General features: G+C 66.4%; 49 protein-coding genes and 3 pseudogenes (1 of these 52 only partly in view). 21 read left to right on the forward strand and 31 right to left on the reverse strand.

Features of this window, described 5'->3' with window-relative positions; translation table 11 throughout:
* Nucleotides 1–183 (reverse strand): annotated as a pseudogene (locus F615_RS0110605) (IS5/IS1182 family transposase); the annotation flags it as partial.
* Here F615_RS0110605 and F615_RS18280 point away from each other — a divergent pair.
* The 4 genes from F615_RS18280 to F615_RS0110625 are packed head-to-tail and all read left to right on the forward strand — an operon-like array spanning nt 182 to nt 2,371.
* Nucleotides 182–508, forward strand: a complete 327-nt coding sequence (locus F615_RS18280) for a putative zinc-binding protein (protein WP_019561163.1) — start codon at nt 182–184, stop codon at nt 506–508. The pseudogene F615_RS0110605 and the gene F615_RS18280 overlap by 2 nt on opposite strands.
* A gap of 48 nt (nt 509–556) precedes the next feature.
* Nucleotides 557–874 (forward strand): metal-sulfur cluster assembly factor, encoded by a 318-nt coding sequence (locus tag F615_RS0110615; protein WP_019561164.1) that lies wholly within the window; start codon nt 557–559, stop codon nt 872–874.
* Nucleotides 871–1,989, forward strand: a complete 1,119-nt coding sequence (locus F615_RS0110620; protein WP_211211802.1) for a DUF8744 domain-containing protein — start codon at nt 871–873, stop codon at nt 1,987–1,989. Before F615_RS0110615 ends, F615_RS0110620 begins: the two co-directional genes overlap by 4 nt.
* 49 nt (nt 1,990–2,038) lie before the next feature.
* Nucleotides 2,039–2,371 (forward strand): cupin domain-containing protein, encoded by a 333-nt coding sequence (locus tag F615_RS0110625; protein WP_019561166.1) that lies wholly within the window; start codon nt 2,039–2,041, stop codon nt 2,369–2,371.
* Here F615_RS0110625 and ubiT read toward each other — a convergent pair whose 3' ends face one another.
* From ubiT to F615_RS0110700, 16 genes are all read right to left on the reverse strand, one after another.
* Complete coding sequence (gene ubiT / locus F615_RS0110630) at nt 2,372–2,803, reverse strand: ubiquinone anaerobic biosynthesis accessory factor UbiT (protein WP_019561167.1); 432 nt, start codon at nt 2,801–2,803, stop codon at nt 2,372–2,374. It abuts the gene before it with no gap.
* Nucleotides 2,800–3,726, reverse strand: a complete 927-nt coding sequence (locus F615_RS0110635) for a U32 family peptidase (protein ID WP_019561168.1) — start codon at nt 3,724–3,726, stop codon at nt 2,800–2,802. The genes ubiT and F615_RS0110635 overlap by 4 nt, the downstream gene beginning before the upstream one ends.
* Nucleotides 3,723–4,739: a ubiquinone anaerobic biosynthesis protein UbiU gene (gene ubiU, locus F615_RS0110640; RefSeq protein ID WP_019561169.1), complete on the reverse strand. Its 1,017-nt coding sequence runs from the start codon at nt 4,737–4,739 to the stop codon at nt 3,723–3,725. Before ubiU ends, F615_RS0110635 begins: the two co-directional genes overlap by 4 nt.
* A 160-nt stretch (nt 4,740–4,899) precedes the next feature.
* Nucleotides 4,900–6,195, reverse strand: coding sequence for an NnrS family protein (locus F615_RS0110645; protein ID WP_019561170.1), 1,296 nt, complete (start codon nt 6,193–6,195; stop codon nt 4,900–4,902).
* Nucleotides 6,196–6,520: 325 nt separating this feature from the next.
* The gene (locus F615_RS0110650; RefSeq protein WP_019561171.1) at nt 6,521–6,964 is read right to left on the reverse strand and encodes a universal stress protein; all 444 of its coding nucleotides are present in this window, start codon (nt 6,962–6,964) and stop codon (nt 6,521–6,523) included.
* Between the two features lie 89 nt (nt 6,965–7,053).
* On the reverse strand, nt 7,054–7,749 hold the full coding sequence (locus F615_RS0110655) for a carbonic anhydrase (RefSeq protein WP_019561172.1): 696 nt from the start codon (nt 7,747–7,749) through the stop codon (nt 7,054–7,056).
* A gap of 19 nt (nt 7,750–7,768) precedes the next feature.
* Nucleotides 7,769–8,593: a peptidylprolyl isomerase gene (locus F615_RS0110660; protein ID WP_019561173.1), complete on the reverse strand. Its 825-nt coding sequence runs from the start codon at nt 8,591–8,593 to the stop codon at nt 7,769–7,771.
* Nucleotides 8,590–9,321 (reverse strand): respiratory nitrate reductase subunit gamma, encoded by a 732-nt coding sequence (narI, locus tag F615_RS0110665; protein ID WP_019561174.1) that lies wholly within the window; start codon nt 9,319–9,321, stop codon nt 8,590–8,592. The genes F615_RS0110660 and narI overlap by 4 nt, the downstream gene beginning before the upstream one ends.
* Entirely contained in the window at nt 9,318–9,998 is a 681-nt protein-coding gene (gene narJ, locus F615_RS0110670; protein ID WP_019561175.1) for a nitrate reductase molybdenum cofactor assembly chaperone, read from the reverse strand. The genes narI and narJ overlap by 4 nt, the downstream gene beginning before the upstream one ends.
* A 16-nt stretch (nt 9,999–10,014) precedes the next feature.
* On the reverse strand, nt 10,015–11,538 hold the full coding sequence (gene narH / locus F615_RS0110675) for a nitrate reductase subunit beta (protein ID WP_019561176.1): 1,524 nt from the start codon (nt 11,536–11,538) through the stop codon (nt 10,015–10,017).
* A gap of 19 nt (nt 11,539–11,557) precedes the next feature.
* Nucleotides 11,558–15,421, reverse strand: a complete 3,864-nt coding sequence (locus F615_RS0110680) for a nitrate reductase subunit alpha (RefSeq protein WP_019561177.1) — start codon at nt 15,419–15,421, stop codon at nt 11,558–11,560.
* A 27-nt stretch (nt 15,422–15,448) separates the two neighbouring features.
* Nucleotides 15,449–16,831, reverse strand: coding sequence for a NarK family nitrate/nitrite MFS transporter (locus tag F615_RS0110685; RefSeq protein ID WP_019561178.1), 1,383 nt, complete (start codon nt 16,829–16,831; stop codon nt 15,449–15,451).
* 29 nt (nt 16,832–16,860) lie between these two features.
* Nucleotides 16,861–18,150 carry an MFS transporter gene (locus tag F615_RS0110690; protein WP_019561179.1) on the reverse strand — a complete coding sequence of 430 codons (1,290 nt, stop codon included), beginning with the start codon at nt 18,148–18,150 and terminating at the stop codon, nt 16,861–16,863.
* Between the two features lie 221 nt (nt 18,151–18,371).
* Complete coding sequence (locus F615_RS19920) at nt 18,372–18,542, reverse strand: hypothetical protein (protein WP_156824611.1); 171 nt, start codon at nt 18,540–18,542, stop codon at nt 18,372–18,374.
* 55 nt (nt 18,543–18,597) lie between these two features.
* Nucleotides 18,598–19,281, reverse strand: coding sequence for a response regulator (locus tag F615_RS0110695; protein ID WP_019561180.1), 684 nt, complete (start codon nt 19,279–19,281; stop codon nt 18,598–18,600).
* Between the two features lie 14 nt (nt 19,282–19,295).
* Complete coding sequence (locus tag F615_RS0110700) at nt 19,296–21,188, reverse strand: type IV pili methyl-accepting chemotaxis transducer N-terminal domain-containing protein (protein WP_026330231.1); 1,893 nt, start codon at nt 21,186–21,188, stop codon at nt 19,296–19,298.
* A 367-nt stretch (nt 21,189–21,555) separates the two neighbouring features.
* Between F615_RS0110700 and F615_RS0110705 the strand changes: the two genes are divergently transcribed.
* Together F615_RS0110705 and mepK are read left to right on the forward strand one after the other, a co-directional pair.
* The gene (locus tag F615_RS0110705; RefSeq protein ID WP_019561182.1) at nt 21,556–21,792 is read left to right on the forward strand and encodes a hypothetical protein; all 237 of its coding nucleotides are present in this window, start codon (nt 21,556–21,558) and stop codon (nt 21,790–21,792) included.
* Between the two features lie 301 nt (nt 21,793–22,093).
* Entirely contained in the window at nt 22,094–22,693 is a 600-nt protein-coding gene (gene mepK, locus F615_RS20170; protein ID WP_083932458.1) for a peptidoglycan L,D-endopeptidase MepK, read from the forward strand.
* Between the two features lie 65 nt (nt 22,694–22,758).
* Here the strand turns inward: mepK and F615_RS0110715 are convergent, their stop codons facing one another.
* The 7 genes from F615_RS0110715 to rfbB form a co-directional block, all read right to left on the reverse strand.
* A complete protein-coding gene (locus F615_RS0110715; RefSeq protein WP_019561184.1) occupies nt 22,759–23,277 on the reverse strand; it encodes a flavin reductase family protein in 519 nt (172 codons plus the stop codon).
* A 90-nt stretch (nt 23,278–23,367) separates the two neighbouring features.
* Complete coding sequence (locus F615_RS0110720) at nt 23,368–24,003, reverse strand: hypothetical protein (protein ID WP_019561185.1); 636 nt, start codon at nt 24,001–24,003, stop codon at nt 23,368–23,370.
* An 86-nt stretch (nt 24,004–24,089) separates the two neighbouring features.
* Entirely contained in the window at nt 24,090–24,881 is a 792-nt protein-coding gene (locus tag F615_RS0110725; RefSeq protein ID WP_019561186.1) for an exodeoxyribonuclease III, read from the reverse strand.
* A gap of 35 nt (nt 24,882–24,916) precedes the next feature.
* Nucleotides 24,917–25,468, reverse strand: a complete 552-nt coding sequence (gene rfbC / locus F615_RS0110730; RefSeq protein ID WP_019561187.1) for a dTDP-4-dehydrorhamnose 3,5-epimerase — start codon at nt 25,466–25,468, stop codon at nt 24,917–24,919.
* On the reverse strand, nt 25,468–26,349 hold the full coding sequence (rfbA, locus tag F615_RS0110735; protein WP_019561188.1) for a glucose-1-phosphate thymidylyltransferase RfbA: 882 nt from the start codon (nt 26,347–26,349) through the stop codon (nt 25,468–25,470). The genes rfbC and rfbA overlap by 1 nt, the downstream gene beginning before the upstream one ends.
* A 211-nt stretch (nt 26,350–26,560) precedes the next feature.
* Complete coding sequence (gene rfbD, locus F615_RS0110740; protein ID WP_019561189.1) at nt 26,561–27,457, reverse strand: dTDP-4-dehydrorhamnose reductase; 897 nt, start codon at nt 27,455–27,457, stop codon at nt 26,561–26,563.
* Nucleotides 27,454–28,527: a dTDP-glucose 4,6-dehydratase gene (rfbB, locus tag F615_RS0110745; protein ID WP_019561190.1), complete on the reverse strand. Its 1,074-nt coding sequence runs from the start codon at nt 28,525–28,527 to the stop codon at nt 27,454–27,456. Before rfbB ends, rfbD begins: the two co-directional genes overlap by 4 nt.
* A 246-nt stretch (nt 28,528–28,773) precedes the next feature.
* Here rfbB and F615_RS0110750 point away from each other — a divergent pair, with 246 nt between their 5' ends.
* On the forward strand, nt 28,774–30,144 hold the full coding sequence (locus F615_RS0110750) for a UDP-glucose dehydrogenase family protein (protein WP_019561191.1): 1,371 nt from the start codon (nt 28,774–28,776) through the stop codon (nt 30,142–30,144).
* On the opposite strand, the gene F615_RS0110755 is transcribed toward F615_RS0110750, so the two are convergent.
* From F615_RS0110755 to F615_RS0110765, 3 genes are all read right to left on the reverse strand, one after another.
* Nucleotides 30,141–31,292 (reverse strand): WecB/TagA/CpsF family glycosyltransferase, encoded by a 1,152-nt coding sequence (locus tag F615_RS0110755; RefSeq protein WP_019561192.1) that lies wholly within the window; start codon nt 31,290–31,292, stop codon nt 30,141–30,143. The two genes, F615_RS0110750 and F615_RS0110755, sit on opposite strands and share 4 nt — an antisense overlap.
* Nucleotides 31,292–32,734, reverse strand: a complete 1,443-nt coding sequence (locus tag F615_RS0110760) for a mannose-1-phosphate guanylyltransferase/mannose-6-phosphate isomerase (RefSeq protein ID WP_019561193.1) — start codon at nt 32,732–32,734, stop codon at nt 31,292–31,294. Before F615_RS0110760 ends, F615_RS0110755 begins: the two co-directional genes overlap by 1 nt.
* Nucleotides 32,735–32,815: 81 nt before the next feature.
* Nucleotides 32,816–33,781 (reverse strand): AraC-like ligand-binding domain-containing protein, encoded by a 966-nt coding sequence (locus F615_RS0110765; RefSeq protein WP_019561194.1) that lies wholly within the window; start codon nt 33,779–33,781, stop codon nt 32,816–32,818.
* A 223-nt stretch (nt 33,782–34,004) separates the two neighbouring features.
* Between F615_RS0110765 and F615_RS0110770 the strand changes: the two genes are divergently transcribed.
* From F615_RS0110770 to F615_RS20440, 6 genes and pseudogenes are all read left to right on the forward strand, one after another.
* Entirely contained in the window at nt 34,005–35,243 is a 1,239-nt protein-coding gene (locus tag F615_RS0110770) for an amino acid ABC transporter substrate-binding protein (RefSeq protein ID WP_019561195.1), read from the forward strand.
* 9 nt (nt 35,244–35,252) lie between these two features.
* A complete protein-coding gene (locus F615_RS0110775) occupies nt 35,253–36,128 on the forward strand; it encodes a branched-chain amino acid ABC transporter permease (protein WP_019561196.1) in 876 nt (291 codons plus the stop codon).
* On the forward strand, nt 36,125–37,087 hold the full coding sequence (locus F615_RS0110780; RefSeq protein WP_019561197.1) for a branched-chain amino acid ABC transporter permease: 963 nt from the start codon (nt 36,125–36,127) through the stop codon (nt 37,085–37,087). Before F615_RS0110775 ends, F615_RS0110780 begins: the two co-directional genes overlap by 4 nt.
* The gene (locus F615_RS0110785; RefSeq protein WP_019561198.1) at nt 37,080–37,826 is read left to right on the forward strand and encodes an ABC transporter ATP-binding protein; all 747 of its coding nucleotides are present in this window, start codon (nt 37,080–37,082) and stop codon (nt 37,824–37,826) included. The genes F615_RS0110780 and F615_RS0110785 overlap by 8 nt, the downstream gene beginning before the upstream one ends.
* Nucleotides 37,823–38,335 (forward strand): annotated as a pseudogene (locus F615_RS20435) (ABC transporter ATP-binding protein); the annotation flags it as partial. The gene F615_RS0110785 and the pseudogene F615_RS20435, both read left to right, overlap by 4 nt.
* A gap of 285 nt (nt 38,336–38,620) precedes the next feature.
* The gene (locus F615_RS20440) at nt 38,621–40,075 is read left to right on the forward strand and encodes an aldehyde dehydrogenase (protein ID WP_026330235.1); all 1,455 of its coding nucleotides are present in this window, start codon (nt 38,621–38,623) and stop codon (nt 40,073–40,075) included.
* A gap of 103 nt (nt 40,076–40,178) precedes the next feature.
* Here F615_RS20440 and F615_RS18290 read toward each other — a convergent pair whose 3' ends face one another.
* Together F615_RS18290 and F615_RS0110800 are read right to left on the reverse strand one after the other, a co-directional pair.
* Nucleotides 40,179–41,843: a L,D-transpeptidase family protein gene (locus F615_RS18290; protein ID WP_083932457.1), complete on the reverse strand. Its 1,665-nt coding sequence runs from the start codon at nt 41,841–41,843 to the stop codon at nt 40,179–40,181.
* A 136-nt stretch (nt 41,844–41,979) separates the two neighbouring features.
* The gene (locus F615_RS0110800) at nt 41,980–43,188 is read right to left on the reverse strand and encodes an NAD(P)H-dependent flavin oxidoreductase (RefSeq protein WP_026330236.1); all 1,209 of its coding nucleotides are present in this window, start codon (nt 43,186–43,188) and stop codon (nt 41,980–41,982) included.
* Between the two features lie 439 nt (nt 43,189–43,627).
* Between F615_RS0110800 and F615_RS0110805 the strand changes: the two genes are divergently transcribed.
* From F615_RS0110805 to F615_RS20690, 8 genes are all read left to right on the forward strand, one after another.
* On the forward strand, nt 43,628–43,885 hold the full coding sequence (locus F615_RS0110805; RefSeq protein WP_019561202.1) for a DUF4212 domain-containing protein: 258 nt from the start codon (nt 43,628–43,630) through the stop codon (nt 43,883–43,885).
* 13 nt (nt 43,886–43,898) lie between these two features.
* Nucleotides 43,899–45,752 (forward strand): sodium:solute symporter family protein, encoded by a 1,854-nt coding sequence (locus tag F615_RS0110810; RefSeq protein WP_026330237.1) that lies wholly within the window; start codon nt 43,899–43,901, stop codon nt 45,750–45,752.
* A 107-nt stretch (nt 45,753–45,859) separates the two neighbouring features.
* A complete protein-coding gene (locus tag F615_RS0110815; protein WP_019561204.1) occupies nt 45,860–46,225 on the forward strand; it encodes a hypothetical protein in 366 nt (121 codons plus the stop codon).
* Nucleotides 46,226–46,311: 86 nt separating this feature from the next.
* Nucleotides 46,312–46,509 (forward strand): hypothetical protein, encoded by a 198-nt coding sequence (locus F615_RS0110820; protein ID WP_019561205.1) that lies wholly within the window; start codon nt 46,312–46,314, stop codon nt 46,507–46,509.
* A gap of 1 nt (nt 46,510) precedes the next feature.
* Complete coding sequence (locus F615_RS0110825; protein ID WP_019561206.1) at nt 46,511–49,321, forward strand: sensor histidine kinase; 2,811 nt, start codon at nt 46,511–46,513, stop codon at nt 49,319–49,321.
* Nucleotides 49,290–49,667 (forward strand): response regulator transcription factor, encoded by a 378-nt coding sequence (locus tag F615_RS0110830; RefSeq protein ID WP_019561207.1) that lies wholly within the window; start codon nt 49,290–49,292, stop codon nt 49,665–49,667. The genes F615_RS0110825 and F615_RS0110830 overlap by 32 nt, the downstream gene beginning before the upstream one ends.
* Nucleotides 49,664–51,817, forward strand: coding sequence for a 3'-5' exonuclease (locus F615_RS0110835; protein ID WP_019561208.1), 2,154 nt, complete (start codon nt 49,664–49,666; stop codon nt 51,815–51,817). The genes F615_RS0110830 and F615_RS0110835 overlap by 4 nt, the downstream gene beginning before the upstream one ends.
* A gap of 167 nt (nt 51,818–51,984) precedes the next feature.
* Complete coding sequence (locus tag F615_RS20690; RefSeq protein ID WP_019561209.1) at nt 51,985–53,664, forward strand: methyl-accepting chemotaxis protein; 1,680 nt, start codon at nt 51,985–51,987, stop codon at nt 53,662–53,664.
* 16 nt (nt 53,665–53,680) lie between these two features.
* Here the strand turns inward: F615_RS20690 and F615_RS0110845 are convergent, their stop codons facing one another.
* Nucleotides 53,681–55,183 carry a DUF294 nucleotidyltransferase-like domain-containing protein gene (locus F615_RS0110845; protein ID WP_019561210.1) on the reverse strand — a complete coding sequence of 501 codons (1,503 nt, stop codon included), beginning with the start codon at nt 55,181–55,183 and terminating at the stop codon, nt 53,681–53,683.
* 138 nt (nt 55,184–55,321) lie between these two features.
* Nucleotides 55,322–56,718, reverse strand: a pseudogene (locus F615_RS18295) (carboxyl transferase domain-containing protein); its annotated part runs 427 nt beyond the window's last position; the annotation flags it as partial.

Here is a 56,718-nt window from a genome sequence, read left to right on the forward strand (position 1 = left end):
CAAGCCCACGGGAGGACGGCCATTGCCGGGCTTGGGGTAGTGCGGCTCGATCAACGCCACCAGCCGATTCCACGGCACGATCGTCTGCATCTCGGCCAAGAATGCGTCGCGCCGGGTGGGCTTGCGAAAACGCTCGAATCCCGCGGACGCATCGGCCGCCGCTGCCAAGGTCATCTGCTTCATGACCGTAATCATCGCCGCCCATCACCAGGGCGACAAGACGGACTACTGCCAGGCGCAGGACTTGATCAGCGTTTCCCTAGCCATCGACGGTTGCGCACTGGCCTGCGTGCGCCACAGCCTGGCCCGCCACGGCATTGCCCCCACGGCGCACGTGCAGCTGGGCGAACAAGGGGTGCGCAAAACCTATCACGCGGACTTCGACGTACGCCAGGCCGAGGTGGTCTATCTCGAGATACGCGAACGCGTGCAGGCCATGAACGCCCTGGCCGCGCCCGGCTCGTCAGGAGGTAGTGGCACTGGGGCCTGCCGCTGCGCGGGGGCTTGAATGCCGGCGGTGGCGAAGCGATGATGGGCGCCTGATACCGATCCTGACATGACACCTGCTTCCAATCCGCCTGATGAAGCCGCGCTGCGCGCCGTGCTGCAGGAAGTGCGCGACCCCGAGATCGGCGAAAGCATCGTGGACCTGGGCCTTGTGAAATCGATCCGCAGCAGCCCCCAAGGTGTGCAGGTGACGCTCATCCCCACCAGCGCCACCTGTCCGATGGCCGATGTGATGATCGAAGACGTCACCGAGGCGCTGCGCCGGGCCTGCCCCGATGGCCTGCCCGTGGATGTGCAGATGGACTGGGACACGCCCTGGAGCCCGCAGCGGCTGAGCCCGGCGCTGAAGGCGCGCTTCGGCTGGTGAAACCCTCCGTGGCCTCGTCGTCGTCAGGTGTGACCCTGCGCCGCATGGCCGTGGCGTGGTGCGCGCTGCTGGCCGCGGCCAACCTGCTCCAAGGCCTGGGCGGCGGCCTGGCGCGCCTGGGCTGGGGCGACGCGGCCCCTGGCGCTCTGGGCCTGCATGGTGCAGTGATGGTCTGCGGGTTCTTCGGCGCGCTCATCTCGCTGGAGCGAGCCGTGGCCCTGCGCCACGCCTGGGGCTACGCCGTGCCACTGCTGGCAGGGTTGGGCGGCTTGGCCGCCTGGGCCATTGGCAGCGCATCCCTGGCCTTGGGGCTGTGGGGGCTGGCCAGTGGCGGTTTGGTGGGGCTCTACCTGTGGGCCGGTCACACGCGGGCCTGGTCGCTGCACCTGGCCGTCGAGGCCCTGGGGGCGGCCTGCTGGGGGCTGGGCGTGGCAGCCTGGGCCTTGAACGCCCCCGAAGCGGCCTTGCATGCGTGGATGGCCTTCCTGGTGCTGACGATTGCGGGTGAAAGGCGCGAGCTGATGCAGATGCGACGGCTGCCCCGGGGCGTTCGTGTGGGCTTTGTCGTGATGGTAGGAGCGGCCCTGACAGCGGTGCTGCTGGGGCTGGCCGATGCCCTGGCAGGCACCGGAGGCCGGGCCATGGCCACGGCGATATGGTGGGGCGCGTGCGCGGCCCTGGCCGTGTGGCTGCTGCGCTGGGACTTCGCACCGCGCCAGTGGGCGGCGAAGCAGTGGCCTGGGCACACAGCCCAGTGCCTATGCATCGGGTACGGCTGGCTGGGCATCGCAGCGCTGCTGGGGCTGGCCGGACTGGCCAATGTGCCCACCGCCACTCAGGCCGCTGGCCATGCACTGTGGCTGGGCTTCGTATTTGCAATGGTGTTCGGTCACGCCCCCATCATCCTGCCGGCCCTGGCCCGAGTGCGGCCTGCCTACGTAGCCTGGGCGCGTGGGGCCATCGTGGTGCTCAGTGCCAGCCTGGTGTTGCGCATCGTCGGCTTGATGGCTGGTCATGCAAGCGCGCTGTCTTGGGCTGCTGCCGGGCATGCAGTGGCCATCGGCTGGTTTGCACTCGCCATGGTCGCCAGCATGTGGACGGGGACAAAGGCTTGAACGAGAGCGCCCGTCAGTTCATGATGGTCTTTGCTTCCAGGAGTGCACGATGGCCCTGCCCCATGCCCAAGCCCGCGACGTGATCGACCTGCAGCCCCTCGGCGCAGCCATCGCGCAGACACCCAGCACCAGCCTCATCAAGACGGCGCAGCTGCAACTGATGCGGGTGGTGCTGCGCGCCGGTCAGTCGCTGCCCGAGCACCAGGTGCCGGGCGAGATCACCATCCAAGGACTGGAAGGCGAAGCGCTGGTGACCACCACCGAGGGCGAGCGGGTGCTGAAGGCACAGCAGCTCCTCCTGCTGCCCGGCGGCGAGCCGCACGCCGTACACGCGCGCACCGATTGCTCGCTGCTGGTCACCGTGCGGCTGGGCGGCCTCTGATCAGCGCGGTGGCCACAGGGGTCCCAGCGCATCGAGCGTGTTCTTCAGGATGAGGCCGTACTCGGTGTCGCCTTCCATCACCAGGGCGCGCTCGAAAAAGAGGCGATCGGCATCCTCCTGCCCGCACATGAGGCGCAGGTAGCTGGCCGCATCGGCGGCGATGCGCAGCGTCACCTCGCCGCCGTCGCTCGCCGGGTGAAAGCCGCGTTCGTCCAGGCGCAGCCGGCAACGCAGGCCCAGATCGGACACGACAATCTCGACGACGCGGTGCGACAGCAAGGCGCGCTCAGCCTCACCCAGGCGGGGCCGCAGCAGCCGGTTGAGCGCCAGTGACAGCACCTGCGACGGCGGGCGGATGGGCAGGCGCTGCACCAGTGCACGCAGGGCTTGGGGCGGTGCGGGCCAACGGACCGAAACGGAGGACGCACTCATGCAAACACCTGCTGCAATCCGGCCTGCCGGTGGGCAAAGCCGTTGACGAGTCCACCGGGCAGGCTCAGGGCGTCCAGGGCGATGCGGGCCTCATCGACCCGTGCGCCCTGGTGATAGACCCGGTCAAACCAGTGCAGCACCTCGATGAAGCGCTGGCTGCACGGCGACAGGCGCACTCGACGCACGCCTGCGGCGCGCAAGGCCTGGGCTTCGCCGATCAGACAGTGCTGGGCGGCCGACTGGGTCTGGATGCCGTTGAGCGCCAGGAAGGGCTCGCCTTCGGTGGTGGACAGCAGCAGGCCATCGGGATGCTCGATGCAGCGGAAGCCGCATTCGTCCTTGGGTAGGTGGTAGTGACGGGCTGTGAAGCATCGCGCCGAAAACGCCAGCGGCAGGCGCCCGAAGCCAAAGACCTCGGTGACCAACGGCTCGTTGCGCAAGGTGCACACCGGTTGCTCCGGCGGGTTGATGCGCGCGATGGCGTCAAGCGGCAGCTCCAGCGGCGCCACCCAGCGCACAGCGCCCAGGCGGGCATGCTCGGCCAGCGCGGGGCGGCTGTAGACGTTGACATGCGGTCCCAGCACGAAAGGCCGGCCGGCCAACAGGCGCAACGCCGAGGCATCGCCAGCTTCCACCAGGAAGTCGCCCTGCTCGGCCATACGGCGCAGGCTGCGCAGCTCGGCTTCCGATTCGATCAGTGCCTGGCTGGCCAGCACCACTTCCTTGCCTGCAGCTGCCAGATCGCGCGCGAGATCGCACCAGTCGTCGAGCTTCATCTCATGGCGGCGCGAGCACACCACCTCCCCCAGCACCACGGTGTCGGCGGGCGATTCGGCAATCCCGGCATAGAACTCGATGAGGGTCTTGCGCGGCCAGTAGTACAGCACCGGTCCGACGGTGAAGGCGATGCGATCGTTGCTCATTGCCAGGGCCTGTTGTACGCGCCGAGGGTGTGCTGCTGGCCTTCGGCCCAGCGGCCCAGGTCGGCCACCCACTGGGGCTGGACGGCGTAGCGCGCCGGCTGCGCGGCGCAGTGGTCGATGGCCTGACGCCACACGCGCGTGACCTGCTCGACGTAGGCGGGGCTGCGCTGGCGACCTTCGATCTTGATGGCGGCCACGCCCATCTCCATCAACTGGGGAAGCACGGCCAGGGTGTTGAGGCTGGTGGGTTCCTCCAGTGCATAGTCACGCACGCCCTCGACGTGGAAGCGGCCTTTGCACAGCGTGGGATAGCCACGCGGCTCATCCGGCGCGTACACGTCGATCAGCACGCCGTTCAGCCGCGCCTGCACGCCCTGAGGTCCATCGGACCATCTCACGGCCGACGGCGGCGAACATACACCCGCGGTGTTGGGCGACTGGCCGGTGACATACGCCGACAGCGCACAGCGGCCCTCGACCATTACGCATAAGCTGCCGAAGCCAAAGACCTCGACCTCGGCCCGGGTGCGACGCGCCACATGGCCCACCTGCGACAAGGTAAGCACACGCGGGAGCACAGCTCGCTGGATGCCGTAGCGCTCCCGATAGAACTCGATGGCCTCGTAGGTGGTGGCCGAGGCCTGCACCGACAGGTGCAGGCGCAGCGAGGGCTGATGGTCCCGCGCGTAGGCCAGCACCGCCACGTCTGCGCAGATCAGCGCATCGACGCCCAGCTCGGCCGCCACGTCCACAGCCCGGTACCAACGCTCGGGCTCACGCGCATCGGCATAGGTGTTCAGCGCCATCAGCACCTGGGCGCCCAGCCGGTGGGCGTAGGCGATGCCCTCGCGCGCCTGGGCCAGGTCGAAGTTCAGTCCGGCGAAGTTGCGCGCATTGGTCGCGTCCTTCAGGCCCAGGTAGACGGCATCGGCGCCGGCATCGACGGCGAGCGTGAGGGCCCTCAACGAGCCGGCCGGGCAGACGAGCTGGGGTTTGGTGGCAGGAGCAGACATTGCGCGAAGCCAAACGGTTCAGAAGATGGACCGACTTTAAGCAGCCCAGAACCGTGGGGGTTTGTCGGCTGTCAAAGGCACGCGTCCAGGCGAGGCCGGGGCTTGCGGTCCAGCCCGAATCGGCGCAGTCCGTCCCCGCTTCGGGAGAACTTCCCTCCTGTCAGCCCGGCCGCCCGTCGGCCCGTGGACGGCCATACCAGCGGCCATAACGCAGGCTCCAACTCACAGCCACGACCGCCCACACGAACGCGGCCACACCCACCAGCTCGGTCGAACCGTTCCAGTGGGTGGCCCCGATCAGGCGCAGCACCACCGCAGCCTGCAGGCCCCAGAACAGGCCCCAGGCGATGTTGTCGGCCGCCAGCGTGCGTCCGCCATGCCCACAGGACACGCGTGTGGCCATGGCCAGAAGAATGGAGCCCAGGAAGCCGAGCGTCAGGGCATGCAGTGCCGCAAGGCTGAGATCCAGGCTGCGATCACTCACCCACCAAAGAGCTTGTGACAGGGCCTGTAGCACCAGGGCCACCCCCAGCCAGACGAAGCCCAAGTGCAGCATGGCCAGCAGTCGCACCTTCAGGCTTTGCACCAGGCCCCAGCGCACGGCCAGCCACAAGGCGCCTGCCCCGGCGCACAGGTTGAAACCCACAGCAAACGCCGTGCCCAGGTCGGACGCACGCGCCCAGGGCCCGAGCAAGGGCTGGGCACCAAGCACGGCCAGCCAGACCCACAGTAGCCACATTGGCCGCCAGGCATCGAGCACCGGCAGGGCCGCCGCCGTGAAGAAGGGAATCATGCGGTGCAGCACGGCCGCGTACACCGGCGCGATGAACCACCACAAGCCCACCCCCAGGGCCGCCAGGCTCCAGCCAGGTTCGTCCATGGCCAATCCCGCCGCGGCGGCCCACAGGCTCGCCACGCCGATGCTGCTGGCCCCCAGTACCACCTTCGCGTGCGCGCGGTCGGGCACGCGGCTTGCGCGCACCAGGCCCGCAAACTGCCAGGTGAACTCGGTCCAGCCCCAGGCCACGGCGCCCAGGCCAATCGCCGCCAAGGGTGCCAGTGTGTGCACCCCCATCAGGAAGACAGCCCAACCACTCAGGCTGGCCAACAGCGGCGACAGCATCCGCCGTGCCGCCACCGGCGGCAGGCCCAGCCACTTCGGTCCGGCGGTGAAGAGAAAACCCGTGAAGAAGAGTGGCATGAAGCCAAAGCCCATGAGCAGCGCATGGGCGAGGCTCGGCGACAGGGCCCACGGCAGCGCGGGCCCATGGCCCAAGCGCGCCGCCAGCACGAGCAGCCACCACACGGCGCTTACCGACAGCATCACCGCACCAGCAAAAAAGCCCAAACGGTGGGGGGAAGCCAGCAGCCAGGACCATTGCCAACGCGAACGCTGGCGTTCCAGCGGTGAAGGATGGGGACTTGCGATCAGAGACTGATTGGGAGTGAAACGCATGCCGGCTCCTCGTCTCAGACCACAGCAGTTGACGGTGTCAGCAGACGCTCGACCAGATCCGCGCACGCTGCGGATCTGGTCACCAAAAGGCAGGGACCACACCTGGAAAGACGAGACCCATTTTCACGTCGTCGCGCAGGGCGGCCGCCAGCTCTGGTGGTCCATGCAGAACCGGCCATCGCACGTGCCAGCAGGCCGGCCACGCTGCCGGCCAACGCGGGTCCGACGGAAGACGAGACTTCTGACATGGACACACCTCTTGATGGAGGTGTGAAGGTACGCGGCCCCTGCCGGCAGGGTATTGACCCTGCTCAATGGAACATCGTCAATGCAGCACAAGCACGGGCAGTTTCGTGCGCGACATCAGGTTCTTGGTGTGCGAGCCCCACAGGAGCTCTCCGAAGACACCGCGGCCGTGCGTGACCATCACAATGAGATCGCACTGGTGTTGGACTGCAGCATCGACGATGGCATCCTCGACGCTGTTGGCCTGCACACTCACGCGCTGGAAGGGCACCCCCGCCTCGGCAGCAAGACGCTCGAAGCGGCCGAGCACTTCGTCGGCATGTGCACGCACCGATTCGTCATGGGTCTTGGTGATGCGCCCATAGGCATAACCTTCGCCGATGCTGGCGGGGGGTGGGGCAAAGGGCTCGACGATGAAGCCGGTCACACGGGCCCCCAGGCGCCTGGCCAGGGCCAGGCCGGCGTGCATGGCCTTGTCGCTGAGGTCGCTGCCATCGACGGGCACGAGCAGATGATCGAACATGGGAACCTCCGTCCGAGCCCGCCTCGGGCCCTCGGAAACACTCTACGCCGGGCACCCCAGCCGCGGCTTGCTCCACGTCAAGCCCGGGGTCATCGGGACGGGTGCAGTCGGCTGTCGATCTCATTGAAGCACACGTCCTGCTCGGCCGGTACGTACGGCCCGGTACCGCTGTGCTCGGACCGCGAGGCCGGCACAAAGCCACCGACCAGCACGTCGAAGACGTGCACCTCGCCGTCCTCGATCACGTAGTGCCATCCATGCAGCGTGATCTTCCCGGACTCGACCCGTGAACGCACCATCGGATAGTCCATCAGACGCTCGAGTTGCAGCACCACGGCACGCTGCTCGGTGCGGCGCAGGGCTTCGGGGCTGGGCTGCACCGGCAGGGCCGCCTCACGGGCCAGGTCGAGCCAGCGGGCCAGGTTGGGGGCTTCGGGCGAGATCTCCTCGTACAAGGCCTTCATGGCGCCGCAATGGCTGTGGCCGCACACCACGATGCGCGACACATGCAGATTGAGCACGGCAAATTCGATGGCTGCGGTCGTGCCATGGTGTCCATGGCTGCCGTCGTACGGCGGTACCAACGCGCCCACGTTGCGCACGATGAACAGCTCGCCCGGTCCTGCCCCGGTGAGCAAGTAAGGCACGAGCCGGGAGTCCGAGCAGCCGATGAACAGCGTGGTGGGATGCTGCCCCTGGTCCACCAAGTCGCGAAACCGCGCCTGATGCCGAGGGAAGTAGTCGTCGTGGAAACGACGCAGGCGGGCGATCAGCTCGTCGGGCATGGCCGCACTCCGCTACTCCCTATTGCAACAGGGGCGTTTCGGCGGCGTCGAGCACCACCCCGACGAGTTCGGCCTGCCCCGCCAGCAGACGCAGGTACTGGCGCAGCGCGGTCACGTAGGCCTGCTGCTGCAATGCCAGGCGCACGGCGCCGCGCACCCTCTCGAAAGGCTGGGGGCGGCCGACCTGGCGCTGCAGCACCTCCACCACATGCAGGCCGAAGCGGCTGTGCACCAGGCGGGGCAGCACACCCACCTCGGTGTGCCCGAAGATCTCGCGGGCGAACTCGGGGGCGCAGTCGGCCGCGCGCAGCCACCCCTCGTCGTCACCGATCACGCCGCCTTGCACACTGCTGGGGCAGTTCGACCAGACCTGCGCCGCCTGGGCAAAGCGCCGATCCCGATCGGCCTCAGTCTGACCTTCGTCATGGCAGCGCAGCTCCAGCAGCACGCTCTCGGCCTTTAGGCGCAGGGCCTTCACGTCCACGCCGGGCGTCACGGCGAACAGGATGTGGCGGGCGCGCACCCGCTCGCCTTCACGGTACTGGGCGGCGTGGGCCTCATAGTGGCGCCGCAGCGCCTCCTCGGAGGGTTCGGGCAGCGCCAGCTCGCGTTCGAGCAGGGCCTCGATCGCCGCGCTGGCCGCTTCGCTGATCACGCCGTCCGTGCTCGGTTCGTCAGCAGCGTCGAGCAAGCCGGCAGCCTGCGCGGCCTGGCGCAGCAGCTCGGTGCAGGCCCGTTGGCGCAGCACATCGGGCGGCAGCGCCTCGCCGGGGGCATGGAGCGGCCGGCCGTTGATGCGGGCCACGAGGCTCGGGGTGTCGGTGCTCACGAGGCTCTCCTTCATGCCGCGGTGCGTCGCGAGCGGTTGTGATGCGATGGCAGGTTCAGACGGCGCGAGCGCACTACCTGGTACGGCCGCAGCAGGTAGGCGATGGCGCCGAAACCGCTCCACACATGCACAAGGCGGGTGAACGGGAAAATCAAGAACATCGTCATGCCCAGCAGCATGTGGGCCCGGAAGACCCAGGAGATGTCAGCCATCAGCTCGGCAGCGCCGGGACGGAAAGTGACGATGCGCTGGGCCCACTCGGCCAGCACCAGCATCACGCTGCCGTCCAGGTGCTGGGCCGACAGCGGCACGGTGGCCAGGCCGAGCACGAGCTGCACCCACAGCAGCCACAACAGCACGATGTCACTGATCTTGGACGTGGCGCGAATGCGCGGGTCCGACAGACGGCGGTGCAGCAGCAGGCTCACGCCGATGAGGGCCAGCACGCCGGCGATGCCGCCCGCGGTCATCGCCAGCACCTGCTTGGTACCCGCACTCATGAAGGGCTCGTACAGGAAGTGCGGCGTGAGCATGCCCACGAAGTGGCCGAAGAAGAGGAAGAGCACCCCAGCGTGGAAAAGGTTACTGCCCCAGCGCAACTGGCCAGCGCGCAGCAGTTGTGAAGAATCGCTCTTCCAGGTGTACTGGTCGCGGTCGAATCGCAGCAAGCTGCCGACGAAGAACACTCCCAGGCAGATGTAAGGGTAAATGCCGAAGGCGAAGAAGTCGAGGGTGGCTTTCATGCACGTGCTCCTTGAGAAGGTGCCGGCTTGCGAACGATGTGAATGGGCTGGGGCTGGCCCGGACGGTTCTGGCCCTGGGTGGCGCAACCATCAAAGGCTGGGGGCTCGGCCCAGGCGTCGTCCAGGTCTTCTTCGGGCGGCAGGGCCACCTGCTGGACCGGCTCGCCCGCCATCTCCAACACCGCAGCAATCGCCGCCGCGTAGGGGCTTTTCCGCTGCACGAGTGCGCTGTGCAAGGCGTTCAGGATGTGCGCCATCTCGCCGAGGAAATCCCGCGCCACCGCCGCCTCCTGCATGGCGGCGAATTCCAGGATCACGGGCAGGTAATCGGGCAGTTCGCCAGGGACCAGGTAGAGGCCAGCCTGCTCGTAGGTCTGCAGCAAGTCCACCATCGCCGGGCCACGGTCTCGCGAGTCTCCGTGCACGTGCTCGAACAAGTACAGCGAAGTCGCGCGGCCCCGGTCGAAGGTGTCCACGTACCGGGCCTCGACCTCGAAGGCGTCGCCGCAGCGCAATTGCCGGATCAGGGCCTGCAGGCCGGCACGGACTTCTTTGCTGAGTGCGGACTCCTCGGTGATTACTGCCTCGATCTCGTCGAGGGCGGCACGCAGCGTGTGGTCCGGGTAACCCAGCAGACAGGCCACTGCACGGCAGCTTCGGGAAGGAAAGCGTTTCATCGTGGGTCTCCTGCGCTCAGAGGGTGGCCTTGATGGGGATGGTGCGCTTCTTCTTGCCGCCGAAAAGGCTGGCCTCGGTAACGCCATCGGAGCAACCGTTGCCAAAGGAGAAGCCGCAGCCGCCACGCAGGTCGAAGGCGTTTTCGGCGTACTCGCGGTGCGTGGTCGGAATGACGAAGCGGTCTTCGTAGTTGGCGATCGCCATCACGTGGTACATGTCTTCGGCCGTGGCCTGGTCGATGCCCACCTGCTGCAGCGCGGTCGTGTTGATGCGCCCTTGCACATGCTTCTCGCGCTGGTAGGCGCGCATGGCCAGCATGCGTTCCAGCGCACGCACCACGGGTGCTGTCTCACCGGCGGTCAGCAGGTTGGCGAGGTAGCGCACGGGAATGCGCAGCTGGTTGACGTCGGGAATCTCGCCGTTGATACCGATGTCGCCCGCGTTGGCCGCGGCCGTGATCGGTGACAAGGGCGGCACGTACCACACCATCGGCAGGGTGCGGTACTCGGGGTGCAGAGGCAGGGCCACCTTCCAGTCCACGGCCATCTTGTAGACGGGGCTGTTGCGTGCGGCCTCCAGCCAGGCCTCGGGAATGCCGTCGGCGCGGGCCTGCTCGATCACCTTGGGGTCGTTGGGATCGAGGAAGATGTCGAGCTGGGCCTGGTAGAGGTCGCGGTCGTGCTCGACGCTGGCGGCCTGCTCGATGCGATCGGCGTCATACAGCAGCACCCCCAGGTAGCGGATGCGACCCACGCAGGTTTCGGAGCACACCGTGGGCTGGCCGGCCTCGATGCGGGGGTAGCAGAAGATGCACTTCTCGGCCTTGCCGGTCTGCCAGTTGTAGTAGATCTTCTTGTAGGGGCAGCCCGAGACGCACATGCGCCAGCCGCGACACTTGTCCTGGTCGATCAGGACGATGCCGTCCTCCTCGCGCTTGTAGATCGAGCCCGAGGGGCAGGAGGCCACGCACGCCGGGTTGAGACAATGCTCGCACAGGCGCGGCAGGTACATCATGAAGGTGTTCTCGAACTGGCCGTAGATGTCCTTCTGCACCTCGTCGAAGTTCTTGTCCTTCGAGCGCTTGGCGAACTCGCCGCCGAGGATCTCTTCCCAGTTCGGGCCCCATTCGATCTTCTCCATGCGTTGGCCCGTGATGAGGCTGCGCGGACGCGCCACGGGCGCCGCCTTCGATTCCGGCGCCGACTGCAGGTGGTCGTAGTCGAAGGTAAAGGGCTCGTAGTAGTCGTCGATCTCTGGCAGGTGGGGGTTGGCGAAGATGCGCATGAGCAGCTTCCACTTGCCACCCTGGCGCGGCTCGATGCTGCCGTTGCTCTTGCGGACCCAGCCGCCATGCCACTTGTCCTGGTTTTCCCACTCCTTGGGGTAGCCGATGCCGGGTTTGGTCTCGACGTTGTTGAACCAGGCGTACTCCATGCCCGGTCGGTTCGTCCAGACGTTCTTGCAGGTGACGGAACAGGTATGGCAACCGATGCACTTGTCCAGGTTGAGGACCATGCCGATCTGTGCGCGGACTTTCATCGCAGGTATCTCCTTTTTCTCAGTCGGCGGTCGCCGGGGTCTCGTCGTCGAGCCAGTCGATGCGCTTCATCTTGCGCACTACCACGAACTCGTCACGGTTGGTGCCAATCGTCCCGTAGTAGTTGAAACCGTAGCTCTGCTGTGCATACCCGCCGATCATGTGCGTGGGCTTGGTGACGATGCGTGTCACCGAGTTGTGGATGCCGCCCCGCTGGCCCGTGATCTCGCTGCCCGGGGTGTTGATGGTCTTTTCCTGGGCGTGATACATCATCACCATGCCCGGGTTGACGCGCTGGCTCACCACCGCGCGCGCCGCGATCGCACCGTTGGCGTTGAAGAGTTCGACCCAATCGTTGTCGACGATGCCGGCGCGCTTGGCGTCATCCTCGCTCAGCCAGATCACCGGTCCGCCCCGGTTGAGCGTGAGCATCATCAGGTTGTCGCTGTAGGTGGAGTGGATGCCCCACTTCTGGTGCGGCGTGATGAAGTTGAGCGTGATCTCCGGGTGGCCGTTGGGCTTGCGGTTCATCACCTCGTCCACCGTCTTCAGGTTCACCGGCGGTCGGTAGCTTGAAAAGCCTTCGCCAAAGGCGATCATCCAGGGGTGGTCCTGGTAGAACTGCTGCCGGCCGGTGAGCGTGCGCCAGGGAATCAGTTCGTGCACGTTGGTGTAGCCGGCGTTGTAGCTGACCTTCTCGCTCTCCAGGCCCGACCACGTGGGCGAGCTGATGATCTTGCGCGGCTGGGCCTGGATGTCGCGGAAGCGGATCTTCTCGTCCTCTCGGTGCAGCGCCAGGTGGGCATGTTCGCGGCCGGTGATCTTGGACAGGGCCTCCCAGGCCTTCACGGCGACATGGCCGTTGGTCTCGGGTGCGAGCATCATCACCACCTCGGTGGCATCGATGTCGGTCTCGATCTTCGGCATGCCTCGCGTCACACCTTCTTCATGCACCTTGCCGTTCAATTCGGCCAGTTGCCGCACTTCCTCGGCCGTGTTCCAGGCGATGCCCTTGCCGCCGTTGCCCAACTTCTCCATCAGCGGCCCCAGGGCCGTGAAACGCTTGTAGGTGTTGGGGTAGTCGCGCTCGACGACCGTGATCTGCGGCGCGGTCTTGCCCGGGATCAGATCACACTGACCCTTCTTCCATTCCTGCACATCGAAGGGTTGGGCCAGCTCGGCCGGCGTGTCATGCATCAGCGGTGTGAGCACCACTTCCTTCTCCACCCCCAGGTGGCCCACGCAGACCTCGCTGAACTTCTTTGCAATACCCTTGTAGATCTCCCAGTCGGAGCGGGCCTGCCAGGCCGGGTCCACCGCTGCAGACAGCGGGTGGATGAAGGGATGCATGTCGCTGGTGTTGAGGTCGTTCTTTTCGTACCAGGTGGCCGTGGGCAGCACAATGTCAGAGTAGAGGCAGGTCGTGCTCATGCGGAAGTCGAGCGTGACCAACAAGTCCAGCTTGCCTTCGGGTGCCTGCGCGTGCCAAGCCACTTCCTTCGGCTTGGCATCGTCGGGCCCCAGGTCCTTGCCCTGCACACCATGGGCGGTGCCCAACAGGTGCTTGAGGAAGTATTCGTGGCCCTTGCCGGAGGAGCCCAGCAGGTTGGATCGCCACACGAAGAGGTTGCGCGGCCAGTTGTTGGGGTGATCCGGATCCTCGCAGCTCATCTTGAGCGCACCGCTCTTGAGCGAGTCCACCACATAGTCCTTGGTGTCCTGGCCCGCGGCCTGGGCATCCCGCACCACCTGCAATGGGTTGGTTTGCAGTTGCGGTGCGCTGGGCAGCCAGCCCATGCGCTCGGCACGCACGTTGAAGTCGATCAGGCTACCCTGGAACTGGGCCTTGTCGGCCAGTGGTGAAAGCACCTCTTCCACCCCCAGCTTCTCGTAGCGCCACTGGTCGGTATGCGCATAGAAGAAGCTGGTGGAGTTCTGCTGGCGTGGCGGGCGAATCCAGTCGAGGGCAAAGGCCAGGGCCGTCCAGCCGGTTTGCGGGCGCAGCTTCTCCTGACCGACGTAGTGCGCCCATCCGCCTCCGCTCTGGCCCACGCACCCGCACAGCATCAGCATGTTGATGATGCCGCGGTAGTTCATGTCACTGTGGTACCAGTGGTTCATCGCCGCGCCGATGATCACCATCGACTTGCCATGCGTCTTGTCGGCGTTGTCGGCAAACTGGCGCGCCACGGCGATCACCAAGTCACGCTTGACCCCGGTGATCTTCTCCTGCCAGGCCGGGGTGTAGGGCACGTTGTCGTCGTACGAACGCGCGGCCGGGGTGCAGCCGCCGGGCCGCCCCAAGGCTGCACCAGCCCCCTCGGGGGGCAGCGAGGCAGCGCCGAGCGTGGGGGCGCCATCCTCGCCCGGCAGGCCGCGCGAGACGCCGTAGTTCGCCGCCAGCAGGTCGAACACCGTGGCCACCAGGACCTCGCGCGGTTCTCCCGCCTTGCCCAGGGTGATGCGCACGGCCGGCACTTTGCGGCGCATCACGTCGCCCGCGGCTTTGTTGGCGGTGAAGTGCGGGGTATCGATACCCCCAAAGTAGGGAAACGCCACGTCCACCACTTCATGGGCCTGTGCGCCTTCTTCCAGCACCGACAGCTTGAGCTTCACTTCGCGGCCGTGGCGAGCCTCCTTGTTCTCGAGGTTCCATCGTCCGGCGTCGGGCCGGCCTTCAGGTCCCCAGCGGAAACCGATGGAGCCATGTGGCAGCACCACCTTGCCCATTTCGTCGAAGGCCACCGTCTTCCATTCGGGGTGGTTGGTCTGTCCGAGCTTGCCGTTGAAGTCGCTGGCACGCACATAGCGGTCGGGCACCAGCGTTTTGCTGCCGTCGGGCAGGGTGTGCTCCTTGAGCTGCACCAGCATCGGCAGGTCGGTATAGCGGCGCGCGTAGTCGTCGAAGTAGCTCGATCGCCTGTCGAAGTAGAACTCCTTCAGGATCACATGCCCCATGGCCATGGCCAGCGCGGCATCCGTGCCCTGCTTGGGGTGCAACCACAGGTCTGCCAGTTTGGAGACCTCGGCATAGTCCGGCGTGATGGCCACGACCTTGGCGCCCTTGTAGCGCACCTCGGTGAAGAAGTGCGCATCGGGGGTGCGCGTCTGGGGCACGTTGGAACCCCAGGCGATCAGGAAGGTGGAGTTGTACCAGTCGGCGCTCTCCGGCACATCGGTCTGCTCTCCCCAGGTCTGGGGACTGGACGGAGGCAGGTCGCAGTACCAGTCATAGAAGCTCATGCAAACGCCGCCGATCAGCGACAGATAGCGGCTGCCAGCGGCGTAAGACACCATCGACATCGCCGGGATCGGCGAGAATCCGATCACCCGATCCGGGCCGTACTTCTTGATGGTGTAGACGTTGGCCGCCGCGATGATTTCGTTGACCTCCTCCCAGGTCGATCGGACGAACCCTCCGAGCCCGCGCTGGCGCTGGTAGTCGCGGCGCTGCGCATCGTTCTCCACGATGCTGGCCCAGGCATCCACGGGACTTCGGGCCACCGCTTTGGCCGCGCGCCAGTGCTTGAGCAGTCGGCCGCGCACCATCGGGTACTTCACCCGGTTGGCGCTGTAGAGGTACCAGGAATAGCTGGCCCCCCGGGCACAGCCGCGCGGCTCGTGGTTGGGCAGATCGGGCCGAGTGCGCGGGTAGTCAGTCTGCTGGGTTTCCCAGGTGACGATGCCGCCCTTGACATAGATCTTCCACGAGCACGAGCCGGTGCAGTTGGTGCCGTGGGTGGAACGCACGATCTTGTCATGGGCCCAACGTCCGCGGTAGGCATCCTCCCAGGTACGGTCTTCACCGGTGGTCACGCCATGGCCGTCGGAGAATTTTTCCTTGGGCAGTTTGAAGTAGGTCAGTCGGTCCAGAAAGTGGCTCATCGGGGGCTCCTTGTTCTGTTCGGTCGATCAGCAGGGCATGGGCGCGTTCTTGCGGCTGTAGTACCACCAGGTGATGGCCACGCAGGTGACGTAGAAAGCGATGAAGACGTACAGCGCGGCTTTAGGTCCGCCCGTCAGAGCGATGGAGGTGCCGTACCCCTTGGGAATGAAGAATCCACCATAAGCCCCCACGGCCGAGCTAAAGCCCAGCACCGCAGCGGCCTCCTTGTTGGCGTCACGCTGCGCCTGTTCCTGGGCCGCGGCCCCTGAACCGGCCGCACGCAGGCGCTCGGTCAGGAAGATGATGGGGATCATCCGGAAGGTCGAGCCGTTACCCACGCCGGATGCCGCGAACAGCACGAGGAAGGCAATCAGGAAGGCGTTGAAGTTGCCAGCGCGCCCCTCCGCGGGCAGGAACTGCAGCACCGCGGCCACGCCCAGGCCCATCACGATGAAGGTCCAGAAGGTCACGCGCGCACCGCCCAGCTTGTCGGACAGCCAGCCCCCCACCGGTCGAATGAGGGCACCCACCAGCGGACCCAGCCAGGCATACGACAGCGCGTTGATTTCGGGAAACTGGCTTTTGATCAACAACGGGAAGCCGGCCGAGTACCCAATGAAGCTGCCGAACGTGCCGATGTAGAGCCAGCACATCAACCAATTGTGCTTGCGCTTGAAGATCACTGCTTGATCGGCAAAAGAGGCTTTGGCGTCTTTGAGATCGTTCATCCCGAACCAGGCCGCCAATGCCGATGCCATGATGAAAGGCACCCAGATGAATCCCGCGTTTTGCAACCACATCGGTACTTGCTGCCCCGAGCGATCGACCATGACCGGCTCTCCACCAAGGACGCCAAACACCCCTGTGGTGATCACCAAGGGAACGACGAACTGCACGAGCGACACACCCAAGTTGCCCAAGCCCGCGTTCATTCCCAATGCATAGCCCTTGCGCGACTTAGGGTAGAAGAAACTGATGTTGCTCATGCTGGAAGCAAAGTTGCCGCCACCCAGACCGCACAACAGCGCCAGCACCACAAAGACCTCATAAGGGGTCTGGGGGTTTTGCACCGCAAACCCGATGCCCAATGCAGGCAGCAGCAAGCTGGCGGTGGAGATGGCCGTCCAGCGTCTGCCGCCGAAGATGGGTACGGCAAACGAGTAGAAGATGCGCAAAGTGGCGCCGCACAAGGCTGGCAACGCGGCCAGCCAGAACAGCTGGTTGGTGTTGAACTTGAATCCAACGGCGGGCAAGTTCACCACCACGACGGACCACACCATCCACACGGCAAACGCCAGCGTGAGCGCGGGAATGGAGAGCCACAAGTTCCGCCTCGCGATGGCTTCGCCTTGCTGACTCCAAAATGCGGGGTCCTCGGGGTTCCAGCGCTCAATCACATGAGAAGCCACGTCAGCCTCCAGTCAGTATCGGTTGCAGATCAGCTTTGGACAGACAACCCGCCGGCGTTGGGGCCCAACACTTCGCGGCGTCGCACTTCGGTGAAGTACATCCAAATGAGGGACACCCAGACCACGCCATAGAGCAACATGAATGCGCTGGAGCGGATGCCGGTAAAGTCGAGCAGGGCGCCGAACATGATGGGCAGAATGAATCCACCCAGGCCGCCAGCCAGCCCTACGATGCCGGAGACCGTGCCAATGTTGCTGGGGTAGTCATCACTGATGTACTTGAAGACACTGGCCTTGCCAAAGGCCCAGGCGATACCCAGAATGAACATCAGCGCGGTGAAGGCGTACACGTTCAGGCCGATCGTGAAGGTTCGCGGTCCATCGACGGTGAGCACCGTGAATTCGGTTTGCGGATAGCTCAACAGGAACAGACAGATCCAGCTCACCCACATCACCCACCAGGTGACGCTGTGGGCGCCGTACTTGTCTGACAGCCAACCACCGATGGCGCGCAGCACGCCGCCGGGCAGCGAGAAGCACGCCGCCAGCAGCGCCGCCACACGGATGTCCAGACCATATTCACCCACGTAGTACTGCACCATCCACAGGCTCAGCGCCACGTAACCGCCGAACACGATGCTGTAGTACTGGCAGTACTTCAACACGCGAAGGTCTTTCAGCGCCTTGAGTTGGTCGGTGAACTTGACGTTGCTGGGCGCCAAGTGGCTGGGGTCGCTGTGGCTGAACATCCAGAACAGCACCACCGTGGCGAGCATGATGGCCGCGTACACCTGCGGCACCATGGTCCAGCCGAAAGCCACCAGGATCGCCGGCGCGACGAACTTGTTGACCGCCGCTCCGGAGTTGCCGGCGCCGTACACGCCCATCGCAAAGCCCTGGCGCTGCTTGGGGAACCAGCGCGCCACGTAGGGTGTGCCCACCGAGAACGAGCCGCCGGCCAGGCCGACGAACAAGCCGATGACGAGGAAGTGCCAGAACTGCGTGGCATGGGCCATCAGCCAGATGGCCGGCACGGTGGCGGCCATCAGCAGCGTCATCACGATGCGGCCACCGTAGCGGTCGGTCCAGATCCCCAGCGGCACGCGCACCAGCGAGCCGGTGAGCACCGGCGTGGCCATCAGCAAGCCGAACTGCGTGGCGTTGAGGTCCAGCGCCTTTTTCAGCGGGATGCCGATGACGCCGAACATCATCCACACCATGAAGCACACGGTGAAGGCCAGCGTGCTGACGATCAGCACCGACCAGGCCTTGGACGAGACGGGGGGAATCGTTGCCGATCCTGCTTGGGGGGCCGCCATGGGAATCACTCCTTGCTTTTCTCCATGGCAGGCACTGTAGAAAGCGGGCCGGGCCTTGCCTATCCTCCTGCAAGTCATCCTGGACCGTCCTGAAGAACGAGGGTTGTCAGGCCCCCATAGTTCTTCCGAACTATTGTCCGTGTATGTCAGCGCACGCAGCAGGAATGACCGTGCCAGCGTTTGCCGGATCCCATCGCTGAAATCGTTCCAGCCGCACCGCTTCAAGGTTGAACTGCAGCATGCGCTGTGTCCTTGTTGACTTCGTCACTTCCGTCGTCCTTGCGCGTATTCAACCCCTCAGCAAAGGATCCGGTTTTCGGGGGCAAGGTCAGCTCCTGGCCGCCCACTGCGGCGGGCACGCGTTCGTCGCGGTCGGTCGACGGTGCTTGCATCGGCTCCATCGTCGCCGCTGTGCAGCGTTTCGGCCAGCGCCCGGGTTCACCCGCATCAAGCGCGCTGGCGCTCGCTGGCGTACACGGCCGCCTGAACGCGTGAGCTCAGGCCCAGCTTGCGCAGGATGTGCTGCACGTGGATCTTGACCGTGGTCTCGGCAATGCCCAGTTCCCGGGCGATCTCCTTGTTGCTGGCGCCTCGCGCGATGAGGCCGAGGATCTCTCGCTCGCGCGACGAAAGACTGTCCAGCGGCTCGGGCGGCACTTCGGCCGCGGTCGCGGCAGTCGCGGGCGCGGCATGCAGCGCCTGGAATGCGGCCACGAGCTTGGACGTGAGTTCGGGGCTGACCACCGACTCCCCGGCTACCGTACGCTCGATGGCGCGCACCAGGTCGGGCCCATTGATGGTCTTGAGCACGTAGCCCCGGGCCCCGGCTTTCAACGCAGCCGACAGGACCTGCTCGTCTTCGCTCACGGTGAGCATCAGCACCTGCGCCCTGGGAGCCACCTCCCGCAGTCCGGCCAGGGCATCCACACCCTTCACGCCAGGCAGGTGGTTGTCGAGCAAGATGACATCAGGCTGGAGTTCACGTGCTCGGCGCTGGGCCTCGCCGGCATCGCCGGCCTCGCCCACGACTTCTAAATGGTCTTCCTGAGCGAGCAATGCCACCAGCCCGCGACGAAACAGCACGTGGTCATCGACAACCAGCAGGCGGATGAGAGACGGGGTCTTGGACATGGGTCACGAGCGCATCAGGCCGCCAGGGGTTGTGGCGAGGACGGCGGCAGCGTCAGGGTCACGCAGGTACCCTTCCCAGGCTCAGCCTGCACCGTCACGGTGGCCCCGATGCGAGCAGCACGTTCGCGCATGATGCGCAGGCCGACATGGGTCTCGTCCGGTCGCTGCCCATCGGTGTCGAATCCCACCCCATCGTCACGCACCGTGAAGCGCCAGACCGGAGCCTGCTCCACGTCCACCCATACTTCACGGGCGTGCGCGTGCTTGCGCACATTCGACAAGGCTTCCTGCACCACGTGCAGCACCTGGATCTGCACATCGGCATCTAGGGGCAAGCCATGGCCGTGCATCGCCAGGTGAGCGCGTAGGCCGCTTTGGTGTTCGAACTTCTGCAAGGTGGTACGCAAGGCGGGTTCGATGCTCTCGCCATTGGCCCGCGTGCGAAAGTGCAGCAGCAACTCACGCACGTCGTTATAGCTCTCACGCACACCGGCATCGAGCTCGCAGAGCACCCGCTCGACACCCGGCTCGTCACCGCGCCGCATGGCATCTCGCAGCAGCTGGACCTGAATCTTCAGAAACGCCAGCGACTGGGCGATGGAGTCATGCAGTTCCTGCGCGAGCAGGCTGCGCTCCTGAGCCACGGCTGCTTCCTTACCCAGCGCCTCGGCCCGCAGGCCCTCCATCGCACCGGCCAGATGGGCTGCGAGGGCTTCCAGCAAGGATCGTTCATCGTCACCCAGGGTCGTCTCCTCCCGGAAGAAGATGTCCACTTCGCCCAGCAGGCGGTGCTGCAGGCGCACGGGCACCGACACCAGGGTCTGGTACCCAGCCTGGGCGCAGTGCTCAAGCACAGGCTGCGCCACGTTGGCCGGGCGTACCTTGATGGGAATGATGCGCGTGGCCGCGCCTTCTAGGGCCTGGCCACAATGGCAGCTCCCGGTCTGAACGCACTGCTCCTGTTCCGTCATGAAATGAGGCAGGCAGTCACCTGCCAACAGCAGGTAGCGCTGGTTGGCCTCGTCAGACCAGCGCACAGCCACCGCATCGGCCCGCGCGATGCGTCGCACCTGTTGGGCAAACTGCCGCGCGAGTTCATCCAAGCTGGTGGCCTCGGCCATCATGGCGCTGGTTTCGTACAGCGCAGCCAGACGCTCACGCTGCTGCTGTAGCCGCGCGGTCTTTTCGGCCACCTTGTTCTCGAGATTGGCATACAAGGCCTGCAGCGTCTCGGCCATGCGGTTGAAGCCCTGCGCCAGTTGGTCGAACTCGGCACTGGATCGCTCCTCCACACGCACGGCGAAATCCTGGGCCTGCACCCGCTTCAGGCCCTGCTGCAGGCGGTTCACGGGATTGAGCACCAGGAGGTATCCCGCATACATCATCGCAATGCCCACCATCAGCGCCAGCGCCAGAATGCCCAGCTGCACGGCATGCAAGATGGCGGTCCACAGCGAGAGCTGGTATTCGATACCCGCCACGAAGCCATCGATGGCAGCCACGAAGCGATCCACGTCCGTGGTGCGGCCAGGGAGCTGCCCTCCGGTTCGCCAGTACTCCCGCAGGAGCGTCCACTGGCTCTGCACGGATTCGAAACTCTCGCGCGTGGCCTGGCTCCAGGGTACAAACAGCGGGCGGGAAGGATCGCCGGCGCGCAGCAGCGCCAGTCCCTCGTCGAAGCGCTGCAGCCGATCCTCGATCTGGGCGGCCGGCACCCGGCGCTCGACCTCCAGCGCCAGCTGGTAGCTCTTCATGCGCAGCCGCCCCGCCTCGTTGACGGCCGCGGCCCCTCCTTCGATCTGCCAGGTGATCCACAGCGTCAGGCCAATGGACGTGAGCGCAGCCAGCAGGAAGCCCGTGCACAACAGCACGAGCTTGGTGGCCAAGGTCCAGGGGCGGTGTCTCATGACGCCACTCTAGGCAAGGTGGTGCCAGCACGGCTTGACTCAGGTCAAGTCGCCAAATCCCCGTCAGGCGGAAGCCGATTTTGCGCCCATGTGCGGGCCAGGCGGCCCACAAGCCGGGCCTGCTAGCGGGCCCGCAGGGGCAACCATGGCCAACAAAATCGTGCAGTTGATGCCCACACGACCTGCGTCGCTGTCGTGCGGAAACTTGACCAGCGCTTCCCTCGCCAACCCCAAGGCTGGGGGGGGTGTCAGGGGTCCCATCCTGGGGTCCTGTGCGGGTGGGGGCTTGCGCGGCCACGGCCACGCGAGACAATGGACCGGCGGGCGACCCTTTCGGCCGCCCCCCTCGCTCATGCAGGAGGTGGATATGGAGCGCAAACTGCATCTGCTGGACAGCTTCACGGCCCAGGGGACCGATGGGCGCCTCTACAAGGTCAAGGCCTTCGAGCAACTGGTGCGCGACCCCTCGCTGGCCGATGGCTTGGACCACTGGAAGCCCACGGGAGTGGCCGAACTGCATTTGGACAGTGGCGAGCTCGTGGACATGCGCGCCGATGGGCGCATGCGGGTGGTGGCCACTGGCATGGAACTGGTGCGGCCTTGAACCACCGCCCTCGGCCTCGTCGATACCCTCAGGGCGCGGCAAATTCACGATCGCCCGCGATCGGTGGTCCGTGCCCCACGCCGCAGCCGAGGGGTGACTGTTACCATGGCGCCTGCTCGAGCCCAGCCTCGGGCTCGCAACGGCCGGCGGACCTGGAGGCGACACGGCCTCTTGGATCGGCCCGGCATTGTCTGGCCAGCGAGTAGGCACCATGAAGGACGGCCGTCATTCGTCCGCGGTCACGCGGGCGCCATCTCCTTTTGCGCCGGCGCAGGGCATGCGCCGGCGGCTGTTGTGTGGCATGGCGGCAGCGCCAGTGGCGCTGGCCCTGCCGGCGTGGGCCCATGTCAGTGCCGCACGGCCGCCCGAAGGAACTGACCACCCCCTCGGGGGGACACGAGCAAAGCAAGTCTGGGGGTCATTCCATCCTGGCCAGGGGCCCGACACTGCAGACGTTCGCAGGCTGGAGTTTGTGCATCTTCACACCGGCGAGCGCTTGAAGGTCGCGTACTTCGACGCGGGGCAGTACGTGCCCGAGGCGCTGCAAGCCCTCAACCGCCTGCTGCGCGACTTTCGCACCGATGAGGTGGCCCCGATCGACCCGGCCTTGTTCGATGTGCTGCACCGGCTGCACGAAGCCACCGGCAGCCGCCGACCCTTCGAGGTCATCTCCGCCTATCGATCTCCCAAGACGAACGACATGCTGCGCAGCCGCAGTCCTCACAGCGGCGTGGCCCGCACCAGCCTGCACCTGCGAGGGCAGGCGATCGACATCCGCTTGGGCGACGTGGCGCTGCCGCATTTGCGCGAGGCGGCCCTGTCCCTGCGGGCCGGCGGCGTCGGCTATTACGAGCGCTCGAATTTCGTGCACATCGACACCGGCCCCGTGCGCCATTGGTGAGCCAGTGCACCGCGCGGTCTGGCCCGCCGGGCCCGTGCCATCGCGGCGACGGGTTCAGCGCAGGCTCACAGCGGCAGCTCGGTGAAATAGCGTCCGCCGTGAAAGATCAGCGGTGCGGCTTCGGGGCGGCGCTGGCAGCGTTCGACCTCGCCGACGAAGATGACATGGTCGCCCTCCTCGTAGCGGCTGCGGTTGAAACACTCGAACAATGCAGCCACGCCTTCGAGCAAAGGGGCGCCGCCGACGCCTTCCCGCCAGGACAATCCGGCGAAACGATCGATGCCCTTGGTGGCGAAGCGCTCGGCCAGGGCCCTCTGGTCGGCCGCCAGGATGTGGATGGCGTAGTGAGAGCCGCGCTCGAAAGCCGGCATCGATCCGGCCAGGCGCGACAGACTCCACAGCACCAGCGGCGGATCGAGCGAGACCGAATTGAAAGAGTTGGCGGTCAGGCCGATCAGCCGTCCCTCGGGCGATCGGGCCGTGACGATGGTCACCCCCGTGGCAAAGCTGCCGAGCGCTTGGCGGAACTCGGCCGCGGAGAAACTGGGAGTAGCGGCTCGGCGGGGAAGATTCACGACATCCATGGCGGCAAGACGCCCATTATTCCCCACCGACGCCCCGACGGGAGCGCGCCAGCCCCCCCTCATTGCGTGGATGATGCACCGATGGTGCGCTCAGAAGCGGTAGTTGACCCCGACACTCAATTGCGGAATGGCCCGCACCTTGCCCACGCCGTCGCGCAGCTCTTGGAGCTCGCGGTCGATGTCGTCCTGCGTCACACCCGCGATATTGGTCGAGGCGCTGACTTTGGCCTTGCCGATCGAGGCGCCCAGGTCGAAGACGAAGCCCCAACCCGCTGCAGCGGGCTGTTGGCCGTAGCCGATGCCCAAATAGGGCGTGACGCGCGGGAACTTGATGCGCACATCAAAGCGGTCGCCCGGCGCCGTGACATAGGTGGTGTTGCCGATCTCGATGGTGCCGCCATTGCCGCGACCGGTCAGATCGATGCGCATGTCGTTGAAGGTGATGCCGCCGGTCAGCCGAAACCCTCCGCCGAAGACGAACCAGTCCCCGAACACGCCAACACGATGGGCGCGGGCTTTGCCCTCGTAGTCGATGCCTTCTTCGGTGCCGTCGGCATCGATCGTGCCCAGGCTGGCCACATCGGCACGCAAGCCAAAGTGGGCATTGAGCGGCTGGGCGTAGCCGATCATCACGCCTGGCAGACCGATGTTCCCGTAGAGTTCGCCGGCGTGGGCGCCGGCCACGAGGCAGGCCGCGCTCACACCTGCGATCAGATGCTTGTTCATGCGAGCAGACTCCATGAGGGATCACACAGATGACGATCATCGGCCGGCATCGCCCGATCTGAAGGGCCACACACCGTCGACCCGGCTCAGATCGTGAAGTCGTACTCGATGGTCAGCGGCGCATGGTCGGAAAAGCGTTGCGCCTTGTAAACACTGGCGGCGCGAGCGGTCTCAGCCACCGCCGCAGTGGCCACGTGGTAGTCGATACGCCAGCCCACGTTCTTGGCCCAGGCCTGCCCCCGATTGCTCCACCAAGTGTAGGCCTCGCCGGTGGCCTCGGGATGGAGGCGGCGGTACACATCGACCAGGCCAATCTCGCCCAGCATGCGCGTGAACCAGGCCCGCTCCTCGGGCAGGAAACCGCTGTTCTTCTGGTTGCTTTTCCAATTCTTGAGGTCGATTTCTTGATGAGCGATGTTCACATCGCCGCACAGCACGAACTCCCGCTCGGCCCGCAAGCGCTGCAGATGGGGAAAGAACTCGTCGAGGAACCGGTACTTGGCCTGCTGGCGCTCGTCCGAGCTGGAGCCGCTGGGAAAGTAGCAACTGATGACGGAGAACTTGCGCGAGGGCGTGTCGAAGCGGGCCTCGACGTAGCGGCCTTCGGGGTCGAACTCGGCCGAACCGAAGCCGATGATCACATCGCTGGGCACGTGGCGGCTGTACAGGCCCACGCCGGAATAGCCCTTCTTCTGGGCACAATGGAACCAGCCCTGCATCCCATGCGGGGCTCGCATCACTGCGGTGAGGTCGCCCTCGTGGGCCTTGATTTCTTGCAGGCAGACGATATCGGCCTGCTGCTGACCCAGCCAGTCGAAGTAGCCCTTGTTCGCCGCCGAGCGGATGCCATTGAGATTGGTGGTGATGATGCGCAACATGGGGCGGGAGCTTACCTTCCCGGCCCGCGGCCTGCTCAGGCGAAGACTTCGGCCTGACTCAGCCAGGCGCCCTGCGCGTCTTTGGCCGACACCTGAGGCGGCACACCAGCATCGGGCCAATCGATGCCCAGGGTCGGATCGTCCCAACGGATGCAGCGCTCGGCCTGCGGTGCGTAATAGGCCGTGGTCTTGTAGAGGAAGTCGGCGCTGTCGCTGAGCACCAGGAATCCGTGGGCAAAGCCCGCAGGAATCCACAACTGCCGGTGATTGTCCCCGCTGAGCTCCACCCCCACCCACTGGCCAAAGCGTGGACTGGATCGGCGCAGGTCCACCGCCACGTCGAACACCCGGCCGTGCGTGACGCGCACGAGTTTGCCTTGGGCATTGGGGTGGAGCTGGTAGTGCAGTCCGCGCAGCACGCCGCGGCGCGAGCGCGAATGGTTGTCCTGCACGAAATCGACATGGGTGCCGACGGCTTCGTCGAAGACGGACTGCCGAAAGCTTTCGAGGAAGAAGCCGCGTTCATCGCCGAAAACACGCGGCTCGAAGACGAGCACCTCGGGCAAGCGGGTGGCCGTGACGTTCATCAGAACACCTTTTCCGTGAGGAGCTGCAGCAGGTACCGCCCGTAGCCGCTCTTGGCCAAGGGTTCGGCCAGTCGGGCCAGCTGCTCGGCATCGATCCAGCCTTGGCGCCAGGCGATTTCCTCGGGACAGCAGATCTTCAGGCCCTGGCGCTTTTCCAAGGTCTGGATGAACTGGCTGGCCTCGATGAGCGAGTCGTGCGTGCCGGTGTCGAGCCAGGCATCCCCTCGGCCCAACACTTGCACGTCGAGCTCACCGGCTTGCAGATACAGCCGATTGAGGTCGGTGATCTCGAGTTCACCACGTGCGCTGGGCTGCAGCGTTTTGGCGCGTTCGACCACCTGGGCGTCGTAAAAATACAGGCCCGTCACGGCATACCGGCTCTTGGGCTGCCGCGGCTTTTCTTCCAGACTGATGGCCCGGCCAGCCGCATCGAACTCCACCACCCCGTAGCGCTCGGGGTCGTGCACCGGGTAGGCAAAGACCGTGGCCCCGCGCTGGCGGGCTTGCGCGACCTTCAGGCGTGCAGCCAGATCGTGGCCGTAGAAGATGTTGTCGCCCAGCACCAGTGCGCTGGGCGCACCGGCCAGGAAGCGCTCGCCGATCAGAAATGCCTGGGCCAGGCCATCGGGGCTGGGTTGCACGGCGTACTGCAGGGACACGCCCCAGGCGCTGCCATCGCCCAGCAGTTGCTGAAAGCGCGGCGTGTCCTGCGGCGTGGAAATCACGAGGATCTCGCGGATGCCCGCCAGCATCAGGGCCGACAGCGGGTAGTAGATCATCGGCTTGTCATAGACCGGCAGCAATTGCTTGCTGATCGCCAAGGTGGCCGGATGCAGCCGGGTGCCGGAGCCGCCGGCGAGGATGAGGCCTTTGCGGGTCATGACCACCCCCCGACGGCCGTACCGGCCGCCACCCCCCCAAGGGGGGCCGGGCCTGGCTTGGGGCGGCCCGGCGCGGCGGCCCGGGACCCCCCCCCAACGGCCGTACCGGCCGCCCCCCCCCCAAGGGGGGCCGGGCCTGGCTTGGGGCGGCCCGGCGCGGCGGGCCGGGGCGATGCGATGACGTGAGCGTGTGTCATGTGTCGTCGAGCGTTTAGGGCAGGATTTCAGCGAGCATGCGGTCCACCCCTTGCTGCCAGGGCGGCAGGTGCAGGCCGAAGGCTTCGCGCAGGCGGGTGGTGTCGAGACGGGAGTTCAAGGGCCGGCGCGCCGGTGTGGGATACGCATCGGTGGGCACGGGCTCGATGGCCTGCGGCAGCACGCGGATGGGCTGTCCGTGAGCGCGGGCCCGTTCGATGACATGGCGTGCATAGTCGAACCAGTTCGTCTGGCCCGCGGCCACCAGGTGGTACAACCCCGCCAGCTCCGGCCGGGCCTGCACGGTGCGCAAGGCATGCGCTGTCACGTCGGCGATCAAGTCGGCCCCGGTCGGGGCGCCGACCTGGTCGCTCACCACGGTGAGGCGGTCCCGCTGGCTGGCCAGGCGCAGCATGGTCTTGGCAAAGTTGCTTCCCCGGGACGCATAGACCCAGCTGGTGCGGAAAATCAGACACCGACAACCGCTTTGCATGATGAGCCGCTCGCCTTCGAGCTTGCTGCGGCCGTAGACATTGAGCGGCGCGGTGGGCTCGTCCTCGCGGCGAGGGTGCTCGCCACTGCCGTCGAAGACATAGTCGGTGCTGTAGTGCACCAGCCAGGCGCCCATGGCCTTGGCCTCGCGGGCCAACACGGCAGGGGCGGTGGCATTGAGCAAGGTGGCCTGCGCGGGTTCGCTCTCGGCACGGTCCACCGCGGTGTAGGCCGCGGCATTGACGATCACGTCCGGGCGCAGCGTGCGCACCGTGCAGGCCAAGCCGTCGAGCTGCGCCAAATCCCCACACAAGCCGTCCAGGCCCTGGCGATCGAGCGCCACCAGCTGGCCCAGCGGGGCCAGCGCGCGCTGCAGCTCCCAGCCGAGCTGACCGTTTTTTCCCAAGAGCAGCAGCTTCATGCGACCTTGGCGTGGGCCGACGGGTACTGCGTGGCCATCCATTCGCGGTAGGCGCCGCTTTGCACCTGAGCCACCCACTGGGGGTGATCGAGATACCACTGCACGGTCTTGCGGATGCCGGTGGCGAAGGTTTCGGCCGGTCGCCAGCCGAGCTCGCGCTCGATCTTGCGCGCATCGATGGCGTAGCGTCGGTCATGGCCGGGGCGGTCCTTCACGAAGGTGATGAGCCGGCTGTAAGGCCCGGCCGGATCGGGCCGCAGTTCGTCGAGCAAGGCGCACACGGTGCGCACGATCTCGAGGTTGGTCATTTCATTGCAGCCGCCAACGTTGTAGGTCTCGCCCACACGGCCACGCGCCAGCACGGTACGAATGGCGCTGCAATGGTCTTTGACATAGAGCCAATCGCGCACGTTCGAGCCATCGCCATAGACCGGCAGTGGCTTGCCGGCCAGGGCATTGACGATCATCAGCGGGATGAGTTTTTCGGGGAAGTGATAGGGGCCATAGTTGTTCGAGCAGTTCGTGGTGAGCACCGGCAGGCCATAGGTGTGAAACCAGGCCCGCACGAGATGATCGCTGGCGGCCTTGCTGGCCGAATAGGGGCTGTTGGGCTGGTAAGGATGGCTTTCGGTGAAGGCTGGGTCTTGCGGCCCCAAGGATCCATAGACCTCGTCGGTGGAGACATGGAGAAAGCGGAAGGCCGCCTGCTCGTCGGCCGGCAAGGCCTGCCAATGGGTGCGGGCCGCCTCCAGCAGCGTGAAGGTGCCTTGCACATTGGTGCGGATGAAGGCAGCCGGGCCATGGATGGAGCGGTCCACATGGCTTTCGGCCGCGAAGTGCACGATGGCGCGCGGCCGGTGCGCAGCCAGCAGCCGATCGAGCAAGGCACGGTCGCAAATGTCGCCATGGACGAAGACATGGCGGGGGTCGCCGCGCAGGCTGTCGAGGTTGTGCAAATTGCCCGCGTAGGTGAGGGCGTCCAGGTTGAGCACGGGCTCGTCACTGTGTGCGAGCCAATCCAGCACGAAGTTGCTGCCGATGAAGCCGGCGCCGCCGGTGACGAGGATCATGGGTGAAAGCCTGCCTGATGAAATGAGTGCTCGGCACACCGTGCCGAGCCATGACCCCGTATTGTGCGAGGCCGGCGTGCGTCGGCCAACCGTCGACCACCCCCATGTCGGGGATGCAGGCTGCGCCGGCCCCCAGCTGTGGGGCCCCAGCCCGGCGCCCATGGCCCGGCCTGGGAGCCAAGGGGATAATCCGCGCCATGGTGCCCACCGCAGCCTGGGCACCCCCCTACGTTTGCGGAGATTGCATTGAAAATCGCTATCATCGGATCGGGTTATGTCGGCCTGGTCACGGGGGCTTGCTTTGCCGACTTGGGCATCCATGTCACCTGCATCGACATCGACGAGGACAAGGTGCGTCGCCTGCAGCAAGGCGAAGTGCCCATCTACGAGCCGGGACTGGAAGCACTGATCCGCCCGGCCTTGGCCAACGGTCGGCTGCATTTCACCAGCGACGTGCGCGCAGGCGTGGCCGGGCGCGAAGTGGTGTTCATTGCCGTAGGCACCCCTTCGGACGAAGACGGCTCGGCCGATTTGCGCCACGTGCTGGCAGCGGCCCGCTCGCTGGCCGAAGCCATCGACGGCTTCACGGTGGTGGTGGACAAAAGCACGGTGCCGGTGGGCACGGCCGACCGGGTGCGCGAGGAGATCGCCGCGGTGCTGCGCCGCCGGGGCGTGACGCATGAATTCGCGGTCGTCTCCAACCCGGAGTTCCTGAAGGAAGGCGCGGCCGTGGCCGACTTCATGCGGCCCGACCGCATCGTGCTGGGCCTGCCCGGTGGTGAGCTGGGCCGCCGCGCGCGCGAAGTGATGGACCGGCTGTACGAGCCGCTGCAACGCAACCATCCGCGCACGATCTACATGGATGTGCGTTCGGCCGAACTCACCAAATACGCCGCCAACGCGATGCTGGCCACACGCATCAGCTTCATGAACGAGCTGGCCAATCTGGCCGATGCCGTGGGCGCCGACATCGAAGCCGTGCGTGTGGGCATTGGCTCGGACTCGCGCATCGGTTACGACTTCTTGTACGCTGGCACGGGCTATGGCGGCTCGTGCTTTCCGAAGGACACGCGCGCGATTTTGCACACCGCGCGCGAGCATGGCGTGCAGTTGCAAGTGATTGGCGCCGTCGAACAAGTCAACGAGCGTCAAAAGCGGGTGCTGGTGCGCAAGATCACCGCACGCCTGGGCGAGAACCTGAACGGCCGCCGCTTTGCGCTATGGGGCCTGGCCTTCAAACCCAACACGGACGACATGCGGGATGCCCCCAGTCGGGTGATCATCCGCGAGCTGCTGGTGCGCGGGGCGGAGGTGACCGCCTACGACCCGGTGGCCACGAAGGAGGCGCAACGCGTGCTGCGGCAAGATCTGGCCGACCTGCCCGGCGGGTTCGAGCGGGTGCGCTTCGTCGAGACGCCCGATGCGGCCTTGCCTGGCGCCGATGCCTTGGTGATTGCCACCGAATGGAAAATTTTCCGCAGCCCCGACTTCGGCGCGCTGCGCTCGCAGCTCAAGCAGCCGCTGGTGTTCGATGGGCGGAATCTGTATGCGCCCCAACGCATGCTTGAAGAAGGCATCGAATACCACGCCATCGGCCGGCCCATGCCGCAACGCTAAGACGGTGGCTCTTCGGCGTCCAGCCAGTGGGCGCAGCCGTGTTGCAGGATGCGCCGGCGCAGCGCGGGCGTGGCCCCACGCACGCGCAAGGGTTGCCCGCTGAGCAGTTGATGGGCCTGCACGAGCAACAACAAACCCATGGCTTGGGGGTCGAGATCGCGCAGGCCCGACAGCTCGATCTCCAGCGGCTGCGGCCTGTGCAAAGCCTGCTTCAATGCCTGGCGCAGCGGCTCGATGGTCAGCCCACAGGCCACACCGGCCAGCCGCACACGCTGGCCCCCCTCCTCCGCCACGGGCTCGACTCGCACGTCCAGCGCGGGGCAACCGCGCCAACGCCTGCGCGCCCACCACAGCGGCAGCAAGCAGCCCGTCAGCAGCGGCAGCGCGGCCGCGGCATCGCGCGCATAGCGCTTCCACAGCGCAGGCTCTTGCAGGATCCGCCACAGCCATTCCAAGCCCAGATGTCGCCAGGCCGCCGGCGCGCGGCGCACCGTGCCGGCCTGGAAGTTGACCACCGCCCCGAGATGACTGATGAGCGGGGCGTGCAGCTGCGGGTGGTTGTGCGCGATCCAGGCCTGCCCTTTCTGGGCGCCCAGGGCCACGACGACGAAATCCGCCCCGCTCGCATTGATGCGCGCCCAGGTCTGCGGCGTGCTCATCGACTCGAGCGACCCAAAGCCCGGGGACTCGAAGCCCACGCAGCGCAAGCCCCCTGCGCGCGCATTGAGGCGCTCGCAGGCCGCCTGAGCCGCCCCCTCGGGGCCGCCGAAGAAATAGACCTTGAGCGGCGCGGCCGCATCCTCGCGGCTCAAGGCCTCGAACAGATCCGAGCCGGCCACCCGCTGGCGCAGCGGCAGCCCCAGCAGCCGCGCCGCCCACACCAGGGGCATGCCATCGGCCAAGCTGAGCTGGCTCATCAACACCGAACGTCGGAACGCGGCATCCTTGCGCGCGGCGATCACGAAGTTCAGGTTCGGCGTGGACACCCAGCAGCGTCGCCCGCTGCGTGCGGCCTCGCGCAGCGCCTGCACGGCGCCGGGCAGGTCGATGACGTCGAAGGGCAGGCCCCACAGGCAGACCACCCGGCGGTCCAGGTCGATGACCGGCGCACGAGCCGGTGGGGACAGCGCGCTGACCTCGCCCGGCATCAGTCCACACGCCCGTAGTGGTCCTCGAAGCGCACGATGTCGTCCTCGCCGAGATAGGCGCCAGACTGCACCTCGATGATCTCCAGCGGCAGCTTGCCTGGATTGGCCAGGCGGTGGCGCTGGCCCAAAGGAATGTAAGTAGACTGGTTTTCGGTGAGCAAGAAAGTGCGGTCTTCGCAGGTGACCTCGGCCGTGCCGCGCACGACGATCCAATGCTCGGCGCGGTGGTGGTGCATTTGCAGGCTCAGCCGCGCCCCCGGGTTGACGACGATGCGCTTGACTTGGAAGCGCTCGCCGGCGTCGATGGCGTCGTACCAGCCCCAGGGCCGGTAGACCTTGCGATGCTGCAACGCCTGTTGGTCGCCGTTGCGGCGCAAACGCTCGACGATCTTCTTGACCGACTGGGTGTGGGCCTTGTTGGCCACCAAGACCGCATCGGGCGTCTCGACGACGACGGCATCCTCCATCCCCACGGTGGCCACCAGCCGTGAGTGGGCCATCACCAAGCTGTTGCGGGTGTCTTCAAGCAGTGCCGGGCCGCGCACCGCATTGCCGTGCTCGTCCTTGTCGGCCACGGCCCACAGGGCATCCCAGGCGCCCACATCGGACCAGCCCACGCTCATGGGCACCACCACGCCGGCACCGAGATCCGGGTGCGCGGCCAGCTTTTCCATCACGGCGTAATCGATGGAGTCCGTCGGGCAGGCTTCGAAGGCGGCACGATCCACCCGCAGGAAGTCGAGGTCCCGGCGCGCACCGGCCACCGCCTGCTCGCAAGCGGCCAGGATCGCCGGCGCGAGCCGCTGAACCGCACGGCGCCAGGTCGAGGCCCGCAACAAGAAGATGCCGGCGTTCCAAAAGTACTCGCCACTGGCCACGTAGGCGGCCGCCTGTGGCGCATCGGGCTTCTCGACGAAGGCGTCGATGCGGCAAGCCCGCCCCGTCTGATTCAAGCGCTGGCCAGCCCGGATGTAACCGTAGCCCGTCTCAGGCCGGTCGGGCACGACGCCGAAGGTGACCAAAGCGCCCTGCCCGGCCGGCGGCACGCCCTCCATGACGGCTCGTCCAAACGCGCTCACATCGCGCACGACATGGTCCGACGGCATGACCAGCAGCAAGGGATCGTCGCCGTCGGCCAAGGCGGTCAATGCAGCCAGCGTGAGCGCCGGTGCAGTGTTGCGTCCGGTGGGCTCCAGCAGGATGCGCGAGGGCACCCCCACTTGGCGCAGTTGCTCGGCGATGACGAAGCGGTATTCCTCGTTGGCCACCACCAGCGCAGGCCCCACGTGCAATCCGTCCAGCCCCTGCAGCCGCTGCGCCGTGGCCTGCAGCAAGGAGTCGTCGCCCAGCAAGGCCAGCAGCTGCTTCGGGTAATGCTCTCGGGAAGCCGGCCACAGGCGGGTGCCTGAGCCGCCACACAGGATGACGGGTTGAATCTGCATGCGCGCAAGATAGCAGGAACGGTCCGCATTGGACCGCCTGGCCTGCGCGCTGTCACCCCCGCCATTGCGGGATGCGCCCCTTCAAGGGGTGGCCTCGCCCAGCAAGCGGCGCGTGTGCTCGCGGTATTCGCTCGGGGGCATGCCGTAGCGCGACTTGAACACGCGGCTGAAATGCGCCAAATTGGCAAAGCCATGGGCCAGCGCGATCTCGGTGACCGAGCGGCGCGTCGGGCGCAGCAGTTCGCGCCGACAAGCCTCCAGGCGCTCGCGCAAGATGTAGCCGGCCACGCCCTCGGCTTCGTCCGAGAAGGCGTTGTACAGATGGCGCCGACTGCAGTTCAAAGCCGCCGCAATGGCCTCCACGTTCAGTCCCGGATCACCCAGGCGGGCGGCCACCAGCTGCTTGATGCGCTCTCTCAAGGCCTCTCGCTGGGACATCGCCGTGGCCCGCCCGGCCAGCTCCAGCAGCGACAAATGCACAAACTGCGTGATCGCCTCGCCCGCTGCGCGCGCGGCCTCGTCATGCATGCCGGGCAGCTCCCGATAGACGCTGCGCATGGTTTCCAGTGCCAAGCGGGCCACTCCTCCATGGCCACCGAGTCGCCGCGCCATCAGCTCGTCCAAGGCCAGCCCACGCTCCAGCAGGTGCGCCTTGGGCACCATCACGATGAGATGCTCCACGCGCACCGGGTTGGCCACCGCGTAGGTCTCGGTGGTGTCGTAAATGCTCCATTGCCCCGGCGTGACCCAGGCCAGCCGGCCCTGTTGCTCGACACCGGCGCAGCCGCTGTACGGCGCCACGATCTTGAGGTAGCCGTGGTCGCTGCTGCGCGCTTTGTCGCGCGAGCGCATGACACGGTGGCGATTGGCCTCCAATCGCGTGAGAATGACCGCACCGGCATGGGCGCTGACCATGCGTCCATCGAAGTCGGTGTCGCCGTAGACGTCGGACTCCAGGCCGCAGAAGAGCCGGCTGATCCACTCCGACCAAAAGGGCACCCGCTCGCGCGGCGCCACTTCATCGGTGTTCATCATCACGGTGGGCATGGGCTGAGCTCCTGAGTCGCAGCTGCTCATTATTCGAGGGCCGTTGGCCCCTGCAAAGGCTATCGGGCCCATAGCGCGGGTAAATCCCCAGCCGGTGTGCACGGATCGTCAAACCGCTGTGCATGCTCGGCAAAGCAGCCTGGCGGCCGTCTTCCTACCATCGCAGCTGGCTGTCGTTGGTGCAGCGCCACGACCAGACCCCCACAAGGAAAAGGAGACTGCCATGTCCTCGTCGAACGACCGTCCCTGCCGCCGCCACCCGGCTGCTGCCGTGAGCCGACGCACCGCCGTGCAAGCCTTGGCCGCTGGCGCCGCCACCGTGGCCCTCCCGGCCTTGGCGCAGGCCTCCGCCGGCGCCGTGCGCATCGGCTACGCCATCGCCCGCACCGGCCCTTGGGCGCCCGGCGCCCAGGTCAGCCAGGAGCCGAACTACCTGCTGTGGGCCGAGCAGGTCAATGCCGCCGGGGGTCTGGACGTGCAAGGCCGCAAACGCCCCATCGAATTGGTCAGCTCCGACGACCGCAGCGATATCGAAACCTGCGTGCGCTCTTACCAAAAACTCATGGGCAGCGACAAGGTCGACCTCATCTTGCCGCCCTGGGGCAGCAATGCCAATTTCGCCGTGGCCCCGCTGGCCAACCGCTTCGGCTACCCGATGCTCGCGCCCACGGCCTTGTCGCGCAAGCTCATCGACATGAACTTGCCCTACTTCTTCTCCTTGCTGCAACAGCCCGACCGCATGATGTCGGCCTTGGTGGACATGTTGCAGGCCCAAGGCGCCAAAACGGTGGCCATTCTGTACATGGATGACCTGTTCGGGCTGGAGAACTTCGCGGCCCTGAACAACGCCTTGAAGACCAGCAGCCTGCAAGTGGTCGAGCGCAAGAGCTATCCGCTCGGCGTCAAAGATCTCGCCCCGGTGCTGCGTGGCATCAAAGACCTCAACCCCGACGCTTTCATCGGCATCACCTACCCCCCCGACACGCTGTTGGCCAGCCGGCAAAGCAAGGAGATCGGCTTCAACCCGCGTTTCTTCTACTGTTCGGTGGGAACGGCCTTCCAGCTCTACCGCAATGTGATGGGCGCCAGTGCCGAAGGCGTGCTCGGCATGGGCTCATGGAACGCCAAGACCAGCCCCGCGGCCAAAGCCTATTTCGAGGCCCACGTGGCCAAATTCGGCGCACAAAAAGAGCCCGACCGTTGGGCCAGCGGTCATTGCTGGGCCGGGTTGCAAATTCTGCAAGCGGCCGTGGCCAAGGTGGGGCTGGACCGCAAGGCCATCCGCGATTACGTGGCACGCACCGAACACGACACCCTCATCGGCAAGATCCGGTTCACCGGCAGCGAGAACACCGCCACGCCCGGCACGGTGGGCCAATGGCAAAAGGGTGAGTTCGAGGTGGTGTGGCCGCGCAGCATGGCCACCGCGCCTTTGCTGGCGCACAAGCCGGCCTGGGTGTGAGTCGGGCCCATGTCTTTGAGTGCCTGGCTTGAGTTGATTGCCTCCGGTCTCATCACCGGGGGCATCTACGCCTTGGTGGCGCTTGGCCTGAACCTTCAGTACGGCTTGATGCGCATCCTCAACATCGCGCACGGCGAATTCCTGATGGTGGGCGCTTTTCTCACCTGGCTGATGCACACGCAGTTCGGCCTCTCGCCGCTGCTGATGCTGCCGGTGAGCTTCGCGCTGCTGATGGCCGTGGGGCTCATCGTGCACCGGCTGTGGTTCCGACCGCTTGCGGCCACCTCCCCCAACCTCGATGTCTTCGAAGCGCGTGGCCTGATGGTGTGCTTCGGCCTGCTGTTCCTGGTGCAGAACTTTGCCTCGCTGATCTGGGGCGGCGACCTGCGCGGCTACGACTACCTCACCCAGCCCGTGGCCGTGGGCGGCGCGCAGTTCGCCGCCAACAAACTGGTGGTCTTTGGCCTGGCCCTGTCGTTGAGTGGCGTGCTCATCGTGCTGCTGCGCACCACCTTGCTCGGCAAAGCCGTGCGTGCGCTGATGCAATCGCCCGTCGGGGCTCAGTTGGTGGGCATCGACACGCAGCGACTGCACCCACTGATGTTCGGCATCGGCCTGGGCCTGTCGGGCGTGGCCGGCTGCCTGCTGTCGATGACTTATGCGATCACGCCCTCGATGGGAGAGCCCTATACCGTCACCGCCCTCATCGTCATCACGCTGGGCGGCTTCGGCAGCATGAGCGGCGCGTTGGCCGGTGGATTGCTGCTGGGCGTGATCGAGGCGCTGGGCATGCATTTCACCAATCCGTCTTTGAAATCTTTGCTGAGCTACGCCGTGTTCATCACCGTGCTGCTACTGCGGCCCAACGGGCTGTTCAAGAAATGAAGGATCGAAGCTCTCTCAGGCGCGATGCCCTCACGCTGCTGGCCCTGCTCGGCGTGGCCCTGGTCGTGGCTCGGTGGGGCAGCGAGTTCGTGCTGTCGCTCACGCTCACCTGCCTGATGTACATCGCGCTGTCGTCGAGCTGGGCGCTGTTTTGCGGCACCACCCGTTATCTGTCGCTGGCCACCGCGGCCTTCTTCGGCATCGGCGCCTACACTAGCGCCATCGTGCTGGCCCAGGTCTGGTGGCTGTCGGCCGTGGCCTTGGGAGCGTTGTTCGCCGCCGCCGTCGCAGTGGTGATGGGCGCTGCCGTGCTGCATCTGAGGGGCACCTACTTTGCCGTGCTCACCTTCGGCATGACCGAGCTGATCCGGCATGCCATCACCTACTTCGAAAAGCAAGTCACGGGCACGGTGGGCCGCGTGTTGGTCGTGGTGCCCGAGGATGACACGGTTTACTTCACGGTGCTGGGGCTGGCCGTGTTGGCACTGGTCACGGCCATCGTCGTGCGGCGCAGCCGCTTCGGTTTGGCCCTGGTGGGCATCGGGGCCGACGAGCAGCGCGCTCAGACCCTGGGCGTGAACACCCGGCTCGTGAAGATCGGCGGCTTTGCGCTGACGGCGGCCTTCGCCGGCGCCGTGGGCGCGGCCATGTCGGTGCGCTGGACTTACATCGACCCGACCACCGTCTTCAATCCCTTCATCGGCTTTCAGACCGTGCTGATCGCGCTCATCGGCGGCGCGGCCACGCTGTGGGGACCGCTGATCGCCGCCATCGTGTTCAGCCTGCTGGCCGAGACCCTGCGCCTGCAGCTGCCGCAGCTGTACATGATGTCGCTGGGCCTGCTGCTCATCCTGTGTGTGCTCTACCTGCCTGGCGGCCTGGCCTCGGTGCGCTGGCACACCGTCGGGACGTGGTGGCGCACCAGTGGCCGGTGGTCGAAGGAGCCGCACCATGGCTGAAGTCTTGCTCGAAGCCCGCGGTGTGACGGTGCGCTTTGGCGGCCTGACCGCCGTGGACCAGGTCGATGCGCGCTTCCACGCCGGTGAGCTGGTGGGCATCATCGGGCCCAATGGAGCGGGCAAGACCACTTTCTTCAATGCCATCTCCGGTGTGATCGCACCCACCCGTGGGCAGCTCGTGGCGCAGGGACATGATCTGACCGGCGCCAAGCCGCATGCCTATGCCCACCACGGCATCGCACGCACCTTTCAGACGCCACGCGTCTTTGCCGAACTGCCAGTGGCGGCCAACATCGACTTCGGACTGCAATTCGCCGGCCGCCGCCGCGGCGCCTCGCCGCTGTTGCGGGATACGGGCAGCATCCTCGAGGTGATCGGACTGTCGGCCCAGGCCGCCCAGCCGGCGGCCACCCTCACGCCTTCGCAGCAGCGCCTGCTGGAAATCGGCATGGCCTTGGCCACGCGACCGCGCATGCTGCTGCTGGACGAGGTGGCCGCCGGCCTCACCGAGGCGGAAGTCGAGCACATGGCCCGCCTGATCCGGCGGCTGCGTGACGAATTGAACCTGACGGTGGTGTGGATCGAGCACGCGGTGACGACCTTGCTGCGTCATGTCGAGCGCGTGCTGGTGCTGCACCAAGGACGCAAGATCGCCGATGGCCCGCCGCGCGAGGTGGTGCGCCATCCCGAGGTGATCGAGGCCTACCTGGGAGACGAAATGGCCGAGGTTGTGGCATGAGGAACGACTTGGCTCAGGCCCCAAGCGCGGGCCGCAAGCTCGCCCACCTCAAAGTCGAGGGGCTGAGCGCCGGCTATGGCGGCTTCTTGGTGCTGCGCGATCTGACGCTCGAAGCTCGACCCGGCCTGACCGTGATCCTGGGCCCCAACGGCGCGGGCAAGACCACGCTGCTGAAGGCCATCGCCGGACTGATCCCACGCACTGGCACCGTCTTGCTCGATGACGAGGCCCTGCCCGTGGGCCGCCCCGACGAGATCGTGCGCCGCGGGCTGAGCCTGGTGCCCGAGGGCCGCCAGCTCTTTGCCCAGATGACCGTGAGAGAAAACCTCGAGCTCGGCGGCTGGCTGGTGGACAAGGCCGAGCGCGCAAGGCGTCTGGCTCAAGCCTTCAAGGACTTTCCCAGACTTGCCGAACGCGCGCAGCAACTGGCCGGCACGATGAGCGGCGGCGAGCAGCAGATGGTGGCCGTGGCGCGCGCCATGATGAGCGCACCGCGCCTGCTGATGCTCGATGAGCCCTCGCTCGGTCTGGCGCCGCGCATGGTCGATGAATTGCTGGCCATCGCACGGCGCATCGCCGACGCGGGCACCACCGTGTTGATGGTCGAGCAAAACGTCCGCAAAGCCCTGGCAGTGGCCGATTGGGGCTATGTGCTCGAACGTGGCGTCCTCGTGGCCAGCGCGACCGCCTCGTTGCTGTCGCGCTCCACGGTGATCCGCCAGGCCTACCTGGGAGGCCCGTCGGGGGCCTCCTGCTCGTCTTCGTCCTCTGCCTCCGACACGAAGGAGAAGTCCATGTCCGACCTGTCCATGCTCATCAACGGCCTGGCCGTTTCCGCCGAGAAGGGTGCCACCTTCGAACGTCGCAACCCGCTCGATGGCAGTGTGGCCACGCGCGCGCCTGCGGCCAGCACTGCCGACGCCATCGCAGCCGTGGAAGCCGCTGCGCAAGCCTTCAAGACCTGGAGCCAGACCGGCCCTGGCGAACGTCGCGCGCTCCTGCTGAAAGCCGCTGACGCGCTGGAGGCCAAGACCCCCGAATTCATGGAAGCCGTGCCCGCCGAAACCGGCGCCACCGGCATGTGGGCTCACTTCAATGTCTTCCTGGCCGCCAGCATGTTGCGCGAAGCCGCCGCCCTGACCACGCAAATCACCGGCGAGTTGATCCCCTCGGACGTGCCGGGGTCCTTGGCCATGGGCGTGCGCCAGCCCGCCGGCGTGGTGCTGGGCATCGCCCCATGGAACGCCCCGATCATCTTGGGCGTGCGCGCCATCGCCACACCACTGGCCTGCGGGAATACCGTCATCCTCAAGGGATCGGAGAACTGCCCGCGCACCCACCAACTCATCATCCAAGCGCTGCAAGACGCAGGCTTCCCGCCCGGCGTGGTGAACTACATCACCAACGCCCCTGCCGATGCCGGCGCCGTGGTCGAAGCCATGGTGGCGCATCCGGCGGTCAAGCGGGTGAACTTCACCGGCTCCACCAGGGTCGGCAAGATCATTGCGATGACCTGCGCCAAGTACCTCAAGCCGGTGGTGTTGGAGTTGGGCGGCAAGGCCCCCATCGTGGTGCTCGACGATGCCGATCTGGACGATGCGGTCAATGCCACGGCCTTCGGCGCCTTTGCAAACTCTGGCCAGATCTGCATGAGCACCGAGCGCATCATCGTGGATAAGAAGATCGCCGAGGACTTCATCACCAAGCTGGTGGCCAAGGCCCGCGGGCTCCCCCTGGGCGACCCGCGTCAAAGCGACCCGGTGGTGCTGGGCTCGGTCATCGGCATGGGCACCGTGGAGCACTGCAATGCCCTGATCGACGACGCGCTGGCCAAGGGGGCCCGCCTGCTGTGCGGCGGCAAAGCAGACAACACCCTGATGCCGGCCACGCTGCTGGACCACGTGACGCCGGACATGAGGATCTACCGCGAGGAGACCTTCGGTCCGGTCAAGTGCATCGTGCGGGTCAAGGGTGTGGAAGAGGCCATCGCCTGCGCGAACGACAATGAATACGGATTGTCGGCGGCCGTCTTCGGGCGTGACATTGCACGCGCCATGCAGGTGGCGCGGCGCATCGAGTCCGGCATCTGCCACATCAACGGCCCCACCGTGCACGACGAAGCGCAAATGCCCTTTGGTGGGGTCAAAGCCAGCGGCTATGGCCGCTTCGGCGGCAAGGCCGGTGTGGCCGAGTTCACCGAGCTGCGCTGGATCACCGTGCAAACGGCTCCACGCCACTATCCTTTCTGATCGCACGAGACCCACCGCAAGGCGCGGGCCGCACCGCACGCGCCGATCGAACGGCAGACGGCCTGCCGGCAGCCCCGACCCTGGCGGGCTGCCTTCCAAGGAGCTATCGGCCCGCGCGGCGCGGCTGCAGCGCCCGCGCCAGCGGCGCATCACGTCGATAGACATCGTCGGCAAAGCGCACGGGCGCCCCCGCGGCCTCGGCCCAGGCCGTGAGGTATACCAAGGCCACCGACACCGGTGATTCGAGCCGCACGTATTGCGACGCCGCGGCATCGTCTCGCATCGCCGCGGCCACCCGCTGTGCATTCCACGGGGGTTGATCACGCAGCAGCCAAGTCGCCAGGGCGGCGGGCTCTTGCACGCGCACGCAGCCGTGGCTGAAGTCGCGACGCTCGCGCAGGAAAAGGCCGCGCGAGGGCGTGTCGTGCAGGTAGATGGCCTCGTCATTGGGCATCATGAATTTCACGGCGCCCAGGGCATTGGCTGGCCCGGGTTTTTGGCGCAAGCGCAGGCTGCCCGCGCGCAGCCCCGCCAGCGCCTCGGCCCCGAAAGGCACCACCGGCGAGTGGTCGGACGCTGCGGCCACCACTTCTTTGTCGTGGCGCTGCAGATAGCCCGGGTCCGCTTCGATGCGCGGCAGTTCTTCTTCGCGCAGGATGCTGGGAGGCACGTTCCAGTAGGGACGGAACACCAGGTAGCGCAGCTCCTCCATCATGGAGGGCGTGGGGTCTTTGCCGCTGCGGCCCACGATCACCCTCGACTCCAGCACCGGCGCCTCGGTGGCATCGGCATAGGCCCACAAACGGAACATCGGCACATTGACCACGATGAGAGGCCGGCCCGGCACGAAGGGCATCCAGCGCAGCCGCTCCAGGCTCAATTCGACCTGGCGCACACGCTGCCACAGCGGAACGTTGAGCGCCGCCACGGTCGACGGTCCGATGACGCCATCGTCATTCAGTCCATGACGAGCCTGAAAGCGCCGCACGGCCGGCTCCCAGGCCGGGTCATACATGTCCGGGTCGCCAGAGGCGGGCGCATCGCCTAGCAGCTCACCCAAAAAGCGCAGCCGCTCGAAGACCTGCCGGGCCTGGGGATGCGACTGGCCAGGGCGCAAGCCAGGGCGAAACACCGGCAATGCGACCCGCGTTTCCCGCGCTGCCTGGGCCCGCAGTGCGGGCAAGGTTGCACGCAGGGCCTCGTAGGCCGGCCAGGCGGGGCGCAGGGCCTGCAAGGCGCTGGCCAGCCGGCCGGCCTCCAGGGCGTGATGCAACACGGCGGCGAAGTCGGGCACCACGGTCGCAGGCCGACGCTTCCAGCCATCTCGGCGCGGATCGACCCGGCCCAAGTGCAGATCGCGCAGCAAGCGCAGCATGGCCACACTCAAACGCACATCGAGCGCCGACACGTCGGCAGCCTCGGCGTTGGGGGCGGCATCGAGTGCGGCGCCAACGGCCCGGGCGAGTTGATGCGCCTGGTAGTCGGCGGGGTGCAATCCATCGTCCTCGGCGGCGGCCAGCACCGACAGCGCCTCGGCCAACACAGGACGCGCCCGGCCCTGGGCATCGAACCACCGCCAGCCGCGAGGGCCCAATGCGTAGAAGCGCCGCAGGGCCTCGGCCTCGGCCGGCGCCACGGGCGCAGCCCAGACCGACTCGGGATGCTCAAGCCATGGGGTCGGCAGCGGTGCTGCCACGGTGCGCGGCACCGTGACGATGCCGGCACAGACGGCCACACAAATCGCAAAGCACAAAGCAGATCGACGCATGGGCTGCCAAGGGTAACGCCGATGCCGGCTTTGACGGCATCCCCCGAATCGGCGAGCCTGAGCCTAGTCCGCAGTGCCACGATGCGGCCGGCCGCGCCGCTTCGCCACGGATGCGCAAGATGCGCATGCAAGGCCCTCAAGCGGCCGCCGCTGGCGTGAGCAGCCGCTCGATAAGCTCACGCACGCTGCGAATTTGATCCCCAAAGGGCAACGCACCCACGCCGCGGAAAAACAGGCCTTTCTTCACATCGCCTCGCAAGGCCGCGGCCAGTTGATGGTCGATGCAAAACTGGCCCCAGCCCGGCCGTCCATCGCGCAGCCCGCATTGGGCCAGGCAATCGAAGGCCTTGGTGCAGCGACGCTTGGCGCGTGCGGCGGCTTGCAGTTTGGCCTCGATGCCCAAATAGGCTTTGAGCCAAGGGGTGAGCACCGCGCGCGCGGGCAGACCAGCCACGCTGGTGAACTCGACCATGTCCTCCTCGCGGGCTTGTGCCAGCACCCGTTTGAACTCCGGGTGTGCATCGCCTTCTTCGGTCACGGCAAACGGGGTGCCCAGCTGCACGGCGCTGGCCCCCAGCGACTGCACACGAGCGATGTCGGCATGCGTGCGAATGCCCCCGGCGGCAATGAGCGGGATCTCCCGCTCGATGCCGGCCTTGTGCAGGAACTCGCGGGTTTCGGGCAAGACCCGCTCGAAGTCGAATCGGGGGTCGTCCAGATCGGCGACCTTGGCAGCGCCCAGATGGCCCCCGGCCAGACGCGGATGCTCGATCACGATCGCATCGGGCAGACGCTTCTTGCGCTCCCACTTCTTCACCAGGAGCTGCACGCCGCGGCTGTCCGACAAGATGGGGATGAGCAGAGCCTTCGGATGGTCTTGCGCCAAATCGGGCAGGTCCAGCGGCAAGCCAGCGCCCACCACGATGGCGTCGATACCCGCTTCCAATGCACGCTTGACGCTGGCGGCATATTGGCTGACCGCGCGCATGACGTTCATCGCCAACAAACCTCGGCCAGCACTGCACTTGCGAGCCGCGGCCACCTCGCGGTCGATGGCTTCGAGGTTGGCCGCATCGATGGCCTGCTTGGCCGCTTCGCCGCTGCCCAAGCCACGAGTGCGATCCATCAGGTCGGGATGGTGACGGCGCAGGTCCACGCTGCTGAGTGTGCCCACACCGCCCAGCGCAGCCACGCTGCCGGCCAAACGATGGGCGGACACCCCCACCCCCATGCCGCCCTGGACGATGGGCAACAAACGCCGTCCCCGCAGGCGTAGCGCCGACAGGCCGCTGCGCTCGAGCAGCTCGGCCAATGCAGGTTCGACACAAGACGCGACTTCAGACATGAACACACCGCTCGATGGAGAGGGTGAGAAGGTAAGCGCATCTCGTCAGTCGTGACTTGAGCCTGCTCAATGAACGATCGTCGATGCAGCACGAGCACCGGCGGCTTGGCGCGTGAGACGACGTTGCCGGTGGGCCAGGCCGGCACAACGCCACCGACGGGCACATCGACCCCATGCATCTCACCGACTTCGATCACCTGGGGCTGCCCATGCAGTGCCCCATGACCTTGACGGCCACCTGACAACCCCATGCCGGCGTGCGACTTGAACGACCACACGCGCCCGCATCCCTCAGGACAAACCCGCGCGATAAGGTGGACGTAAGCCGGGCCGGTCACATTGCACTGCGTCGATGCAGCGTCGCGTGCTGCCACACGTTGGGACGGGCGGCGCCATCCACGCCCGCAATGCAATTTCTCGTTTCGAGAGGAGACACTCGATGGACAACGACAACGCGCAGGCTTACTGGTCGGCCACTCTGAGGTTGCTGACCAAGGTGCTGCTGATCTGGGCCCTGGTGTCCTATGGGGCCGGCATCTTGTTCGCCCCGGCCCTCAATGCCATTCATCTCGGGGGCTATCCCCTGGGTTTCTGGTTCGCCCAGCAAGGGTCGATCTACATCTTCATCGCGCTGATCTTCTGGTACGCCAAGAAGATGAAGCAGATCGACCGCCAATTCGGCATGCAGGAAGACTGATCGGGGGCGCACCATGGATCTTCAATGGATGACTTACCTGATCGTGGGGCTGAGCTTCGCGATCTATATCGGCATTGCCATCTGGGCCCGCGCCGGCAGCACCAAGGACTTTTATGTGGCCGGCGGTGGCGTGCACCCTGTCACCAATGGCATGGCCACGGCGGCCGATTGGATGAGCGCGGCCTCCTTCATCTCGATGGCCGGCCTGATCTCCAACATGGGCTACGGCGGCGCGGTGTTCCTGATGGGCTGGACCGGCGGCTATGTGCTGTTGGCTTGCCTGCTGGCGCCCTACCTGCGCAAGTTCGGCAAGTTCACGGTGCCCGAGTTCATCGGCGACCGCTACTACTCGCAGTTTGCCCGCAATGTGGCCGTGGTCTGTCTGTTGGTGGCTTCCATCACCTACATCATCGGTCAGATGACCGGGGTGGGCGTGACCTTCGCACGCTTTCTGGGCGTCACCAGCGACCAAGGCATCTACATCGGCATGGCCATCGTGTTCGCCTATGCGGTGTTCGGCGGGATGAAGGGCATCACCTACACCCAAGTGGCACAGTACATCGTGCTCATCCTGGCCTACCTGGTGCCGGCATTCTTCATTTCGCTGAATCTGACCGGACACTTCCTGCCGCAGCTGGGCCTGGGCGCGAACTTGGCAGGCACCGACGTGTCGCTGCTGTCCAAGCTCGATCAAGTGATCACCGATCTCGGCTTCGCACAGTACACGAGCAACACGGCCGGCAGCACGATCAACATGCTGTTCTACACCATCTCGCTGATGATCGGCACGGCCGGACTGCCGCACGTGATCGTGCGCTTCTTCACCGTGCCCAAGGTGGCCGACGCCCGGTCGTCGGCCGGTTGGGCCTTGGTGTTCATCGCGCTGCTGTACACCACCGCCCCGGCCGTGGGTGCCATGGCCCGTCTGAACCTGTTTGGCACCACCAACACGGCCGTGGGCATCACACAGAACGAGGCCGGACAGCTGGTCGTCGACCCCGAAGTGATCAAGGCCAAGCCTGACCTCTTCTCCCCCGAAGCCAGCCTGCCGTATGACAAGCGCCCCGAGTGGATGAAGCGCTGGGAAGCCACGGGTCTGCTGAAGTGGGAAGACAAGAATGGCGATGGCCGCATCCAGTTCTACAACAGTGCCACCAAGGACCCGGAGGTGCAGGCCAAGGCCGCGGCCGCCGGCTGGAAAGGCAATGAGCTGACGGTGAACGCCGACATCATCGTGCTGGCCAACCCAGAAATCGCGCGACTGCCCAACTGGGTGATCGCCTTGGTGGCCGCCGGCGGCCTGGCCGCAGCGCTGTCTACCGCAGCAGGCTTGTTGCTGGCGATTTCCTCGGCCATCTCGCACGACCTGATCAAAGGTGCGATCAAGCCCGATATCAGCGAAAAAGGCGAACTGGTGGCCGGCAAGATCGCCATGGCCGGCGCCATCTTCGTGGCCGGCTATCTGGGCTTGAACCCGCCGGGATTTGCCGCCGGAACCGTGGCCCTGGCCTTCGGCATCGCTGCTTCGACGATCTTCCCGGCCCTGATGATGGGGATCTTCAGCAAGACCGTGACCGACAAAGGCGCCAGCGCCGGCATGATCGCGGGTCTGGCCGTGACGCTGTTCTATGTGTTCGCACACAAGGGCATCTTCTTCATCAAGGGCACCGAGTATGTCCACCTCATCGGCGGAGCCAACAGCTTCTTCACCATCACCCCCGAAGCCTTCGGCACCGTGGGCGCACTGGTGAACTTCGCCGTGGCTTTTGTGGTCAGTAAGATGACGGCCCCCGTGCCCTCGCACATTGCCGCGATGGTGGACGCCGTGCGCACTCCCAAGGGCGCCGGTGCCGCCACGGCGCACTGAGCGGCACGCAGCCGCCGCGGGCCGTCTGTCTGCACGGCCCGCCCCGACCCCGCCGGTGCGCGGGGTCTTTTCTTGGCCAACAATCGACGCTGCGACGGTCCACGGTCATGAGCATCTATCTCCTCAATTGGTTCTTTCTGCTGGCGCTCGTTCCAGTGGCGTTTTTCTGGCTGCGACGCGCCTGGCGCATTGGGGTACGCCGCGACTTCTCGGAGGTGGCGCTCAAGAAGGGGCTGCCGCCGCCCGATGCCGAGCGCTACGCCCCCTATGAGCTGGCCATCAACCTGTTGGGGGGCCTCGTGTTGGTGGCGGTGTTGGTGGCGGTGCTGGGCTTCCAGGCGCTCAGCCGCGATGAATGGATTGCCATTGCCGGCTCGACGCTATGGATCAAGATCTTCGCCTCCCTCGCCCTGAGCCGGCAGGCCCATGGGTTTGCGGTGGCGGGCCGCCGGCGGCCTGGGAGTTCACCGTAAGGCCGCCGTCGAAGGCACAGGCACAATTCGTGTTGCAAAGAGAGCCTTGCCGCCATGAACGGCGCGCCCAGGATGAGGAGACACCGATGTTCAGGAGTCTGGGGGCGCAGCGGCTGGTGTTTGTGTTCTTCGCCGGCTGGCTGTTGCTGAACTTTCCGCTGATGGCGCTGTGGGACCGCGAGGCCACGGTGCTGGGGGTGCCGCTGTTCCCCGCAGCGCTTTTCCTGGTGTGGGCGGTGCTGATCGGCATGACCGCCTGGCTCGTGGAACGCCTGGACGACTGACATGGTGCTCAGCGCGCCGCTGGTCATCGTCACCGCCTTCGCTTACTTGCTGCTGTTGTTCGCCGTGGCCTACCATGGCGACCGTCGCGCGGCCGAGGGTCGCTCGATCATCGGCAATGCCTGGATTTACACCTTGTCGCTGGCGGTGTACTGCACCGCCTGGACCTACTTCGGCAGCGTGGGTCGCGCCGCCACTGCAGGCGTGTGGTTCCTGCCGATCTACCTGGGCCCGACGCTGGCCATGGTGCTGGCATGGATGGTGGTGCGCAAGATGATCCGCATCGCCAAGACGTACCGCATCACTTCCATCGCCGACTTCATCGCCAGCCGCTATGGCAAGAGCCCCGCCCTGGCCGGGCTGGTGACGCTGATCACGGTGGTGGGCATCGTGCCCTACATTGCGCTGCAGCTCAAAGCCATCTCCGTGGGCTACGGCCTGCTGACGCAGCCGCCGGCGTCCCCCGAGGGCGCGTCCGGCTCGGCCTGGTGGCAGGATACCGCGTTGTATGTCGCGCTGGTGCTGGCCGGCTTCACGATCGTCTTCGGGGTGCGCCACCTGGACAGCACCGAACGCCACGAAGGCATGGTCGCAGCCATTGCTTTTGAGTCGCTGGTCAAGCTGCTGGCCTTCCTGGCCGTCGGCGTCTTCGTCACCTGGGGGCTGTACGACGGCCTGGGTGATCTGTTCGGCCGGGCCCTGGCCGACCCGGAACTGGCTGCCCTGCTCAGCCCCTCCCAAGGCGCGGGGCAGGGCCATGGATTTGCCTACGGCTCGTGGTTCGCGCTGACGCTGCTGTCGATGCTGTCGGTCATCTTCTTGCCGCGGCAGTTCCAAGTGATGGTGGTGGAAAACGTCGATGAGAACCACCTCAAACGCGCCGCCTGGGCCTTCCCGGCCTACATGCTGCTCATCAATCTCTTCGTGCTGCCCATCGCGCTGGGCGGATTGATGCACTTCGACAAGGGCAGCCACGACCCCGAGGGCTTCCTGATCTCGCTGCCGCTGTCGGCCGACCAACAGGCCTTGGCCTTGTTGGCCTTCATCGGTGGCCTGTCGGCCGCCACGGGCATGGTCATCGTCGAGTCGATCGCCGTCTCGACCATGGTATGCAACGATCTGATCATGCCCTGGCTGCTGCGCACCCGGCGCGTGCAAGCCCGCTCGGGCGGCGATCTCACCGGGGTGCTGTTGGGCATCCGGCGCGCGGCCATCGTGGGCATCTTGCTACTGGGCTACTTGTACTTCCACCTCGCCGGTGAAGCCTACGCGCTGGTGAGCATCGGTCTGATCAGTTTTGCCGCGGTGGCCCAGTTCGCGCCGGCGATGCTGGGGGGCATGTATTGGAAAGGCGGCACCCGCGAAGGCGCGATGGCCGGCCTGTTGGCCGGTTTTACCCTGTGGATGTACACGCTGTTGTTGCCTTCACTGGTCAAGTCGGGCTGGCTGGAGACCTCGCTGCTGGAGCACGGCCCCTTCGGCTGGGAACTGCTCAAGCCCGAGGCCTTGCTCGGCCTCAGCGGACTGGACCCGCTCACGCACTCCTTGTTCTGGAGCCTGTTGGCCAACATCGGCGCCTATGTGGGCCTGTCCTTGTGGCGCGGACCCTCGGCCCATGAAACCAGCCAGGCCATGCTGTTCGTCGACGTGTTCGATCGCACCCAGGCCACCCGTCCGGTGTTCTGGCGCGGCCGCGCGCACGTGGCCGATTTGTTGCCGCTGGTCTCACGCTTTCTCGGTCCGGCACATGCCCAGCGGCTGTTCGAGGACTATGCCCGCCAGGTCGGTGCGCCCAGCATCGAGCGCATCCCGGCCGACGCCCGCCTGGTGCACTACGTGGAAACCCAGCTCGCCGGCGCCATCGGCAGCGCCTCGGCGCGCGTGATGGTGGCCTCGGTGGTCGAAGAAGAAGCCCTGGATCTGGACGACGTGATGCGCATGCTGGAGGAAACCTCGCAACTGCGAGCCCACTCGCGCGAGCTGGAGGAAAAATCGCGTGCGCTGGAGCAGCTCACGGCCGAGTTGCGCCAAGCCAATGAGCAGCTCAAAAGCCTCGACCGCTTGAAGGATGATTTCATGTCCTCGGTCACGCATGAGTTACGCACACCGCTGACCTCCATCCGGGCGCTGTCCGAACTGATGCTCGACGACGCGGACATGGATCGCGCCCAGCGCCAGCAATTCCTGGGTCTCATCGTCAGCGAAACCGAACGCCTGAGCCGACTGGTCAACCAGGTGCTGGACATGGCCAAGATCGAGTCGGGCCACGCCGAATGGCACCCCACCGACGTGGACTTGGCCGCGCTGTTGGAGCAAGCCGTCAACACCACGCGAGAGCTCTTCCACGAGCGCGGCGCCCAAGTCCACCTGCATCTGCCACCGGGCTTGCGCACGCTGCGCACCGACCGCGACCGGCTGATGCAGGTGATGTTCAACCTGCTGACCAATGCCGCCAAGTTCGTGCCGCAGGGCCGCGGCCGCGTGGACGTTCGGGTCCTGCCCGACGAGCGCGGCGTTCGCATCGAGGTGCAAGACAATGGCCCCGGCGTCCCCGAGTCGCTGCGGTCCACGGTGTTCGAAAAATTCCGTCAGGGCGGGGACGAGAGCATCCGCCGTCAAGGCACCGGGCTGGGCTTGCCCATCAGCCGGCAGATCGTGGAGCATTTCGGCGGACGCATGTGGTTGAGCGAGGAAGACGGCCCCGGCGCCTGCTTCTGCCTGTGGATGCCCTGGACGCCCACGAACGAATCGATGCATCAAGAACGCCCCACCGGAGACGAGCATGCCTGCCAAGATCCTCATCGCGGACGATGAGCCCAACATCTTGCTGTCGCTGGAATACCTGATGAAGCGCGAGGGCTATGAGGTGAGCTTGGCGCGTGATGGTCAGGAGGCCCTGGAGGCCATCCGTGCCGACCCGCCGGCCCTGGTGCTGCTCGATGTGATGATGCCGCGCCGCAACGGCTTCGAAGTGTGCCAGGAAGTGCGCAGCGACGAGCGCCTGCGCGGCGTGCGCATCTTGATGCTCACTGCCAAAGGGCGCGACACCGACATCGCCAAAGGGTTGGCGTTGGGTGCCGACGCCTATGTGACCAAGCCCTTCTCCACCAAGGACCTGGTGGGCAAGGTGCGCGAGATGCTGGAGGCACAGGGCTCGTGAGGATCGATCGCCGCTTCGTGCTGGCCTTGCTGGCCTTCGCGCTGGCGCTGCTGTCGTGGGGCGCGCTGAGCGTGGCGCTGGTGTGGTCCACCGTCGATGAGCCCCAGCGCCACATGCTGCGCACGGTGTTGACCGAGCGAGCCCCCTTGATCGCCATGGCCTTCGTCGTCACGTTGGGCCTGGTCGTGTTGCTGTTGCGCCCGGTTTATCGGCGCTGGATCACCGCGGCGGCCCGACTGGCCGAGGACACCCAAACCGTGCTGGGCACCGGCGTCGTGCGCGAAATCACCCCGCGAGGCAGCGCCGAGCTGCGTGCACTCACCGGGGTGATCAACGAACTCGTGCGCCAACGCGCGCGGCTGCGCGAGGACATGGCCCAGCAAGTGCGCCTGGCCAGCCAACGCATCGAACAGGAACGCTCGCGCCTGGCCGCGCTGATGGCCGAGCTCCGGCAAGCCGTGGTGGTGTGCAACCTCGACGGACGCATGCTGCTGTACAACGCCCGTGCGCGCAGCCAGTTCCGTGCCCTGTCCAGCACGCCGGCCCTGGCCGACGGAGCCGAATTGATCGGTCTGGGCCGCTCGATCTACACCGTGATCGACCGCCGTCTGGTGGCCCATGCGCTAGACCTCCTACGCCGTCAAATGGCACGTGGTCAGCCCGAGCCCTCGGCCCAGTTCGTCACCAGCACGCCCACGGGCCAGCTGTTGCGCGTGCAGATGACGCCGGTGCGCGATCCATCGGAGTCGGGCCTGGGCGGCTTTTTGCTGATGCTGGAGAACATCACCGAGGCCTTCGAGGCCGAAAGCGAGCGCGACCGCGTCTTGCACGACCTCATCCAAGGCACGCGCGCCTCGCTGGCGTCGCTGCGGGCGGCCGTCGAAGTGCTGGATGATCCTGCACTGGACGCATCGATGCGTGAGCGCTTGCAGCACGTGGTGCGCGAGGAAACGGCCACGATGAGCCGCCGGCTCAACGACCTGGCCCAGCGCAGCACCGAAGCGCGGCGCACCCGCTGGCCGCTGGAGGACATGCTCGGCGCCGACTTCGTCGCCGCCGCCGCCCAGCGTCTGCAAGCCATCCACGGCGCTCGTGTGAACGTCGGCGAGGTCGATGCCACCGTGTGGCTGCGCGTGGACAGCTTCTCGTTGCTGCAGGCCCTGGCCTACCTGGCCGGCCGGCTGGTGGACGAGTACCAGGTGCGCTATTTGCAGTTGCGCCTGGCCCCGGCCGGCGCACATGCCCACCTGGACCTGGTCTGGCCCGGCCAGGCGATGAGCACCGAGACCGTGATGAGCTGGGAGCTCGACCCCATGCAGGGCGGCGCGGGCGCCTCCCCGCTGAGCGTGCGCGAAGTGCTCGACCGCCACGGCGGCGAATTCTGGTTCGAACGCGAGCGCACGCGCAATCAGGCCTTCTTCCGTTTCCTGCTCCCGCAGGCCACTGCCCCGGAAGCCCCCCCGGCAACAGCCCTGCTCCCTCAGGACCGCCGGCCGGAGTTCTACGATTTCGATCTGTTCCAGACCAGCGATTCCAACCAAGACCTGGCCGAGCGCCGGCTCGTGGACCTGGTCTACACCGTGTTCGACACCGAAACCACGGGCTTGGAGCCCACCGGCGGGGACGAAATCATCCAAATCGGTGCCACGCGCATCGTCAATGGCAAGTTGCTGCGCCAAGAATGCTTCGAGCAACTGGTCGATCCCCAACGCCCGATCCCGCCGGCCTCCACGGCCATCCACGGCATCACGCCGGAGATGCTGTTGGGCCAACCCACCATCGACAAAGTCCTGCACGCCTTTCACGCATATGCCCGCGACACGGTGCTGGTGGCGCACAACGCGGCCTTCGACATGCGCTTTTTGCAGCTGAAGGAAGCCCGCACCGGCGTGCGCTTCGACCAGCCGGTGTTGGACACCCTGCTGCTGTCGGCCGTGGTGCACCCGCACCAAGACTCCCATCAGCTGGAGGCCATCGCCGAACGTCTGGGCGTGACGGTGTTCGGCCGCCACACCGCGCTGGGCGACGCCATCGTCACGGCCGAGATCTTCCTCAAACTCCTCCCCCTGCTGGCCGCCCAAGGCATCCACACGCTCGCGCAGGCGCGGGAAGCGTCGAAAAAGACCTATTACGCCCGCATCCAATACTGAGCATGGCCTCTCACCTGGGCTGATCCCCACCGCAGCCAGCGCGATCTTCGCACTCTGGTCCGCCCCTCCCCCTCAAGCGGCAGACCACACGGGCCGATAACCGTTGCATCCAAGCCCCCCTCGTCAGCACGGAGGGGGTCGTACGGCCATCGACGGGATTCTTGACCATGAAATTCATCCAACACTGGCGCGTGGGCACCCAGCTCATCGGCGGGTTCATCGCGGTATGCACCATCGGCGCGATGATCGGCGCCGTGGGCTTGTGGCGCACGTCCCAGATGAACGAGTACGCCCAAGCCATGTACCAACGGCAAGTCCTTGGGCTCAATGCAGCGTCCGACACCGCCTTGATGCTGCAAGCCACCAACCGAGCAGCCATGGATGCCGTGTTTGCCGACACCTTGACCACCCGCAAAGAGCGCGTGGACACCGCGCAGCAGCGCATGCGCCAAACACTGGAGCTGCTGGATCAGACCGACAACTATTTCACTACCCCCGAAGGCAAGCAAATGGTGCAAGCCGCGCGCGAGCAGCTGGGCAAGGTGCAGCAGGCCTTGAGCGAACTGCTCACCCGGCTGGACAGCGAGCCGCCGGGCGAAGCCTGGACGGCGGTCCACATGCTCAGCGAAGACTTGCGGCCCGTGATCAGTGAAGCCGAAACCCGGCTGTCCGCACTCAAGCAACGCAAGCAGGCCAACGTCCAGGAATTGGCCGAAGCCACCTCGGCCGCCTTTGCCAGCGGGCGCATTGCGATGATCGGGCTGATCTTGGCCGGCGTGGCCACGGGCCTGGGGCTGGGCGTGTGGCTGACTCGTCGGCTGACGCGCCAGCTCGGCGGCGAGCCGGCCGAGGTGGCGGCCGTGGCCAATGCGATCGCGCAAGGCGATTTGACCACGTCGATCGATCTCTCACGCGCCAAGCCGGGCAGCGTGGTGATGGCCATGCATGCGATGCAAGAGTCTTTGCGCCGCGTGGTCGGCAGTGTGCGCGCCAGCAGCGACCACATTGCCACGGGCTCCAACCAGATTGCCGCGGGCAATGCCGATTTGTCCCAGCGCACCGAGGAGCAGGCGAGCAATCTGCAGCAAACGGCCGCCTCGATCGAACAGTTGGTGAGCACCGTGCAGCACAATGCCGAGACCGCCCGCCAAGCGGCCCAGTTGGCCGGCGTGGCCAGCGACGTGGCCAGCAAAGGCGGTCAAGTGGTGGGCGAGGTGGTGCACACCATGGGCGAGATCAATGCCAGCTCCAAGAAAATCGCCGACATCATCGGCGTGATCGATGGCATTGCCTTCCAAACCAACATTCTGGCGCTCAATGCCGCGGTGGAAGCCGCGCGCGCCGGCGAACAAGGCCGCGGCTTCGCGGTGGTGGCCGGCGAGGTGCGCAACCTTGCCCAGCGCAGTGCCCAGGCGGCCAAGGAAATCAAGAGCCTGATCCAGGCCAGCGTGGAGAAGGTGGAAGCCGGCAGCGGCCTGGTGGATCAGGCCGGGCAGACGATGAGCGACATCGTGGCCCAGGTCAAGCGCGTGACCGATCTGATCCAGGAAATCAGCGCGGCCACCATCGAGCAGACCTCCGGCCTGAACCAGATCAACGACGCCGTGGGCCAGCTGGACCAAGTGACGCAGCAAAACGCCGCGCTGGTGGAGCAATCGGCCGCTGCCGCCGACAGCCTGGCCCAGCAGGCGCGCCGTTTGGTGGAGGCCGTCGCGCAGTTCAAGCTCAGCGAGCAGCACGCCGCCGCACTGATCGAGCGGGCCCAGGCGTCCAGCCGGAATGCCGTGGCGGCTCCCTCCGAGCCACCGCCGATGCAAGCCACCGACGGCGGTTGGCGCGAGCACTGAGCATCGCGCGCCCAGGCTAGAACCACCCCGACTGGAAACGCTGCTCCAGCACACTTTGCAAGGTGTGAACGATGTCGAAGGCTTCCTTGAGCTGACTGCGCTCGAAATGCGACAGCCCTTCGACGACGAGGAAGTTGTCCGGCGCCATTCCTTGCGCGATCTGGCCCGCCTGGTGGCGGATGCGCAATGCCGCTAGAAATTCCAGCGCCTGGCGCAGGTCGCGCACGCTCTGGGCGCTGATCTCGCCGCCGTCGGCCGCACGCTGCAAGCGCTCGTGTGTGTTGACCTCCTTCAAAGCCCCGGCCAGCGCGTAGATGCGCGCCAGATCGACGATGGGCACGATGCCGCTGTGCTTCAGATCGATGGCACCGCGATGCTCGCCGCTGCGAATGGGGGCAATACCGCCAAACAGCCCTCGCGGCGGCCGATGGGCCAGCGCGTTGCCCACCATATGTGCCAGAAAGATGCCGTTGCCGCGCGTGCGCTCGAGCATGTCGCTGCGCAGCGAATCGAGCACATCGGTGCGGCCATGCACCGCACGCAGATCGAAAAATACGCAGGTGAGCATCAGCGCCTTGGGTTCGGGCTCGCCGATCCAGGTGCGGAAATACTGACGCCAGCGACGCAAGGGCTGCCGCCAAGCCGGCGTCATGGCCATCATCTCGCCCGGGCAATGCACATAACCGCAGGCGGCCAGGCCCTCGCAGACCCAGCGCGCGAAAGCCTCGAAGTAGGCCCCGTGGCGAGCTTCGTCGTAGCCGTCGTCCAAGATCAGGCAATTGTCCTGATCGGTCTTGGCCGTCTGTTCGCAGCGGGCCTGCGAGCCGGCAGCCACCCAGACATAGTCTACCGGCGGCGGGCCCAGCCGGTTCTCTGCAAGCTGGATCAGCCGAACGGTGAAGGCATCGGTGACGGCGGTGATCAAATGCCCCGTGGCATGGGCTGAAGCGTCGGCCGCCGCGAGGTGGCGCTGCAGCTCGGGCAAGCGCCGGCTCAGGCGGACCAGGCCGTCCAGATCGGCTTGCTTGTAGATCTCTCCGACGAGATAGACGGCGGTGGTGCCATGCCGCTCGGTGAGGTCGCGCGCCGTGACCAGGCCGGTGACACGCGACCCGTTCATCAGCGGCAGATGATGGATATTGTGTTGCGCCATCAGCATCAGCGCCTCGATCGCCGGGCGGCTCTCATCCAAGGTCAGGGGGGCCAGCGTCGCGATGTCCAACACCGGACGGGACGGATCCAGCCCGGCAGCCACGACCCGGTTGCGCAAGTCGCGGTCGGTCACCAGCCCAAACAGCCGGCCTTGTTCGACCACCAACACCGACGACACGCCCTGCTGCTGCATGAGCTGCGCCGCCTCTCGCACACTGGCCGTGGGCGGCACCGTGACCGGCGCGCGCCAGCGCAAGCTCGACAACGGCTCGTTCAGCAGATGCAGGTGCTGCTCGCGGCGGCCGGTCGCCCGATGGGGCTCGGACGGTGGCGCCGACGGTTCCAGACCCGACGGGGGAGCATCCATGGCCCCATCATCGCCGGCCAGCCCCGACCTGACCAGAGGGGAAACCGAGAAGCCTCGAGCGCTTGGCGGCCCGCTGGATCCGCGCCACCGCACCCAGGTCTTGAGGGGCGTCAAGCCGCCCGCCCTGCCGGCAAGAACTCACCAGGCGTCGAGATAGCGCCCTGCCGGCTCGCCCACACGGGCCGAGGCCAGCGCGCGCGCCAGCCAGGAGCGTGTGTCGGCCGGGTCGATCACCGCATCGATCTCCAAGGTCTGCGCCATGTGCAGCGCCGCACCGCGGGCCCGCTGCTCGGCCAGCAAACGCTCGAACAAGGCCTGCCGCGCGGGGCCCTCGGGCTGGGCTTCGAGCTCTTTGCGATACCCCAGGCGCACCGCGCCTTCCAAGCCCATGGCGCCAAATTCACCGGTGGGCCAGGCGGCCGTGGCCATGGGCGCATGCAGGCTGCCGCCGGCCAAGGCCATCGCGCCCAGACCGTAAGCCTTGCGCAGCACCACGGCCAGCCAGGGCACGCGCTTGCGTGCTGCGGCCAGGAACAAGCGGCTCACGTGGCGCACCTGGGCCTGCGCCTCGGCCTGCGGCCCCACCAAGAATCCGGGCGTGTCGATGAGCGAGACGATGGGCAGGCCATGCACATCACACAACTGCACGAAGCGCGCCGCTTTGTCCGCCGCCTCCGCATCGACGGCGCCGCCCAAATGCGCCGGATTGCTCGCCAACAAACCCACCGGTCGGCCCTCGATGCGGGCCAGGGCCGTCAACACGCTGCGCCCGAATCCCTCACGCAATTCCAGCACCGAGCCCGCATCGGCCACGGCCCGCATCACCGCCCGCATGTCGTAGGCGCGCAAGCGGTTTTCGGGAACGGCCTCGCGCAAGACCGCGAGGTCGCTCCAGTCCCATTCGCTCACCCGGCCCTGAAAATACGACAGATACTGGCGCGCCACACGCACCGCGGCGGCCTCGTCGTCCACCAGCACATCGATCACCCCGTTGCGGGCTTGCACTTCGCTGGGCCCGATGTCCTCGGCACGGTAAACGCCCAAACCCGCGCCTTCGATCATGGCCGGTCCGCCCATGCCGATGCAACTGTCGCGCGTGGCGATGATGACATCGCAACACCCCAACAACGCGGCATTGCCGGCAAAACAACGCCCGGCGGCGATGCCCACCACCGGGACCAGGCCCGACAGCCTGGCGCAACTGGCAAACGTGGGCAGGTGCAATCCGGCCACCACCGGCCAATCCGTATCGCCCGGGCGGCCACCGCCCCCCTCGGCAAACAACACCACCGGCAGCCGCTGCTCGAGGGCGATCGCCAACATCCGGTCGGTCTTTTGGTGGCTGCGCGCGCCCTGGGTGCCGGCCAACACCGTGGCGTCATAGGCCATCACGACACAGCGTGAAGCCTCTTCGCCGAACCAGGCACTGTTGACCGAGCCGATACCGGTGACGATGCCATCGGCCGGGGTGTAGCGCTGCAAGTCCTCCAGGCTGCGCCGACGGCTCTGCGCAGCGATGGCCAGTGCCCCATACT

The sequence above is a fragment of the Caldimonas manganoxidans ATCC BAA-369 genome, assembly GCF_000381125.1.
GTDB classification, from domain to species: domain Bacteria; phylum Pseudomonadota; class Gammaproteobacteria; order Burkholderiales; family Burkholderiaceae_C; genus Caldimonas; species Caldimonas manganoxidans.

What these genes read in the sequence shown, in the direction of transcription:
- F615_RS0110825 (WP_019561206.1), top strand. Translation starts at nt 46,511, where the DNA reads ATGGTGCTCAGCGCGCCGCTGGTCATCGTCACCGCCTTCGCTTACTTG.
- F615_RS0110700 (WP_026330231.1), bottom strand. Translation starts at nt 21,188, where the DNA reads ATGAGACACCGCCCCTGGACCTTGGCCACCAAGCTCGTGCTGTTGTGC.
- F615_RS0110645 (WP_019561170.1), bottom strand. Translation starts at nt 6,195, where the DNA reads ATGCGTTTCACTCCCAATCAGTCTCTGATCGCAAGTCCCCATCCTTCA.
- F615_RS0110830 (WP_019561207.1), top strand. Translation starts at nt 49,290, where the DNA reads ATGCCTGCCAAGATCCTCATCGCGGACGATGAGCCCAACATCTTGCTG.
- F615_RS0110755 (WP_019561192.1), bottom strand. Translation starts at nt 31,292, where the DNA reads ATGCCGGGCGAGGTCAGCGCGCTGTCCCCACCGGCTCGTGCGCCGGTC.
- ubiU (WP_019561169.1), bottom strand. Translation starts at nt 4,739, where the DNA reads ATGTCTGCTCCTGCCACCAAACCCCAGCTCGTCTGCCCGGCCGGCTCG.
- F615_RS0110800 (WP_026330236.1), bottom strand. Translation starts at nt 43,188, where the DNA reads ATGTCTGAAGTCGCGTCTTGTGTCGAACCTGCATTGGCCGAGCTGCTC.
- F615_RS0110720 (WP_019561185.1), bottom strand. Translation starts at nt 24,003, where the DNA reads ATGAACAAGCATCTGATCGCAGGTGTGAGCGCGGCCTGCCTCGTGGCC.
- rfbD (WP_019561189.1), bottom strand. Translation starts at nt 27,457, where the DNA reads ATGAAGCTGCTGCTCTTGGGAAAAAACGGTCAGCTCGGCTGGGAGCTG.
- F615_RS19920 (WP_156824611.1), bottom strand. Translation starts at nt 18,542, where the DNA reads ATGCAAGCACCGTCGACCGACCGCGACGAACGCGTGCCCGCCGCAGTG.
- F615_RS0110765 (WP_019561194.1), bottom strand. Translation starts at nt 33,781, where the DNA reads ATGCCCACCGTGATGATGAACACCGATGAAGTGGCGCCGCGCGAGCGG.
- F615_RS0110785 (WP_019561198.1), top strand. Translation starts at nt 37,080, where the DNA reads ATGGCTGAAGTCTTGCTCGAAGCCCGCGGTGTGACGGTGCGCTTTGGC.
- narH (WP_019561176.1), bottom strand. Translation starts at nt 11,538, where the DNA reads ATGAAAGTCCGCGCACAGATCGGCATGGTCCTCAACCTGGACAAGTGC.
- F615_RS0110770 (WP_019561195.1), top strand. Translation starts at nt 34,005, where the DNA reads ATGTCCTCGTCGAACGACCGTCCCTGCCGCCGCCACCCGGCTGCTGCC.
- F615_RS0110635 (WP_019561168.1), bottom strand. Translation starts at nt 3,726, where the DNA reads ATGAGCAACGATCGCATCGCCTTCACCGTCGGACCGGTGCTGTACTAC.
- F615_RS20440 (WP_026330235.1), top strand. Translation starts at nt 38,621, where the DNA reads ATGTCCGACCTGTCCATGCTCATCAACGGCCTGGCCGTTTCCGCCGAG.
- F615_RS0110780 (WP_019561197.1), top strand. Translation starts at nt 36,125, where the DNA reads ATGAAGGATCGAAGCTCTCTCAGGCGCGATGCCCTCACGCTGCTGGCC.
- F615_RS0110810 (WP_026330237.1), top strand. Translation starts at nt 43,899, where the DNA reads ATGGATCTTCAATGGATGACTTACCTGATCGTGGGGCTGAGCTTCGCG.
- rfbB (WP_019561190.1), bottom strand. Translation starts at nt 28,527, where the DNA reads ATGATCCTCGTCACCGGCGGCGCCGGCTTCATCGGCAGCAACTTCGTG.
- F615_RS0110655 (WP_019561172.1), bottom strand. Translation starts at nt 7,749, where the DNA reads ATGCCCGACGAGCTGATCGCCCGCCTGCGTCGTTTCCACGACGACTAC.
- F615_RS0110725 (WP_019561186.1), bottom strand. Translation starts at nt 24,881, where the DNA reads ATGTTGCGCATCATCACCACCAATCTCAATGGCATCCGCTCGGCGGCG.
- F615_RS0110615 (WP_019561164.1), top strand. Translation starts at nt 557, where the DNA reads ATGACACCTGCTTCCAATCCGCCTGATGAAGCCGCGCTGCGCGCCGTG.
- narJ (WP_019561175.1), bottom strand. Translation starts at nt 9,998, where the DNA reads ATGAAACGCTTTCCTTCCCGAAGCTGCCGTGCAGTGGCCTGTCTGCTG.
- narI (WP_019561174.1), bottom strand. Translation starts at nt 9,321, where the DNA reads ATGAAAGCCACCCTCGACTTCTTCGCCTTCGGCATTTACCCTTACATC.
- rfbC (WP_019561187.1), bottom strand. Translation starts at nt 25,468, where the DNA reads ATGAACGTCACGGCCACCCGCTTGCCCGAGGTGCTCGTCTTCGAGCCG.
- F615_RS0110660 (WP_019561173.1), bottom strand. Translation starts at nt 8,593, where the DNA reads ATGAAGGAGAGCCTCGTGAGCACCGACACCCCGAGCCTCGTGGCCCGC.
- F615_RS18280 (WP_019561163.1), top strand. Translation starts at nt 182, where the DNA reads ATGACCGTAATCATCGCCGCCCATCACCAGGGCGACAAGACGGACTAC.
- F615_RS0110760 (WP_019561193.1), bottom strand. Translation starts at nt 32,734, where the DNA reads ATGCAGATTCAACCCGTCATCCTGTGTGGCGGCTCAGGCACCCGCCTG.
- F615_RS20690 (WP_019561209.1), top strand. Translation starts at nt 51,985, where the DNA reads ATGAAATTCATCCAACACTGGCGCGTGGGCACCCAGCTCATCGGCGGG.
- F615_RS0110680 (WP_019561177.1), bottom strand. Translation starts at nt 15,421, where the DNA reads ATGAGCCACTTTCTGGACCGACTGACCTACTTCAAACTGCCCAAGGAA.
- F615_RS18290 (WP_083932457.1), bottom strand. Translation starts at nt 41,843, where the DNA reads ATGCGTCGATCTGCTTTGTGCTTTGCGATTTGTGTGGCCGTCTGTGCC.
- rfbA (WP_019561188.1), bottom strand. Translation starts at nt 26,349, where the DNA reads ATGACCCGCAAAGGCCTCATCCTCGCCGGCGGCTCCGGCACCCGGCTG.
- F615_RS0110715 (WP_019561184.1), bottom strand. Translation starts at nt 23,277, where the DNA reads ATGGATGTCGTGAATCTTCCCCGCCGAGCCGCTACTCCCAGTTTCTCC.
- F615_RS0110775 (WP_019561196.1), top strand. Translation starts at nt 35,253, where the DNA reads ATGTCTTTGAGTGCCTGGCTTGAGTTGATTGCCTCCGGTCTCATCACC.
- F615_RS0110625 (WP_019561166.1), top strand. Translation starts at nt 2,039, where the DNA reads ATGGCCCTGCCCCATGCCCAAGCCCGCGACGTGATCGACCTGCAGCCC.
- F615_RS0110705 (WP_019561182.1), top strand. Translation starts at nt 21,556, where the DNA reads ATGGAGCGCAAACTGCATCTGCTGGACAGCTTCACGGCCCAGGGGACC.
- ubiT (WP_019561167.1), bottom strand. Translation starts at nt 2,803, where the DNA reads ATGAGTGCGTCCTCCGTTTCGGTCCGTTGGCCCGCACCGCCCCAAGCC.
- F615_RS0110695 (WP_019561180.1), bottom strand. Translation starts at nt 19,281, where the DNA reads ATGTCCAAGACCCCGTCTCTCATCCGCCTGCTGGTTGTCGATGACCAC.
- mepK (WP_083932458.1), top strand. Translation starts at nt 22,094, where the DNA reads ATGGCGGCAGCGCCAGTGGCGCTGGCCCTGCCGGCGTGGGCCCATGTC.
- F615_RS0110845 (WP_019561210.1), bottom strand. Translation starts at nt 55,183, where the DNA reads ATGGATGCTCCCCCGTCGGGTCTGGAACCGTCGGCGCCACCGTCCGAG.
- F615_RS0110690 (WP_019561179.1), bottom strand. Translation starts at nt 18,150, where the DNA reads ATGGCGGCCCCCCAAGCAGGATCGGCAACGATTCCCCCCGTCTCGTCC.
- F615_RS0110815 (WP_019561204.1), top strand. Translation starts at nt 45,860, where the DNA reads ATGAGCATCTATCTCCTCAATTGGTTCTTTCTGCTGGCGCTCGTTCCA.
- F615_RS0110820 (WP_019561205.1), top strand. Translation starts at nt 46,312, where the DNA reads ATGTTCAGGAGTCTGGGGGCGCAGCGGCTGGTGTTTGTGTTCTTCGCC.
- F615_RS0110650 (WP_019561171.1), bottom strand. Translation starts at nt 6,964, where the DNA reads ATGTTCGATCATCTGCTCGTGCCCGTCGATGGCAGCGACCTCAGCGAC.
- F615_RS0110805 (WP_019561202.1), top strand. Translation starts at nt 43,628, where the DNA reads ATGGACAACGACAACGCGCAGGCTTACTGGTCGGCCACTCTGAGGTTG.